Here is a 57,671-nt window from a genome sequence, read left to right as displayed (position 1 = left end):
TCGATGATGTTCCGCCGCAGCGTGCTCGACCGCGTCGGCTACTACGACGAGGTCCGCAAGGGCGCCGACACGGAGTTCCTGCACCGGGTCGCGGCCGCGTTCGGCGACGGCGCGGTGCGCCGCCTGCACGGCGTGCACGACACGGTCATGCGCCAGGCGCCCGGGTCGCTCTCGCGCGAGGAGTTCGGGCCCGGCTGGAAGCACCCGGCGCGCCGCGCCTACCAGTCCGCGTACCCGCTGTGGCACGACCAGATCCGGGCCGGCGCCGACCCGTACCTGCCGCGGGCCCCGGCCCGGCGCCCGTTCTGGGCGCCCTACCACGCGGCGGTGGCCCGCCCCGAGCAGCGCCGGCGCCGCTTCGACGTCGTGTTCTGCCTCGACTGGCGGCCGTTCGGCGGCCCGCAGAAGTCGATGATCGAGGAGGTCAAGGCGCTCAAGGCCGCGGGGCTGAGCGTCGCCCTCATGCACCTGGAGTCGTGGCGGCACATGACCGTTGAGGACCGGCCGATGTGCGCGCCGTTCCAGCGGCTCGTCAACGACGGATTCGCTGAGCAGGTGCTGGTCACCGACGACGTCGTGTGCGACCTGCTGGTGCTGCGGTACCCGCCGATCCTGCAGTTCCGCTCCGGGGAGCGCTCGAACGTGCGCCCGAAGCGGATGGTGGTGCTCGCCAACCAGGCCCCGCACGAGCGCGACGGCTCCGACACCCGGTACGTGCCGGACGCCTGCCACGCCAACGCGACCGACATGTTCGGCGTCGAGCCGCTCTGGGTGCCGCAGGGCCCGCAGGTGCGCGAGGCGCTCACGCCCGCGGGGCCGGCGCAGGAGGGCCTCACCGCGGCCGCGCTGGCGGACTTCGACATGCCGGGCATCCTCGACACGGCGGCCATCGCCCCGGCCCGCACCGGCTTCCGGTCGGTGCTGCCGGTGGTCGGGCGGCACTCGCGCGACGACCGCACGAAGTGGCCGACCGCCGCCGACCTGCCCCGGATCTACCCCGGGGACGGGCGCTGGGACGTGCGGATCATGGGCGGGGCCGGGTCGGTCGCGGCGATCACCGGCGAGGACCCGCCCGCGGCGTGGACCTGCTACGGCTTCGACGAGACCGACGTCGAATCGTTCCTGTACCAACTGGACTTCTGGATCTACTTCCCGCACCCGAAGCAGTACGAGGCGTTCGGCCGGGCCGTCCTCGAAGCGCTCGCGGCCGGGTGCGTCGCGATCCTGCCGCCCCGCTTCGAGCCGACGTTCGGCGACGCCGCCCTCTACTGCGAACCGTCCGAAGTGGTGGATTTGGTGAACGGGCTGTACGCCGACCCGGAGCGGTTCCTCGCCCGCAGCGCCCTCGCCCAGCAGCGGGTCCGCGAACGGTTCAGCCACGACGCCTACCGCCGGCTCGTCGCCGGCCTCCTCGACGACACGCCCGCGGACGGCACGGCGGGCGACGCCTCCCCGAACGGCACGTCCGCAGACAGCAATGCCGAGAGCGCCGCCGCCCCCGGCGCCTCGCCGAGCGGGGCCCTCCCGCACCCCGCCGCGCCCGGCACCGCCGCCCCAGACCGGCCCGAGTCCCCGGCCGTCCCCAGTCCCGCCGCCAGATGAGAGTGCCTCCGATGAAGCAGAAGCTCAAAGCCGTCTACATCAGGATCGGCAGGCCCTCGCCCCTGCGGGTCGCCGCCGCCGCCGGCGGCCTCGCGGCCCTCGGACTGCTCGCCGTCGCCTTCCTCGGCGAGCAGCGCCTGGTGTGGGTCGTCTCATCGCTGATGAGCCTGGTCACCCTGGGAGCACTGGGGTTGGTGTGGAACGAGAGCCGCCAGACCCGCCTGGAGGCCCGCGCGTCCGCCGAGCGCGCCGAGGTCACGCTGCGCCGCATCCTCGCCGCGTTCGAGGTCGAACGCCTGGCAGCGGAACGTCGCCGCGCCGCCGAAAGCGACCGCGCGGCCTGACAAGGCCCCCCGAACCGGGCATGAGGAAGCTCTCGGATCTGCCGCGAGCTGCCGAAAACCACCGGGCGGTACTATTGGCGCGCTGTGTCAACCACCTGTCCGGGAGGGCCGCCCCCATGGAAGAGCCGATCATTCAGGCTCGTGACCTCGGGATCTGCTTCGCGAAAGGCAAGCAGAAGAAAGGCCGGGTCAAAGACCTGTTCGTCAGGCGCTCGGCCAACCAGAAGGGCGCCGCGGCGCAGGACTTCTGGCCCCTGCGCCACGTCAACTTCGACATCTTCCCCGGCGACGCCGTCGGCATCATCGGCCGCAACGGCACCGGCAAGTCCACGCTGCTGCGCCTGATCACCGGCGTCCTCATCCCCGACGAGGGGTACGTGCGCCGCGAAGGCCGCGTCGCCCCCCTCATCGCGCTCTCCGCCGGCTTCTCGGGCGACCTCACCGGCCGCGAGAACGTCAACCTCGTGGGCGCGCTGCACGGCATGAGCAACAAGGAGATCAAGGCCAAGTACGACGAGATCGTCGACTTCTCCGAGCTCGAGGACTTCATGGACACGCCCCTGAAGCACTACTCCTCGGGCATGAAGGTCCGCCTCGGCTTCGGCGTCATCACCCAGCTCCCGCACCCGATCCTCCTGGTCGACGAGGCGCTCGCCGTCGGCGACGCCGCGTTCAAGCGCAAGTGCCAGGCCGTCATCGCCGGGCTCCTGGAACAGGGCCGCACCCTCGTGTTCGTCTCCCACTCCGAGGGCGACCTGAAGAAGTACTGCAAGCGCGGCATCTTCCTCGACGCCGGCACCCTCGAGACCGACGGCACCGTCGAAGAGGCCCTCGAGGCCTACAAGACCGCCGAGAAGCGCGACGCCGACGCCAAGGCCGCGAAGAAGAAGCGCGAGCAGGCGGCGAAGGCCGCCGCGGAGCAGGCCGCCGCTCCGGCCCCCGTCCCGGGAGCGGTCGAGGCGGCCACGTGAGCCGAGCCGTCATCCTGCCGGCTCCGGGCGGCCACGCCGAGATAACCGAAGACACCACCGTCCTGGACCGGCTCATCGCGCAGATCCGCGAAGCCGGCTGCGACGACATCACCGTGCTCACCCGGCCCGGGGCGGACCGGCCCGTCAAGGCCGCCCAGATCGAATCGGCCGACGCGAACACGGACCTGCGCCACCTCGGCGAACTCGCGTTCGCCGCCGAGAACGGCGGCGCGCTCTACGTCGCCTGCGCCGACCTCGTGGCCTCCCAGACCACCGTCGCCGCGGTCCTGTCCGACTCCTCGCGCCGCTCCGGCGTGCTCGTCGGCGGCGACGACCCCACCGCCGCACCCGTCAACTGCGAACGCGGCCTGGTCACCGGCCCCGGGCCCGGCCCCGACCGGCTCGGCGGCCTCGCGAAGGTCTCCGCCGCCCACCTGGCCCGCCTCAAACGGCACTGGCCGCGCCGCGCCGAAGGCGACGCGTTCGCGTCCGTCCTCGCGGCCCTCCACGCCCGCGCCGTGCCCGTCAACGCCTACCGCACCGGCGGCCTCGAGCACCGCCAGGTCGGCAACGCCGACGAAGCCCTCGCGACCATCGCCGCGTTCGAAGCGGTCGACATGGACGCCTGGCGGCTCAAGAACGCCATCAAGCACGACGACGACTTCTTCGCCACCTACGCCGTCTCCACCTGGACGCCCCGCCTCGTCAAGCTCGCCGCCCGCCTCGGCTGGACCCCCACCCCCATCACCTGGGTGTCCATCGCCCTCGCCGTCGGCGCCGCCGCGATCTTCGCCACCGGCTGGACCCAGGCCGGCGCCTCCCCCGGTGCCGGCGAGCGGCTGTGGTACCTCGCCGCCGCCGCCCTCATGTACGCCAGCTTCGTCTTCGACTGCGTCGACGGCCAGCTCGCCCGCTACACCCAGAACTTCTCCTCCTTCGGCGGCTGGCTCGACATGATGGCCGACCGCTCCAAGGAGTTCCTCATCTACGCCGGCTTCGCCGCCGGCGCCGCCGCGAGCGGCGTCGCCGCACCCACCGCATGGGGCCTGGCGATCGCCGCCATGGCCACGCAGACCATCCGGCACACCGCCGACACCTGGTACGCCGTCCTCCTCGACACCGCCGTCGTCCGCCAGGCCCGCAAGCGCGAATCCGCGCCGCCCGTCGGCCGCGCCGCCCACCTCGGCCAGCGCCTCGGCACCGCATCCGAGCAGGTCATGGGCGCCCACCGCACCCCCCTGTACTGGATCAAGCGGACCATCGTCGCCCCCGTCGGCGAACGCTGGCTCCTCCTCGCCGTCGCGGCCGTCGCCTTCGGGCCGCAGGCCGCGCTCGCCGCGCTCCTCGTCTGGCAGCTCCTCGCCCTCGGCTACACGACCGCCGGCCGCACCCTCCGCTCCCTCGCCGCCCGCACCGCCGCCCTGCGCCGCCCCGACCGGTCCGCGCACCGCGACGACGGGCCCCTCGGCAAGCTCGTGCCCCGCAGCCCGGTCGGGGGCGACATGACGCCGTTCGCGGCGACCGCCGCCGCCGTCGCCGCGGCAGCCGCCGCGGTGCTCGCCGCCGCGTTCGGCACGCCGCCGTGGGCGCCGTTCGGCCTCGCCGCGCTGGCGCTCGTCCTGGCCGCCTCGGTGGCCCGCACGGACCATGAGGGCCTGCTCGACTGGTTCATTCCGGCGGGGCTGCGCGCGGTCGAGCTCGGCGCGATCTGCGCGGCCGGGATCGCGGCGGGCGTGTCCTGGCCGGTCCTGTACACGCTGCTGACGGTGATCGCGCTGTACTTCTACGATCTCGCCGCGGGACTGGACAAGGCCGCCTCGCCGGTGGCCCGCCGGGACCTCGGCCTCGGCTGGCCCGCACGCAGCCTCATCGCGATCACGGCCGCCGCCATTGCAGTGGCGACCGTTCCGGTAGTGGCCACTGTGGTCTATGGGGCGCTCGCGGTCTATGTCGCGGCGGTCTTCGTCGGCGCGGTGGTCGCGGGCACGGTCCGCGCCTCGCGCGCGGCCGCCGCCTTACCTCCGGACCTGCGCCGCCGCAGCGCGATCGGGCCCGAACGGGCCGTCATGCTTGACCGCCAAGCGAACTCGTTCGAGTTACATGCGCAGACAGGCGCGCATCGCTGGTCTCCCACGACTAAGGTGTACTTGTGCGCAAGTTCCGGCTCTCGCGTCTGGTGCTCGCCGCGACCGTGATCGGGGTGGTGGGTCTCTTCTCCCTGCCCGCGATTCTCGGGAGCCTGACCGCGAACGGCGCCCCCTCTGAAAGTCAATCCACTATTTCCCATGTGGACTGGACGAACGTCGACGAGTCGTACCCGATCCCGCCCGGCTCGCCCACCCCGAGCCCCAGCTACGACGGCGACGGCACCTCCGACACCGACGGCGGGGACAGCGACGGCGACGGCACCCCGGACCCGTCCACCGACGGCGCGTCCCCCGAGTCGCGGCCGATCGACGGCGGCGGCTCCGGCAACGGCGGCGGCGGGCTGCTCGGGCTCGAGTTCCCCGTCCAGGCCGCCCTGAGCGTCGGCCTGCTCGCCCTCGCGTTCCTCGCGCTCCTGCCGGGCCGCAAGATGCCCGCCGACCTGCGCTGACTTTCGCTTTGCATGTGGCCGTGGCGTTCCGGGCTGCCCTGAACGGAGCCCTGGACGCCGGACGGTGCGCGCGAGGCGACCGTCCACGGGCATGAGCCGCCGAGGTGCACCGGGTGAGCCGGTCGCCGAGGCTGCGCAGTCGTCGCAGTCGCAGCCGCAGCCGGCGCGAGGTGCGGGCGCCTGACTGCGGTTCGGCGTTTCGCTTCGGGGCTTACAGCGGGGTGTACACGTAGCCGCGGCGCGAGAACTCCGTGAAGATCGAGGTGAGCGCCCCGCACATGTCCGCCTGGTTCGAGGCCCCGTCGTGCAGCAGCACGATCGCGCCCGGCGCGCTGCGGTCGAGCACGTGCTCGCGGATCTGCTTCTCCGTCACCGCGTTGTCCCAGTCCGAGGGGTCCACGGTCCAGTGCAGCGACTCCATGCCCAGGTCCGCCGCCACCGCGATCGCCCGGTCCGTCCACTGCCCGCCCGCGTGCCGGAAGTACCGCACCTCGGCGCCCGGCGCGGCCTTCAGGATCGCGTCGTTCGTGCGCTGCAGGTTCGCCCGGATCTCCTCCTCACTCCACTTGCCCAGGTCGAACTCGTGGAACCACGAGTGGTTGCACAGGGTGTGGCCCTCCCGGGCGATGTCCGCCACCAGCTCCGGGTACGCCTCCGCGTACGCCCCGATCAGGCAGAACGTCGCCTTGACCCCGCGCTCGCGCAGCATGTCCAGCACCTTCGGCGTCCACTCCGGGGACGGCCCGTCGTCGAACGTCAGCGCCACCCGGTGGTCCCCGGTGTGGTTGCGCGTGCCCAGCGGCCCGTCGTACGTGTTCGCGGCCGGTTCGGCCACCGGCGGCGTCGGCGCGGCGGGCGTGGGGGAGGCCGCGGGCTCGGTCCCCGGCTCGGGCGCCGCATCGCTCGGCTCTTCCTCCGGCCCGGCCGACGAGGCCGGGGCCTCGCTCGAGCCGGTGTCCTCGGCCTCGCTCTCGCCCTCGCTCGCAGGCGAAGTCGAGGCCGACGCAGTAGGCTCGGTCGCGGTCGCTCTCGCAGGCGGTTCGTCGCCCTCAGGCCAGACCCAGGCGAGCGCGAGCAGCAGCGCGGCCGCGGCCGCAATGCCCAGTTTGTGACGAACCATGTCGTGATTGTAAGTGTGTTGGCCCACATTTCGAGGAAACCTGGAGGGGACATGCGACTCGTCGTCGGCATCACCGGAGCGACCGGCGCGATCTTCGGCGTCCGGCTCCTCGAGGCGCTGCGCGACATCGACGGCGTCGAGACCCACCTCGTCATGAGCCGCTGGGCCCGCACCACCCTCCGCCTCGAGACCCCCTACACGCCCGCCGAGGTCGTCGCGCTCGCCGACCACGCCTGGGGGCCGGGGGAGCAGGCCGCGCCGATCTCCTCGGGGTCGTTCCGCACCGACGGGATGGTCATCGCGCCGTGCTCGATGAAGACGGTCGCCGCGGTCCGCACCGGCTACACCGAGGGGCTGATCGGGCGGGCCGCGGACGTGACGCTCAAGGAGCGGCGCCGGCTCGTGCTGCTGGCCCGCGAGAGCCCGCTCTCGGAGATCCACCTGGAGAACCTGCTGGTGCTCTCGCGCATGGGCGCGGTCGTGCTGCCGCCGGTGCCCGCGTTCTACAACAAGCCTGAGACGATCGACGACATCGTGGACCACGTGGTGGCGCGGACGCTCGACCAGTTCGGACTCGACCACCCCCGTGCGCGACGATGGGACGGTCTGAACGGCACCGAGGCAGTGGAGGAGTAGCGGTGGACACGCTGATGTGGGAGGCCAAGGCCGCCGAGGGGCGCGGGGCCGAGCTGCTCCGCTGGGTGCTCGACGAGGGCGTGCACGCCGTCGCCGACCCCGAGGTGCGCACCGAGGTGTTCATTGCCGGGGACCGGGTCGTCGTGATCGCCGTCGGACCCCGCCCGCCCCGCCGCCTCCCCGACCCGCCCGAAGCCCTCGTCGACCGCGCCCCGCACGCCTGGCCGTTCACGCGAGTGAACCTCGCACCCTGACCCTGACGCGTCTCACGAGGCGCTGACCGGGGGCGATGTCGTACCCCTGCGGCAGGGTTGTTGCCGGGGGTTCTCCGGATGTCCGTTTTGAAGGCTAGCGCCGCGAAACGCCCGAACACCCCGGGCCATGTCGGACCCTGCTGGGAGCATGGAATACGGGGGGTCCCCAGGGTGTCCGTTTTGAAGGCTGACGCCTGGAAACGCCGCATACGAACGAACCGCCCGGCGCGTCGTGCGCGCCGGGCGGTTCGGGGAATTCGCGTCTTCGAGTCTAGCGGCCGATGCCCTGGTACGACCAGCCGTGCTTGCGCCACTGCACCGGGTCGAACGCGTTCATGCCGTCGAGGATGCGCCGCTCGGCCACCTGCTGGCCCAGCGCCTCCGGGTCGAGCGTGCGGAACTCCTCCCACGGCACCATCGCGCACACCACGTCGGCGCCCGCGACCGCCTCGGCGAGGGTCTTCACGAAGCTCAGCTCCGGCGCGAACCCCTGCGCGTTCTCCAGCCCCTCCGGGTCGTACACGACCACGTCGGCGCGCGCCGACCGCAGCCGCCGCGCGATGTCCAGCGCGGGCGAGTCGCGGATGTCGTCGGTGTCGGGCTTGAACGTCGCGCCCAGGTAGGCGATGCGCACCCCCGACAGGTCCGGCCCGTTCGGCCCCGAGGACCGCCCGGCCAGCTCCGCGACCGCGCGCACGGTGTGCGAGCGGCGGCGCGTGTTCACGGCGTCGACCTCGTCGAGGAACCGGAACGACTCGCCCACGCCGAGCTCGCCGGCGCGCGCCGAGAGCGCCCGGATGTCCTTGGGCAGGCAGCCGCCGCCGAAGCCGATGCCGGCGCGCAGGAACTTGTTGCCGATGCGCTGGTCGTAGCCGATGGCGCGGGCCAGGTCGACCACGTCGGCGCCGGCTGCCTCGCTCAGGTCGGCCATGGCGTTGATGAAGGAGATCTTGGTGGCCAGGAACGCGTTCGCGGCGACCTTCACCAGCTCGGCCGTCGCCAGGTCGGTCTCGACGACGGGGACCTCGCGGTCTTCGACCGCGGCCAGTTCGAGGATGCCGCGGTGCACGTCCTTGAGCAGCTGGGAGGCCCATTCGGACTGGGCGGCGTACACGATCCGGTTGGGGCGCAGGACGTCGTGCATCGCGTTCGACTCCTGGAGGAACTCCGGGCTCCAGCCGACCTCGACGCCGAGGCCCTCGGGGGCGTGGCGGTCGACGAGCTCCTGGACCCAGGTGGCGGTGCCGACGGGCACCGTGGACTTGCCGACGATGAGGACCTTGCGGCTCAGGTGCTGGGAGAGGTCGACGACGGCGGTCTCGATGTAGGAGAGGTCCGCGCGGTGCTCGCCCTTGCGCTGGGGGGTGCCGACGCAGATGAAGTGGACGTCGGCGAAGTCGGCGACGGACTGGACGTCGGTGGTGAACCGCAGGCGGCCCGTCTCGAGGTTCTTCTTCAGCAGCTCGGGCAGGCCCGGCTCGTGGATGGGGAGCACCCCGGTGTTGAGGGATTCGATCTTGGCGGCGTCGACGTCGTACCCGATCACCTCGTAGCCCAGCTCCGCGAAGCAGACCGCGTAGGTCGTCCCGAGGTATCCGCATCCGAGGAAGGAGATGCGGGGCCGGGTCGTGGTGTTCTGCGAAGGTGACTGGCTCGCGTTCGCCATCTGGTGCCCTGTCTGTTCGTTCGGCGGGCCCGCCCGGTGGGGGCGGCGCCCGTGCGTACGTGCGTTGGATTCGTGCGCGGCGACCTCGAATTGTACGTGAATGCGACTATGGCCTGCGCAGTCGTATATTCAGCTTCACGCATGAACTTCGTCCTAAGTTGCGGAGAAGCAGTAGAAAACTCGCGGTGGCGGGCATCACCGGTCGCGGCCGCAGTGGGCTACACTCGGCCCATCGTACTGACGAGTAACAAACGCGGGAGCCACTGATGTCCACCGGGTTCACCCCCTACCAGCTGCCAGAAGAGTATGACGACATCCGGGCGGCGACCCGCGGCGTCTGCGACACCGGGGTCGCGCCCCACGCCGCCGAGGCCGACGCGACCGCGACCTTCCCGGAGCGCTCCTACGAGGCGCTCAAGTCCGCCGACCTCCACGCCCCGCACATCCCCGCCGAATACGGCGGCGCGGGCATCGACGCGCTCGGCACCGCCATCGTCATCGAAGAGGTCGCGCGCGCCTGCGCCTCCTCCTCGCTCATCCCCGCCGTCAACAAGCTCGGCTCGCTGCCGCTCCTCCTCGACGCCTCCGAGGAGCTGAAGCGCCGCTACCTGCCGCCCGTGGCCGCAGGCGACGCGATGTTCTCGTACTGCCTCTCCGAACCCGAGGCCGGCTCGGACGCGGCGTCCATGACCACCCGCGCCGTCCGCGACGGCGACGACTGGGTCCTCGACGGCGTCAAGCGCTGGATCACCAACGCGGGCGTGAGCGAGTTCTACACCGTCTTCGCCGTCACCGAACCCGGCGCGGGCGCCAAGGGCATCTCCGCGTTCGTCGTCGAGAAGGGCGACGCGGGCGTCTCCTTCGGCAAGCCCGAGAAGAAGCTCGGCATCAAGGGCTCCCCGACCGCCGAGGTCTACCTCGACTCGGTGCGACTCCCCGCCGGCCGACTCATCGGCGAAGTCGGCCAAGGGTTCTCGCTCGCCATGCGCACCCTCGACCACACCCGCGTCACCATCGCCGCGCAGGCCCTCGGCATCGCCCAGGGCGCGCTCGACGCCGCGACCGCCTACGCGGCCGAACGGGAGCAGTTCGGCAAGCCGATCGCCGCGTTCCAGGGCGTCCAGTTCCTGCTCGCGGACGCGGCCATGAAGATCAGCGCTGCCCGCGAACTCACCTACGCGGCCGCCGCCCGCTCCGAGCGCGGCGACGCCGACCTCACCTACTTCGGCGCCGCCGCCAAGTGCTTCGCCTCCGACGCGGCCATGCAGATCACCACCGACATGGTCCAGATCCTCGGCGGCTACGGCTACACCCAGGACTTCCCCCTCGAGCGCATGATGCGCGACGCCAAGATCACCCAGATCTACGAGGGCACCAACCAGGTGCAGCGCATCGTCATCGCCCGGGAGCTCCAGCGCGGCAAGGCGTTCTAGACGAAGTCGGTGCCGGGCCCGGACCGGTGGACGGTCCGGGCCTTTTCTGTCGCCTTGCGGCAGTTACGAACACGACCTCCGGTCGCATAGAATCCGGTCATGAGTGAACCGCTGCACCACGCCCCCCGGAAGCGCGCGCTGGCCGCCGGGTCATCGGCCCTCCTGGCCCTCGCCGCCATCATGGCGTTCGCGCCCGGCACCGCCCAGGCCGCGCCCGCCGCCGACCACTGCGTCGTCAACCTCAGCACCCACGAGACGACCTGCGCCGCCACCCAGGACGCCGCCTTCGCCGCCGACGCGGCCGCCGCCGAGGAGGTCGGCATCCAGTCGGTCACCCTCATCACGCTCTACGACCGCACGAACTACGACCCCGCCGGCGGCACCCGCTCCTTCGTGGGCGACGGCAGCTACACCTGCTCCGCCGCGTACTCGCCCGTCGAGTTCAGCGTCGACTACCTCGACGCGGCCGGCTGGAACAACCGCGCCAGCTCGGTCCACACGTACCGCTCGTGCGACATCAAGCTCTGGGACACCGTGACCCTCTCCGGGGCCTCCTCCACCTGGATCGACAACCTCGCGAACCTCGGCACCATCGGCTGGAGCAACCGCGCCGGCTCCTACCAGATCAGTTAGGACGCGGCAGGGCCCGGACCGCGCCGGTCCGGGCCCTGCGAATGTCGTTGCCGCAGAGGCTACGCCTCGGCCTCCAGCGGGGCCGGCTCCGCCGCCGCCTCCCGGGTCTCGCGGCGCTTCGGCGCCACCAGCACCAGCGCCCAGACCGCCGCGAGGGCCAGGTACAGGCCCGTCACGACCGGCCACGGGACCGCGAACGTCGCCAAGAGGGTCCGCAGGTTCAGCGCCACCACGAGCATGCCGATCGTCGAACCCAGTTTCGCCGTAGGGATCTTGCGGGTCAGCCACGCCGCCAGCGGCGCCGCGGCCATGCCGCCGATCGCCATGCCGACCACGACCGGCCACAGCACCGTCAGCGTGTCCGGCACCGCCATCCAGAAGCCGAGCACCGCCGCCGCCGAAGCGAACACCTGCGCCGTCGACACCGAGCCGACCACCCGGTGCGGCTCCAGCCGCGAGGTCGTCAACGTGATCGGCATCGTCACCGGCCCCCAGCCGCCCCCGCCGACCGCGGCGAGGAAACCGCCCACCAGGCCCGTGGGGATCGCGAACCCCGACCGGATCGGGCCGTGGCCCGCGCCGCGGCCTTGCACGAAGCGCCACACGATCACCACGCCCAGCGCGATGAGGATCGCGCTCGTCACCGGTGTGGCCGCGTCGAGCCGCGTCAGCGACGCCAGCGCCCAGGCTCCGGCGAAACCGCCGACCGCGCCGGGGATGCCCAGTTTCAGGGTCGTCGGCCAGTGGACGTTCTGCAGTCTGTGGTGCGAGGCGGCGCTCACCGCGCCCGTGGCGATCGTCGCCACGTTCACCGATGCGGACGCCACGGCCGGGGCGATGCCCAGGCCGAGCAGGAACGTCATGGTGATGGTGCCGAAGCCCATGCCGAGGCTGCCGTCGACGAGCTGGGCGACGAAGCCCGCGGCGACGGAGGAGAGGATGGTGGTCGCGATCAGCACGCGCGGCTCCCTCGGGTACGAATGGCTTCTGAATAGTCCACTAGATCAGTAGGACAAGTCAACGAGTGCCCACGCTTCGGGACGTCGAAGCGGGACGGATTCGCGACACCCCGCCGACGCACTCCGTCCCCACATCATCCCCCGCGCCGGCCACCGCGAAACCCGCCGCCGGGCGGGAGCGGCCCCGGACCGGTCCGCCGGCCCCGGTGCTCACACCGGCGCCGATCGCATTTGGAGGCCTCCGCCACCCGGTCAGGGGCCGGATGCGCCCCCCGAGACGAGCGTCATAGCGTGGACGAACAGACCTGGTTACGCTCGCGTAGCCAAACCCGCGGCTCGCGGACTCGCCGAGCCGAGCACCATTGCGGCCAGCACGCCCGCCGAGGGCGGCCCGCCATTCACCTGGCGCGCCACGGCGACGCGCGCCGCCGCACAACCCGAGGGCCTGCGAACCGCACAGGCAGTCTTGATGCAGAGGAGCATTCGATGGGTAAGAAAGTCACGGTCGTCGGCGCCGGATTCTACGGCTCCACCACCGCCCAGCGCCTGGCCGAGTACGACGTCTTCGACGAAGTCGTCCTCACCGACATCGTCGAGGGCAAGCCCGAGGGCATCGCCCTCGACATGAACCAGTCCCGCACCATCGAGGGCTTCGAGACCAAGGTCGTCGGCGCCACCACCGACAACGACGGCAACGGGTACGAGAAGACCGCCGGCTCCGACGTCATCGTCATCACCGCGGGCCTGCCGCGCAAGCCCGGCATGAGCCGCATGGACCTCCTCGAGGTCAACGCCAAGATCGTCCGCGGCGTCACCGAGAACCTCGTCAAGCACTCCCCGAACGCCGTGATCATCGTCGTCTCCAACCCCCTGGACGAGATGACCGCGCTCGCCCAGCTCGCTTCGGGCTTCCCGAAGCACCGGGTCCTCGGCCAGGCGGGCATGCTCGACACCGCCCGCTTCACCAACTTCGTGGCCGAAGAGCTCCAGGTGCCGGTCAAGTCGGTCACCACCCTGACGCTCGGCTCGCACGGCGACACCATGGTGCCGGTCCCCAGCCAGTCCTCCGTGGACGGCAAGCCGCTCACGGACCTCCTCCCCGCGGAGAAGGTCGAAGAGCTGGTCACCAAGACCCGCAACGGCGGCGCCGAGATCGTGGCCCTGCTCAAGACCGGCTCGGCGTACTACGCGCCGTCGGCCGCCGCCGCCCGCATGGCCAAGGCCGTCGCGGAGGACTCCGGCGCCGTCATGCCCGTCTGCGCCTGGGTCGACGGCGAGTACGGCATCTCCGGGGTCTACCTCGGCGTCAACGCCCAGATCGGCGCCGAAGGCGTCAAGAAGGTCGTCGAGACCGACCTCACCGCGGACGAGCTCGCCAACCTCAAGGAGGCCGCCGAGGCCGTCCGCAGCAAGCAGGCCGACGTCGCCGGCCTGTAATCCGCACTGACGACACCGTTCAGGGGCGCCCGCCCGCGGGCGCCCCTGACGGTTTCCACCCGCACCCCCGTATCGGATTCGCCGACCCCGCCCTTGTCGCTAGGCTTACGCCCGTGACCGCCGCAGACCAGCGCCGCACCAAGGCCGACACCCAGGCCTGGCGGCCCTTCGTCCTGACACGGCCGCGCTCATGGCTGCCGGAGATCGCCATGGCCGTCGCCTTCGTGGCCCTCACCGTTCCCCTCGTCTGGCCGAGCCCGCTGGTCCACCTCGACATCTGGATCCGCGACCTCTCCGATGCGAACCGGCCCGAGTGGGCGAACTTCATCGCGATCCAGACCAACCGGCTCGGGCAGGGCGGCCTCCTCGGCGGCATCGCCCTCGGCATCGCCGCGATCATCGCCTGGCGCGGGCGCAACGTCCGCCCGCTCATCGCCTTCTTGGCCGCGTACGGGATGGCGGGCGCGGTCCTGGTCCTCAAGTTCGCCCTGCCGCGGGTCTACCCGCACTGGCCGGAGGCCGCCCGGCCGCCGTACGCCGATGCGGCGCAGGCGGTCCTGTTCTCCGGGCTCGAGCCCTCCGGCGCGTACCCGTCGGGGCACGTGCTGAACACGATCATCTGGTACGGGTTCATCGTGCTCCTCGTCGGCGCGGGATGGCCTCCGCTCCTGCGGCGGCTGTTCCTGGTGCTGCCGCCGATCATCGTCATCTGCTCCACGACCTACCTCGGCTGGCACTGGTTCACCGACACGCCCGCGGGGCTGCTCATCGGCTTCGCGATCCTCCGCACCGTGCAGCGCATCCCGTGGGACACCGTCGCACTGCCGCTCTGGCTCGAGCCCGACCGGCGATATCGCTAGCCGGGTCGCGAACGCCCGCACGGTATCTTCGACACATGCCCACACCGCCGCGCGAGCGGCCGTCCCTCGAGCGCCGCCTGGGGCTCCCTTCAGCCATCGCGATCGGGCTCGCGTCCATGCTCGGCGCCGGCGTCTTCGCCGTCTGGGCCCCTGCGGCCCTCGCCGCCGGATCCGGCCCCGGTCTCCTTGCGGCCCTGGTCATCGCCGGGTTCATCGCGTACTGCAACGCCCGTTCCAGTGCCCGCCTGGCCGCGCTCCATCCGCAGGCGGGCGGCGCGTACGTCTACGGGACGCGGCGGCTCCACCCGGCCGCGGGCTTCACGGCGGGCTGGGCGTTCCTGGTCGGCAAGACCGCCTCAGCGGCCGCGATGGCCCTCACCCTCGGCGCCTACCTTCTGCCGGACCACCCGCGCGCCCTCGCCGCCGCGGCGGTCGTCGCCTTCTGCGCCATCAACCTCCTGGGCGTCAAGCGCACCGCGCTCGCCTCCGCCGTGTTCGCCGCGACGACGCTGGCCGTGCTCGCCGCGGTCGTCATCGCCGGCTCGACCGGACCCGTTGCGGCCCAACCGCTCGAGGGGACGCACCCGTGGGGCGTGTTCACCGCCGCCGGGTTCCTCTTCTTCGCCTTCGCCGGCTACGCCCGGATCGCCACGCTCGGCGAGGAGGTCAAGGACCCGGAGCGGACGATCCCCCGCGCCATCCCGATCGCCCTCGGCATCACGTTCGCGGTGTACCTGCTGGTCGCGCTCACCGTCCTCAATGTGCTGGGTGCGGGCACGCTCGCCGCCTCGACCGCGCCGCTCGCGGACCTCGCCGGTGCGAGTGCGCCCGCGCTCAAGCCCGTGGTCGCGATCGGTGCGGGGATCGCCGTCGCCGGGGTCCTGCTCAGCCTGCTCGCCGGGATCGGCCGGACCGCGCTCGCGATGGCGCGCGACCGCAGCCTCCCGGGGGGACTGGCGGCGGTCTCGGAGCGGTTCGGGGTGCCTTGGGCGGCGGAGCTGGCCGCGAGCGGCCTCGTCCTCATCCTCGTGTCCACACTGGACCTGGCGGGCGCGATCGGGTTCTCCAGCTTCTGCGTGCTGGTCTACTACGGGGTCGCGAACGCCGCCGCGGTCACCCTCGACCGGCGCGCCCTGCTCCCGTGGCTGGGACTCGCCGGATGCCTGATCGTGGCCGCGAGCCTGCCGCTCTCGGCGGTGCTCGGCGGCCTCGTCGTCTTCGCGGCGGGCGCGGGCTGGTACGCCCTCACCGAACGCCGGGCCCGCGCCGCCTGAGCGCGCGGGCCGGCCTGGGCTGCAAATCCATCGCGCCGCGTGCCCATGGGCATCGGGCCGGTGCGCAGCGATCAGGTGCGGCGGATCCGACCCCGCCGCCCACGGCCTCGCTCGCAGTCGCGCGGGCACTCCGGGCTCGCGGGCCCGTCAGCGCTCCGCGCGGCGCTGGTCCCGGGCGGCCCTGAGCCGCCGCACGACCGCGGGCTGCTCGGCGGCCGCCTCCGGGTGGTCGATGAGCCGCGCCAGATGCTGGTAGTACCGCTCCGGGGTGAGCTCCAGCTCATCACTGATGGCCTGCGTCTTCGCACCCGAGGCCCGCCACCAGCGCGCCTCGAACGCCAGGAGCCGCGACTCCGTCGAACTCAGCTTCGACTCCGCCTGCGACTGCGCCCTCGATTCCGGGCCGTGCGGCTCCCGCTGCGGCGCAGGCTGCTTCGGCGGCGCCTCCCGTGCCGGACGGGAGGCCTCCTGCGGTCCGCGAGCGGACCGCGGCGCGGGGACGAACTCCTCTTCACCTCCCGGGCGCGCACGCGAGACGGGCTTGGCGGGGCGTTGGCCGGGAGGCATGGGGCGGCTCCTCGTAGGTGTACGGCTTCGCGAGCGTCGCCGTGGTTTCCGAACGTACGGCGCCGCTTGCGGAGCCGTGGTTACTCGATCCAGTCGATGAGGTCCGCCACCGAGTCCTTGACGTGGTTCGGCCGGAAGGGGTAGCGCTCGACTTCTTCCATAGTGTCAGTGACCCCTGACAAAACGAGGACCGTCTCGAGCCCGGCCTCGAGGCCCGACAGCACGTCGGTGTCCATGCGGTCCCCGATCATCACCGTCGTCTCCGAGTGGGCCCCGATGCGGCGCAACGCGTTCCGCATCATCAGGGGGTTCGGCTTCCCCGGGAAGTACGCCTCCGAGCCGGTCGCCGCAGTGATCATCGCCGCAACCGCGCCCACACCGAGCATGAGCCCTTCCGGGCTCGGGCCGGTCGTGTCCGGGTTGGTGCAGATCAACCGCGAACCGGACTTGACCAGCCGCACCGCCGTGGTGAGCGCCCCGAAGTCGTACCGCCGGGTCTCACCGAGTACCACGTAGTCCGGGCGGTAATCGGTGAGGACGTACCCGATCTCGTGCAGCGCCGTCGTCAGGCCCGCCTCGCCGATCACGTACGCCGAGCCCTTGGGCCGCTGCGACTGCAGGAAGTCCGCGGTCGCCATCGCCGAGGTGTAGATCGACTCGACCGGCACCTGCAGCCCGGAGTTCTTCAGCCGCACATGCAGGTCGCGCGGGGTGTAGATCGAGTTGTTCGTCAGGACGAGGAACCGCTTCCCCGCCGTCTGCAACTTCTCGATGAGCTTGTTGGCGCCGGGAACCGGCACGCCCTCGTGGACGAGCACGCCGTCCATGTCCGAGAGCCAGCTGTCGAAGGGTCCAGGTGTAGTCATGCTCAACATCTTGCCATCGCATCGAGAGAACGACGAGGACCGGACGTAAAGTGATGCCCGTGGAGACGGCATTGACCGCCGTGCTCGTCATCGCCGCAGGCGCCATGGCGGGCGCAATCGGCTACTGGACCATTCGAACCGCGAGGAACAAATGAGCGAGCGCGAAGTACCCGAAGAGTTCGCCTCGACCTTCAAGCAGGTCGAGCCCTACCCGTTCGAGGAGACCGACGACCTCCGTCGCGGGCCCAACCTGCACGACGACCTGCTGCCGCTGCTGCCCCTCGTGGGCCGCTGGCGCGGGCGCGGCCAGGGCGGCTACCCCGGCACCGAGGACTTCCTCTACGCCCAGGAGATCAGCTTCCTGCACGACGGCCGGCCGTTCCTGCGCTACCACGCCCGGTCCTGGATCATCGACGTCGACGGCAAGCCCGTGCGGCCGGCAGCCCAGGAGACCGGCTGGTGGCGCGTGGTGCAGGGCAACGACCCCAAGCGCCCCGAGATCGAAGTGCTCCTCTCGCACCCCACCGGCATCCTCGACCTGTACTACGGGCACGTGGACGGCACCAAGATCGAGATCGCGACCGACGCGGTCGTGCGCAGCCCGCAGGCCAAGGAGGTCACCGCGGGCAAGCGCCTGTACGGCCTCGTCGAAGGCGCCCTCATGTACGCCCAGGAACTGGCCGCCGAAGGCAAGCCCCTGAGCCCGCACCTGAGCGCCAGCCTCAACCGCGTCGCCGGCTGACACCCTTACGGGACCCGAACCGCCGGTCAGAAGTCGCCGGGCCAGAGGTCGTCCTCCGGGCCCGCGGCCGCCTGCTGCGCGTGGACCGTGGACCTGACCGGGCCCTCGCCCGCCTTGAGCAGCAGCTCCAGGACCGCGATCGAGCCCTGCTTGTGCAGCGGCTCGTTGCCGTTGCCGCACTTGGGGCTCTGGATGCAGCTCGGGCACCCGTAGCGGCACTCGCAGCTCGCGATCGCCCCCTTCGTGGCGCCCAGCCAGTCCGTCCACTTCCGGAACGCCTGCTCCGCGAAGCCCGCACCGCCCGGGTGGCCGTCGTAGACGAACACCGTCGGCAGCTCCGTGTCCATGTGCGCCGGCGTCGACAGCCCGCCGATGTCCCACCGGTCGCACGTGGCGATCAGCGGGAGCAGGCCGATCGAGGCGTGCTCGGCCGCGTGCAGCGACCCCGCCAGGTCCGGGATGCCCTCCAGCGCTTCGGGCTCCACCGTCCACCACACCGCCACGGTGCGCAGCGTCTGCGGCGGCAGGTCGAGCGGCTGCGTGTCGATCACCTCGCCCGAGGGGAGCCTGCGGCGCTGGTAGGAGATCACGTTCGACGTCACCTCCACCTCCCCGAGGCAGAGGGTGACGTCGCCCATCTCCAGCCGCTCGCGCTCCGACAGGACCTCCAGGTGCGTGATCTCCTGCGCGGTCGTCATCCACGGCGGCTTCGCGGCGTGGACCAGGGCCAGGCCGTCCTCCAGATTCAGATCGTCCACAATGAACGACTCGCCCTGGTGCAGGTACAGCGCCCCGTTGTGCACCAGGCGGTGCGAGGCCGCCGCGTCGATCGTGCCGATCAGCCTGCCCGTGCTCGTCTCCGCGATGTCCACGCCCATCGGGCCCGAACCGCGCAGCGTCACCTCCGGCCGCTCCGAGCCGATCCAGTAGTACCGGCCGCCCGGGCGGCGGCGCAGCAGCTTCTGCTCGCACAACTGCTCGGCCACCTCGCGGCTGCCCGGAATCGCGTCCAGGTCCGCGTCCTTCAGCGGCAGTTCCTCAGCGGCCAGGCACAGGTGCCCCGCCAGGACGTACGGGTTGGACGGGTCGCAGACGCTCGCCTCCACCGGCCGGTCGAAGATCGCCTCCGGGTGGTGCACCAGGAACGTGTCCAGCGGATCGTCCTTCGCGAGCATCACCGCGAGCGCCTCCGTGTCGCCCCGGCCCGCCCTGCCGATCTGCTGCCAGAAGCTCGCCAGCCGCCCGGGATACCCGCACAGCAGCACCGCGTCCAGGCCCGTCACGTCGATGCCCAGCTCCAGCGCGTTCGTCGTCGCCACGCCCAGCAGCCTCCCGTCCCGCAGGTCGGATTCGAGCTCCCGGCGGTGCTCCCGCAGGTAGCCGGCCCGGTACGCGGCGATGCGGTCCGCCGCCGGGTCCGCCCCCAGTCGCGACTTCGCCTCAGCCGCAACGATCTCCGCACCGCGGCGCGACGGCACGAACGCCAGCGTGCGCACCCCCCGGCGCGTCAGCAGCGCCAGCATCCGCGCCGTCTCGCTCAGCGTCGACGCCTGCTGCGGCTCGCCGTCGAACTCGTACGTCACCGGCTCCCACAGCGCCACCGTCGCCCCCGGGTGCGGCGAGAAGTCCTGCGTCACCGCCACCGCCGGGCGCCCGGTGAGGACCGAGAGGGACGCGGCCGGGTCCGCCGCGGTCGCGCTGGCCGCGATCACCGTCGGGCTCGCCCCGTAGTGCTCGGCGAGGCGCAGGAGCCGGCGCAGTGTGAGCGCCACATGCGCGCCGAAGACGCCCCGGTAGACGTGGCATTCGTCGACCACGACGTACTTGAGGTTCTTGAGCAGCGAGCGCCACATGCGGTGGCGGGGGAGCAGCGAGTGGTGGAGCAGGTCCGGGTTCGAGAGGATCAGGTTCGCGAACCGCTGCGCCCACTGGCGGTGCTCGAACGGCGTGTCCCCGTCGACGATCGCCGGGATGAGGCCGGGGAGCTCGAACTCGCCCACGGCCCGCGCCTGGTCGGCGGCCAGGGCCTTCGTCGGGGCGAGGTAGAGCGTGCGGCCCTCGCCTTCCGATGCCGCCTCGGTCAGGAGGGGGAGCAGGTACGCGAGGCTCTTGCCCGAGGCGGTGCCGGTCGAGACGACGACGTCCCGGCCCTCGAAGGCGTGCGTGGCGGCCTCGGCCTGATGCGGCCACGGGCGCGTGATCCCCGTGGCGCCCAAGGCGTCCCGGACCGCGTCAGGCACCCACTCCGGCCACTCGGTGCGCACCGACGCGCGCGGCGGCAGGCGGCGCAGGTGGCGCAGGCCGCCGCCCGGCGGGGCCTGCGGGCCGGGCACGCGCGCGAACTCCGGATCGAGGGCGGCGATGAGCTGGTCGACGGACACCGTCCAATGATGCCGCAGCCCACCGACACCACCCAGCGGCACCGATCGGCGGCGCCTGCGGGCCGCCGATCGCCACCGCCGACTCGGGTGAAGGAGCGCGCCCGCATTTCGGTCATACGCTCCCGGCTCCACTCCACTGGGAACGCAGTACGCTTATGGGCCAAGACACAGTGCTCACCGGGCACGGCTGCACCCGTGCGGACCCGTCCGCGCGTCGCATGCCGTGCCCGCGGCGCAGGTCGGCGGCCCGCACCGGTCCGACGAGGCCTGCGAGCGGTCGTCCGGCGGTCTCGGGCGGTTCGGCGGGGCATCCGGTCGGCCGACAGCACGAACGAGGGGAGAGACGGCGTGAGGGGAACATCAGGCGACGGCGCGGCCGAGCCCGAACTGGGGCTCAGCCTCTCCGAGGTCGGCGACTACGCGGTCATCAGCGTGACCGGCGAGATCGACATGTACACCGCGCCGCAACTGCGCGAGGCCGTCCGCCAACTCTCCTCCGAGGGCCGCATGCGCGTCGCGATCGACCTGACGCCCACCGAGTTCTGCGACTCGACCGGACTGGGCGTGCTCATCGGCGCCCGCCGCCGCCTCTCCGACTCCGGCGGCAGCCTCGTCGTCGTGTGCGCCAACCCGCGCATCCGGAAGCTCCTGGACCTCACCGGCCTCGACAAGGTGCTCGATGTCCGGGAAGCGGTGCCCGGCGAGTGAACGGCTCCAAGCACGACCGCACCGGGGGACGCGCCGAGCCGGTGACCGTCCGGTTCGCGTTCACCCCCGCCGCCGCCTACGTCCGCGCCGCCCGGCTCGTGGCCGCCGACGTGGCCGCGCACGCGGGCGTCGCCACCGGCCTCCTCGACGAGGTGCGCCAAGCGGTCGGCGAGGCGTGCACGCGCGCGGTCCTGCGCCACCGCGACCGCGGCATGGACGACCTCGTGCGCGTGGAATTTTCGATCGGTGATCGTTTTGTTGCGAAAATCACCGACAATGCGCAAGATCTGCGCGCACGCTCAAGCGGCCGGATCGGCGCCGGCATCGGCGGCGGCGAACCCCGCGTGGGCGACAGCGACACCATGGAAGAGGACACCCTCTCCGAGGAGATCACCCTCATCGTCCTCAGCGGACTGGTCGAAGACCTGGTCGTGACCGGTCCCGACGCGAACGGCGGGACCACCGTCAGCATGTCCTGGCCCCTCCCCGGATCCGGTTCCGCGACCGATCACTGAGGCATTGGCCACCCCGTCAGGACAGCGTGACCATCCCCACTCGCAAAGCCCTCACATCGTTACACTCCGCACGTTAAGTCTGGCCGGGCCGCAGGCCCGGCCACGGCCGCGCCGTCCAACCCGTCACGCGGCCCCCGACGTGATCGCGATACCGGTCCGCGGTGCCCCGCGGACCGCATGGCGAAGCTTGCGAGCCATGGATCCGCACAGCATATGGAGGAACTACATGCATACGTTGCTCGCCAACGGCGACGAGGGCGTAGGTCAGCTCACGGGCTCGAACCTGAGCCTCGTCGTGGTCGCCGCCGCGCTCGCGCTGGTGGCCCTCGGCGGTGCCGCCGCGCTCGTCAAGAGCATCCTCGCGGCAGGCACCGGCACTGACAAGATGCGCGAGATCTCCGGGGCCGTCCAAGAGGGCGCCTCGGCCTACCTGCGCCGCCAGTTCCGCGCGCTCGGGATCTTCGTCGTCATCGCCGTGGTCCTGCTGTTCCTGCTCCCCGCCGAAGGAGGCACGGACGTCCGCGTCGGACGCAGCGTGTTCTTCATCGTCGGCGCGCTGTTCAGCTCGTTCATCGGCTGGGCCGGCATGAACATGGCCACCCGCGCGAACGTGCGCGTGGCCGCGGCCGCCCGCGACGGCGAGCCCACCACCGCGATGCACCTGGCCTTCCGCACCGGCGGCGTGGTCGGGTTCCTCACCGTGGGCCTCGGCCTCCTCGGCGCCTCGGTCGTCGTCTTCGTCTACAACGGCGACGCGCCCGTGGTCCTGGAGGGCTTCGGCTTCGGCGCCGCGCTCCTGGCCATGTTCATGCGCGTCGGCGGCGGCATCTTCACCAAGGCCGCCGACGTCGGCGCCGACCTCGTCGGCAAGGTCGAGCAGGGCATCCCCGAAGACGACCCCCGCAACCCGGCGACCATCGCCGACAACGTGGGCGACAACGTCGGCGACTGCGCCGGCATGGCCGCCGACCTCTTCGAGTCCTACGCCGTCGTCCTCGTCGCGAGCCTCATCCTCGGCCGCGCCGCCTTCGGCGAGACCGGCCTGATCCTGCCGCTGCTCGTCGCCTCGGTCGGCATCCTCTGCGCCATCATCGGCGTCGTCATCACCCGCATGCGGGCCTCCGACGCCTCCGGCCTCACCGCCATCAACCGGGCGTTCTACCTTTCGGCGATCATCTCCGCGCTGCTCACCGTCGGCGCGGTGCTCTGGTACGTGCCCGCCGACTGGGCCGACCTGAACACCACGGTGGACTTCATCGACGTGCCGGTGAACCCGCAGGTCTTCGCCATCGTCGCGGTCGTCATCGGCATCGCGCTGGCCGCCGTCATCATGGCGCTCACCGGCTACTACACCGACACCCGCTACAAGCCCACCAGGGCCGTCTCGGCCTCGACGCGCACCGGCGCGGCCACCAACATCCTGTCGGGCTTCTCGCTCGGCCTGGAGTCGGCCGTCTACACCGCGCTGTGCATCGCGGCCGCCGTCCTCGGCGCGTACCTGCTCGGCGGCGGCGAGATCCTCGTCAGCCTCTTCGCGGTCGCGCTCGCCGGCTGCGGCCTGCTCACCACCGTCGGCGTCATCGTCGCCATGGACACCTTCGGGCCCATCAGCGACAACGCCCAGGGCATCGCCGAGATGTCCGGCGACGTCGAAGGGGACGCCGCCCGCACCCTGACCGATCTCGACGCGGTCGGCAACACCACCAAGGCCATCACCAAGGGCATCGCGATCGCGACCGCCGTCCTGGCCGCGACCGCCCTGTTCGGCTCCTACACCGACGCGGTGGCCTCCGAAGGCCTCATGGGCGAGGCCCTCCTGGGCGCGCTCAACATCGCCGACCCGGCGAACATCGTGGGCTTCATCGTCGGCGCCTCCGTCGTGTTCCTCTTCTCCGGCCTCGCCATCAACGCCGTCGCCCGCTCCGCCGGGTCCGTCGTCAACGAGGTCCGCGACCAGTTCGCGCGCTTCCCCGGGATCATGGAGGGCACGCAGCGGCCCGAGTACGGCCGCGTCGTCGACATCTGCACCCGCGACGCCCAGCGCGAGCTGGTCACCCCGGGCCTCCTGGCCATCACCGCGCCCATCGCCGTCGGCTTCGGCCTCGGCGTCGGCCCGCTCGCCGCGTACCTCGCGGGCGCGATCGCCACGGGCGTCCTCATGGCCGTCATGCTCGCGAACTCGGGCGGCGCGTGGGACAACGCGAAGAAGGACGTCGAGGACGGCGCGCACGGCGGCAAGGGCTCCGAGGCCCACGCCGCGGCGGTCATCGGCGACACGGTCGGCGACCCGTTCAAGGACACCGCCGGCCCGGCCATCAACCCGCTCCTCAAGGTCATGAACCTGGTGAGCCTCATCATCGCCCCGGTCGTGGTGGTCTACACGGTCGACGGCGTCGGGGAGCACGCCGACGGGCCCGTCCGCTGGATCATCACCGGCATCGCCGTCGCGGTCCTGGTCGGCGCGATCCTCATCTCCAAGCGCCGTTCCGCGGTGGTGGAGGCGGGGGAAGCCCACGCCCCGGAGCAGCGTGAGTCGGTCAAAGTCGGCTAACTGCTGAGCTCATTGTCAGCTCGCAAGCAGCCTCGGCGAAGCTCGCGAGCCGTAAATGAGCGGCCTCGGCGAAGCTCGCGAGCCGTAGATGAGCATCGCTAATCTGGGAATTCTCAGCGTGTGCCCCGGTCGATGAGATCGGGGCACACCCATACTCAGGGGACGCAATACGGAAGCGTGAGCTACCGTAGCGAATCGAGTGCATTTTCCGAGTGAACGGTGGGAGCAGTGGCGGACATCAAGCGCCTTGTCATCGTGGAGTCCCCGGCGAAGGCCAAGACGATCGCCTCCTATCTCGGCCCCGGCTACATCGTCGACTCCTCGCTCGGGCACATCCGGGACCTTCCGCGCAGCGCGAAGGAGATCCCGGCGAAATACAAGGACAAGGCCTGGTCGCGGTTGGGTGTGGACGTCGACAACGACTTCGCGCCGCTGTACATCGTGAACCCGGACCGGTCCGCGCACGTGAAGAAGCTGAAGGCGTATCTCGCGGAGGTCGACGAACTCTTCCTCGCCACCGATGAGGACCGCGAGGGGGAGGCCATCGCCTGGCACCTGCTCGAGACCCTGAAGCCGAAGGTCCCGGTCAAGCGGATGGTCTTCCACGAGATCACGCCGCAGGCCATCGCCGAGGCCGCCGCGAACCCGCGCGAGCTCAACCAGGACCTCGTCGACGCCCAGGAGGGGCGGCGCATCCTCGACCGGCTCTACGGCTACGAGGTCAGCCCGGTCCTGTGGAAGAAGGTCATGCCGCGCCTGTCCGCCGGGCGCGTCCAGTCCGTCGCGACGCGGCTGGTCGTCGAGCGCGAGCGGGCCCGCATGGCGTTCCGCACCGCCGACTACTGGGACGTCTCGGCCAACCTGGCCACCGACGACGACGAGCGCTTCAAGGCCACGCTGATCGCCCTCGAAGGCGACCGGGTCGCCACCGGCAAGGACTTCGACCCGGCCACCGGGCGCGTCAAGGGCAACGTCGTCCACCTCGACGAGGCCGGCGCCCGCGGGCTCGCCAGCAGGCTCGAGGGCCGCGACTTCACCGTCCTGAAAGTGGAGAAGAAGCCGTACCGGCGCAAGCCGTACGCGCCGTTCATCACCTCGACGCTGCAGCAGGAGGCCGGGCGCAAGCTCCGCCTCTCGAGCGCGCAGGTCATGCGGGTCGCCCAGCGGCTCTACGAGAACGGCCACATCACCTATATGCGGACCGACTCGACGAACCTGTCGAACACCGCGATCAACGCCGCGCGCGCCCAGGCCGCCGAGCTCTACGGCGCCCAGTACGTGCCGTCCGAGCCGCGCCGGTACGCCCGGAAGGTGAAGAACGCGCAGGAGGCGCACGAGGCCATCAGGCCCTCGGGCGACCGCTTCAAGACCCCGAACCAGCTCAAGGGACAGCTCTCGGCCGAGGAGTACCGGCTGTACGAGCTGATCTGGCGGCGCACGCTCGCGTCCCAGATGGTCGACGCCACCGGGAACTCCACTTCGGTGCGCACCCGCGCCACCACGGCCGACGGCGAAGAGGCCGATTTCGGGGCCTCGGGCAAGACCATCACGAACCCGGGCTTCCTGCTCGCCTACGTCGAGTCCATCGAGGACGGCGACGCGGACGACGCCGAGAAGCGCCTGCCCGAGCTGACCGAGCGCCAGCACCTCTCCGAGCGCGGCCTCGAGGCCGCCGGGCACACCACGCAGCCGCCGGCGCGCTACACCGAGGCGAGCCTGGTGAAGGCCCTGGAGGAGCGGGGGATCGGGCGGCCTTCGACGTACGCGTCGATCATGCAGACCATCCAGGACCGCGAGTACGTGTTCAAGAAGGGCCAGGCGCTCGTGCCGGCCTTCCGCGCGTTCGCCGTCATCGGCCTCATGGAGCGGCACTTCCCGCGCCTGGTCGACTACGACTTCACCGCGGGCATGGAGAACGAGCTCGACGAGGTCGCCGCCGGGCACGAGTCGCGCGAGGAGTTCCTCCGCAAGTTCTACTTCGGCGGCAAGGACAAAGAGGGCACCGTCGCCGCCTCGGGCGGCCTGCGGCACATGATCGAGGAGGAGCTCGCGAAGATCGACGCCCGCGAGGTCAACTCGATCCCCCTGTACACCGACGACCAGGGGCGCAAGGTCGTCGCCCGCGTCGGCCGGTACGGGCCCTACCTCGAGCGCACGAGCACCGCGCCGGACGAAGGGGCCGAGCCGGGCAAGCGCCCCTCGATCCCGGAGTCGATGGCGCCCGACGAGCTGACCCCTGAGAAGGGCCAGGAGCTGTTCGAGCTGGCCGAGAACGAGGGCGAGCTGGGCACGCACCCCGAGACCGGGGAGCCGGTGCTCGCCAAGACCGGCCGGTACGGTCCGTACGTGACCAGCGGTGAGAAGTCCTCGTCGCTGCTCACCGGGCAGAAGCTCTCGGAGATCACCCTCGACGAGGCGGTGAAGCTCCTGACGCTGCCGCGCCTGGTCGGCAAGGACGCCGAGGGCGAGGAGATCCGCACCGGCCTGGGCCCGCACGGCCCCTACGTGAAGAAGAACCGCGACTTCCGCTCGCTCGAGAACGAGGAGCAGCTGTTCACGCTCACGCTGGACGAGGCGGAGAAGCTGCTCGCGCAGCCCAAGACCCGCGGGCGCCAGCAGCGCGCCCAGACCCTCCTCAAGGAGCTCGGCCCCGACCCCGTGACGGGCAAGGAGGTCACGCTCAAGGACGGCCGGTTCGGCCCGTACGTGACCGACGGCGAGACGAACGCGTCGATCCGCAAGACCGACTCGATCGAGGACCTCACCATCGACCGCGCCGCCGAGCTGCTCGCCGAGCGCCGCGAGAAGGTGTCCTCGGGCGCCGTGCCCGCCAAGAAGACGGCGAAGAAGGCCGCCAAGAAGACCACGGCGAAGAAAGCGGTGAAGAAGACCGCCGCGAAGTCCGCGGCCAAGAAGACCGCCGCCAAGAAGACGACCGCGAAGAAGACCGCGGTGAAGGCAGCGGCGAAGAAGGCCGCGAAGCCGTCCACTGAGGAGTCCTGAGGGGCTCGCGCCCGGTCGGCCCCGCTCGGCGCGGTGGTCGAACGTCACGAGGCGGAGCCGCACGGGTCGGCCCTGGAACGGCGGGCCCGTACAGTGGGCCGAGCGGACCGCCCCTGATAGCGTGACGGCGTTTCGTGAACTTTGAGGCCAATGTGACTGCAACGGATGAGGACGCCGTGTCGACGAACATCGTGATCCTGGCGGCCGGCGTCGGCTCCCGCCTGGGGAAGCCGCACCCGAAGCCGCTGACGCCCCTGGCCTCCGGGGAGACCATCCTCGGCCGGTCGCTGCGGCTGCTCACCTCCCGCTTCAGCCGCCACTCGATCCACCTCGTGGTCGGCTTCAAGAAAGAGGTCATCATGGAGGAGGTGCCCGACGTCGGCTTCATCTACAACCAGGCCTACGGCGACACCAACACCTCCAAGAGCCTCCTCAAGGCCCTCACGATCCTCGGCCCCGGCGGGGTCCTCTGGCTCAACGGCGACGTCGTGTTCGACCCGCGGGTCCTCGACGCACTGCTGCCCCACATCGCGATGGACCGCTCCTTCATCTCCGTGAACACCGCCTCCGTCGCCGAAGAGGAGATCAAGTACACCCTCGGCCCCGACGGCTACATCCGCCGCCTGTCCAAAGAGGTCAGCGACGGCGCGCTCGGCGAGGCCGTCGGCGTCAACTACGTCTCCTCCGGCGACCGGGCGATCCTCGCCAAGCGCCTCGCCGAGGTCGGCGACCAGGACTACTTCGAGCGCGGCATCGAGCTGGCCATCGAGAAGGACGGCGTCCACTTCGAGGCCATCGACATCTCCGCGCACGACGTCATCGAGATCGACTTCGCCGAGGACCTCACCGAGGCCAACCGCCGCTTCCGCTAGGGAATCTCCCGATGACGCGCCGGTCGGGCAACCCGCCGCGGGCCCCCTCGCGTCTACCCTCTGTCGGGCAGCGGGCAGGCACCGGCTCCCGAGGGCGGCGGCGCCGCCCACCATCGCCTTCAGCACCTGAGTGAGGAACCAGCCAGATGACGGTCAAGGTCAGCGTCGTGGTCCCGGTGTACAACACCGGAGAGAACCTGCGGGAGAACGTCGACGCGCTGCTGCGCCAGAGCCTCCCGTCCGCCGAGTTCGAGGCGATCTTCGTCGACGACGGCTCCACCGACGACACCGGTGCCCTCCTCGACGGCCTCGCCGCGCGCCACGACCACATCCGAGTGATCCACCAGGAGAACTCCGGCTGGCCCGGCAAGCCCCGCAACACCGGGATCGACGCCGCCCGCGGCGAGTTCATCATGTTCGTGGACGACGACGACTACCTCGGCGACGAGGCCCTCGAGCGGATGTACGACTACGGAGTCGCCAACGGCGCCGACGTGGTCATCGGCAAGATGGCGGGCCGGGGACGGGCCGTCCCCAAGGAGCTGTTCCGCGTCAACCGGCCCAAGTGCGACGTCGACAACGCCCCGCTGATGGACAGCCTCACCTGCCACAAGATGGTCCGCCGCTCCCTCCTGGTCGACAACGGCATCCGCTTCCCCGAAGGCCGGCACCGCCTCGAGGACCACCTGTTCGTCACCGAGGTCTACCTGCGCGCCTCCAGCGTCGCCGTCCTCAGCGACTACATCTGCTACAACCACGTGCGCCGCGAAGGCGCCGGCAACATCTCCCAGCAGCACATCGACCCCGACGACTACTTCGGCAAGCTCGCCAAGTCCCTCGACGTGGTCGACCGGTACACCGAGCCCGGGCGCCTGCGCAACAAGCTCTACCGCCGCTGGTTGCGGGTCGAGATGATCGAGCCCCTGCGCAAGCGCCGGTACCTCAACCTGCCCGACGACCTGCGCGGCGCCTACCTCGAGGCGATCCGCCGCTGCTCCGCCCGCTTCGGACCCGGCGTGGCCGCCGGCCTCAAACCGATCCAGCAGGTCGTCGCCGGACTCATCCGCGTCGGCGACCAGCGGGACCTCGAGGCCCTGGCGCAGTGGGAGGCCAACATGCGCGCCACGGCCACGCTCGACGCCCTGGAGTGGACCGACGGGCGGCTCGCGGTCGAGTACAGCGCCGAGTTCGCGGTCAAGTCGACGCCGATGGCGTTCACGCCCGGCGCCAAGGGGCCGCGCCCGGTCCTGCCGATCGCACCGGCGACCGACGAAGCCCTCCTCGCCAACGGCGCGGACCTCGAAGTCCGCTTGAAGGACGTCAAGGCCGACCTCGTGCTGCGCGACCCCGAGAGCGGCGCCGACTTTTTCCAGGAGTACGAGCCCAGCCCCGAGGAGATCCCCACCGGCGAGGACCGGTGCCGGATCCGCGCGCGCGGCCGCGCCGTGCTCGACCCCGCCGCGGCCGTGGGCGGAACCGCGCTCGCCGAAGGCCGCTGGGAGCTCATCGTGCGGTTGAGCATGGGCGGTTGGACGATGGACGCCAGGCCCGCGACCGACGACGCCGAGAAGATCGCGACCCTCGCAGGGCTGGGCGTGGCAGTGCAGCGCCCCAAGGCCGCCAATAGGAAGCGCCCCCTGCACCGGCGCGTGCTCGGCCGCGCCAAGCGGACCCTGAAGCGGATGCTCGACCGGTAGTGCGCTGACACGGAAGCCGGGGTGCCCTGAGGCACCCCGGCTTCCGTGTCGCTACTTCTTGCCGCGCTGGCGCTTGAGGTGGCGCTTGGCGCGACGCACCTCCTCGCGCACCGCCCGCAGCGTCAGGGGCCGGCGCACGCTCACGGCGAGCTGGCCGCTGCCGAGGACGCGGTGGGGGCGGATCATGATCGGCGCGCGGCGCTGCCGCGGCGCCCGGACGACCCAGGTGAACGGGTTGCCGCGCATGGGCTTGCCGAGCGAGGCGCCGAACGGCGCGCGCCGCTCGAACGCCCCGATCGAGGCGACGAGGTCGATGTCCCAGACGCCGAGGGCCTGCTCCAGCGGGCCGAGGTCGCGCCGCAGGTCGATCTCGGTCGTGAACCGGCCGTTGACGTGGTCGAGGTCCACGGGCCGCACGACCCCCTGCTCGCGGTGGCGCAGTTCGAGCCGCAGTTCGACGCGGTCGGCCGGGAGGGGCCGGGGCCAGCCGGTGCCGCGCAGGCGGAGCGTCTTGCCGTCGGTCTCGACGCCGTCGAGCCAGTGGCTCAGCCCGACCTCGCCGCCGATCTCGACCCAGGGGCCGTCGCCGATCCCGGCTTCGGCCTCGTGCCCGGGGAGCACCGCGTACAGCCGCCCGTCGCGTCCCACCAGGGGCACGTCGTCCTCGCCGAGGTCGAGGGCGGCGAGCACCTCGTCCAGGTCGCCGCGGCGCGCGAGGTGGAAGCAGAGCCGGATGTGGGCGTGCAGCCCCTTCCCCGCCTCCTCGGTGTAGTAGCGCTCGAGCAGCCCCTGGAAGATCTTCAGCCGCACCTCCCGCTCCTCGCGCGACCGCAGCCCGCGGAGGATGACCAGCTCCCGCTCGCCCTCGACCTCCCAGTGCCGGGACATCAGGTAGTCCTGCTTCGGGCCGGGCTCGACGGTCTCGCACACCAAGGGGGCCATCATCTCCAGCGGGCTCTCGCCGTTGAACTTCTGGCCTTCGGGAATGCGCATTCCGCCGGTGGTGAGATTCCCGCCGTCGTCGCGCTGCACCATGTAGTAGCAGTCGTAGTCGCCGATGACGGAGATGTTGCGGGCGTGGTAGTAGGCGAGGAACACGAAGGGCCGGTCCTCGCCGGTGCGCCGGTCGGTGCGGAACCGCAGGCGGTGCTTCTCCAGCAGGTCGCGCCGGTAGAGCTTCCAGGCGCCGAGCGACCAGTAGACGCGGGAGGAGTACAGGTCGGCGCGCGGCTGGTCGTAGTGGAACATCGAGCCCGCGACGGTGCGCCCGCCGACGCTCACGATCTTCTGGAGGACGACGTCGGAGTCGTTCGCCTCGGCCATGGCCACTGAGCGCTTGAGCGTCTCGGGCCCCAGGTAGTCGTCGGCGTCGAGCACCTGCACGTACCGGCCGCGGGCCATGTCGAACGCCAGGTTGCGCGGGGCGCTCGGCGTCCCCGACGCCTCCTGGTGGACGATCCGCGCCAGGCCAGGGTGCGCGGCGGCGAACTCGTCGAGTGCTTCGCCGCTGCCGTCGGTCGAGCCGTCGTCGACCGCGATCACCTCCAGCTTGGCGGTGCCGATGGTCTGGTCGACCACCGACTGCAGGCACTGCAGCAGGTAGGGCATGGCGTTGTGGACTGGGATGATCACTGATACCAGTGGTGATTCCATTTGATTTCCCGGCGATAGTCGAGTGATCCGCGCAAAGCGAATCTCCAGAATAGACGCGAGCGGGACGCCAGGAGTTGCTCGAAACTCAGAGATCGATCAGGTTCGATGCTGCCTGCGTGAGCCCTGTCAACTGCCTGACGTGCAATTTCGGGTGGCCGAAAGGCGAACTGTTAGGGTGTGTCACATGAAGGCACTCGTACTCTCCGGTGGGGCCGGCACGCGCCTGCGGCCGATCACCCACACCTCCGCCAAGCAACTGGTCCCGGTCGCCAACAAGCCGGTCCTGTTCTACGGCCTCGAGGCCATCGCGGAGGCCGGGATCACCGAGGTGGGCATCATCGTCGGCGACACCGCCGCGGAGATCCGCGAGGCCGTCGGCGACGGCTCTGAGCTGGGCATCAAGGTGACCTACATCCCGCAGGACGCCCCGCTCGGCCTGGCCCACGCCGTCCTCATCGCCAAGGACTTCCTCGGCGACGACGACTTCGTCATGTACCTGGGCGACAACTTCATCGTCGGCGGCATCTCGGGCCTGGTCGACCAGTTCCGCGCCGAGAAGCCCGACGCGCAGATCCTCCTCACGCAGGTCTCCGACCCGCGCTCGTTCGGCGTGGCCGAGCTCGACGCCGCCGGCCAGGTCGTCGGCCTGGAGGAGAAGCCGAAGGAGCCCAAGAGCGACCTCGCCCTCGTCGGCGTGTACCTCTTCACCCCGCTGATCCACGAGGCCGTCCGCTCCATCGAGCCCTCCTGGCGCGGGGAGCTCGAGATCACCCACGCCATCCAGTGGCTCATCGAGCAGAAGCGCGACGTCCGCTCCACCACGATCCACGGCTACTGGAAGGACACCGGCAACGTCACCGACATGCTGGAGGTCAACCGGACCGTGCTCGAGACCCTCGAGCCCTCGCTCGACGGTGAGATCGACGAGACCAGCGAGATCATCGGCCGCGTCCAGATCCACAAGACCGCGAAGGTCACCGGCAGCCGCATCGTCGGCCCGGCGATCATCGGCGCCGGCTCGGTCGTCACCGACGCCTATGTCGGCCCCTTCACGTCCATCTCGGACGACTGCCGGATCGAGGACGCCGAAGTGGAGTACTCGATCCTGCTCAAGGAGTCCTCGATCGTCGGCGTCCGCCGCATCGAGGCCTCGCTCATCGGACGGAACGCCGAGATCACGCCGGCGCCGCGCGTGCCCGCGGCCCACCGGCTCGTCATCGGCGACTACAGCAAGGTGCAGATTTCCTCATGACCACGAAGATCCTCGTGACCGGCGGGGCCGGGTTCATCGGCTCGCACTACGTCCGCACGCTCCTCGGCCCCGAGGGCCCCGGGGACGTCGCGGTCACGGTGCTCGACCTGCTGACCTACGCCGGCAACCCGGCCAACCTCGACGAGGTCCGGGAGCACCCCGGATTCGCCTTCGTCCAGGGCGACATCTGCGACGCCGAGCTGGTCGCCAAGCTCATGGCCGACCACGACCAGGTCGTCCACTTCGCCGCCGAGTCCCATGTGGACCGTTCGATCGACGGGGGCGCCGAGTTCGTGCGCACCAACGTGGTCGGCACCCACACGCTCATCGACGCCGCCCACCGCGCCGGCGTCAAGGTGTTCGTGCACATCTCCACCGACGAGGTCTACGGCTCGATCGACGAGGGCTCCTGGCCCGAGACCGACCCGCTCGCCCCGAACTCGCCGTACTCGGCCGCGAAGGCCTCCTCGGACCTCATCGCGCTGTCCTACCAGCGCACCCACGGGCTCGACGTGCGCGTCACCCGCTGCTCGAACAACTACGGGCACCACCACTTCCCCGAGAAGGTCATCCCGCTGTTCGTCACGAACCTGCTGGACGGCAAGAAGGTCCCGCTGTACGGCGACGGCGCCAACGTCCGCGACTGGCTCCACATCGACGACCACGTCCAGGGCATCGAACTGGTCCGCACCAAGGGCCGCTCCGGCGAGGTCTACAACATCGGCGGCGGCACCGAGCTCTCCAACAAGGAGCTCACGGAGCTCCTGCTCGACGCCTGCGGCGCCGACTGGGACACCTCGGTCGAGTACGTCGAGGACCGCAAGGGCCACGACCGCCGCTACTCGGTGGACTGCACCAAGATCAGCACCGAGCTGGGCTACCGGCCGAAGAAGGACTTCAAGACCGGCCTGGCCGAGACCGTGCAGTGGTACCGCGACAACCGCGACTGGTGGGAACCGCTGAAGGAGCGCGCGGCCCTGTGAGCACCTGGCTGATCACCGGCGGCGCGGGCATGCTCGCCCAAGACGTCCTCGCCCGGCTCGCGGCCGAGCAGGACGACGCGGTCGTCCTGGCCCGCAAGGAACTCGACGTCACCGACCCCGCGTCGGTCCGCGCCGCCCTCGCCGAGCACGCCCCCGCCGTCGTGGTCAACTGCGCGGCCTGGACCGCCGTCGACGACGCCGAGACGCAGGAGGCCGCCGCGCTCGCCGTCAACGGCACTGGTCCGCGCGTCCTCGCCGAGGCCTGCCGCGAGACCGGCGCCGTGCTGCTCCAGGTCTCCACCGACTACGTCTTCGCCGGGGACGCGACCGCGCCCTACGCCGAGGACGCCCCGACCGCGCCGCGAAGCGCCTACGGCCGCACCAAGCTCGCCGGTGAGGAAGCCGTCCTGGAGCTGCTGCCCGACACCGGGTACGTCGTCCGCACCGCGTGGCTCTACGGCGCCGGCGGCGGCAACTTCGTGCGCACCATGATCAAGCTCGAAGGCGTCAAGGACACGCTCGACGTCGTCGACGACCAGCGCGGCCAGCCAACCTGGACCAGGGACCTCGCCGACCGCCTCGTGCGGCTCGGGCAGGGCGCCCTCGCCGGGACGGCCCCCGCCGGGGTCTACCACGGCACCAGCGCGGGCGAGACCACCTGGTTCGGGCTGACCCGGCGGATCTTCGAGCTGCTCGGCGCGGACCCGGAGCGGGTGCGGCCCACCACGAGCGCGGCGTTCACGCGCCCGGCGCCGCGGCCCTCTTACAGTGTGCTCGGGCACGACCGCTGGAAAGACGCGGGCATCGAGCCGATCCGCGGCTGGGACGAGGCGCTGACCGAGGCCTTCCCGGCCCTCCTGGCCGCCGAGCGGCCCGAGGGCTGAGCCGACCGGGCGCGCCCGCGCCCGGTCACCGCCACGGGGCCGTTCCGTCTGCGGCGCGGGCCTTTTCGGGGCCCTCGCGGGGGTTGCACGCCGGCGTCCGCGGGGCCTCCCTGCCGCCCGCCCCAGGACCCGAATCGAGGAGAACAGTGGGTCAGATCAAAGTCAGCGTCATCGTGCCGGTCTACAACGCCGGTCCGATGGTCGAGGAGTTCGCGCCCTCGCTGCTCGCGCAGACCATCGACGGCTACGAGATCCTCTACGTCGACGACGGGTCCACCGACGACAGCTGGGAGCGGCTGCAGCGCCTCGCCGCCGCCCACGACCACGTGCGCGTCCACACCCAGGAGAACTCCGGATGGCCGGGGCGCCCGCGCAACGTCGCGGTCCGGATGGCCCGCGGCGAGTACGTCCACTTCGTCGACCAGGACGACCTGCTGGCCCCCGACGCCCTCGAGCGGCTCTACGAGTTCGCCGTGGCGAGCGACGCGGACGTCGTGATCGGCAAGGAGTCGGGCTCGATGGTGCCCGCGGGCGCCAATCCCGGCGGGCTCTTCCGCGAGACGCGCGCCCGCTGCGGCCGCTCAGAGGTGTTCGAGTACAGCCTGAACCCGCACAAGCTGTACTCGCGCCGCCTGCTGCTCAACAACGACCTGCGGTTCCCCGAGGGGCCGTGGATCCTCGAGGACCAGCTGTTCAACGCGCGCGTCTGCGCCGCCACGGACAAGATCGCGGTCCTCGCCGACCAGGTGTACTACCGGTGGCAGCGCCGCGGCGACAGCGGCAACAACAGCCGTGCGGGCGCGCAGCTGGAGACGTACCTGCCGAACCTGCGCACGGTGCTGGAGGCGGTGGCGGCGGTCGGCGACCCGATGCTGTTCGTGCGCTTCTACCGCACCGAGATCCTGCAGTTCGTGAGCGGGGCCAACATTCTCGAGGTGCCTTGGGAGACGGTCCAGGAGCGGTTCGCGGAGGTCCGCAAGATCGCCGCCGACTGCCTGCCGCCGGGACTGCGGGCCCACCTCGCGCCGCTGGACGCGCTGAAGGCCCGGCTGTTCGAGGAGGAGCGCCTGGACGATCTCGCCGCGCTCGCGCGCTGGGCTCCCGGTGTCTCCATGACCGCTGAGGTGGACGCGCCGCGTTGGGAGGACGGTGTGCTCACCGCCCGCGCGGCGGTCGCGCTCGTCCGCCCCGAGGGCGGTCCGCTGCGGCCGGAGCGCCGCGGCGGCGTCTGGGTGGTGCCCGATGTGCCCGGTGTCGGCGACTGGGAGATCGATGACCCTGGCCAGGGGTTCCGGGGCGACCTGCTCGCCAAGGACCGGGACCGGGACGACTGGTGGTTCCTGCCCGAGCGGCTGGCGGTCGAGCCGGACGGCGGCGCGGCCGCGGGTGCGGTCCGCTTCGACCCGCGCAGTGTGATCGGCGGCGGCCCGGCCGAGCGCGGGGTCTACGACGTGTGGGCCCGTGTCGACCTGCTGGGCCTGGGGCGGCGCGTGCGGCTCACCGGGGGCGCCGAGCCTTCGGGCGCCGCTGCCGAGCCGGCTCTGGTCGGTGCGGATTCGGTTGCGGTGCAGCCGTTCTGGACCAGCGGCCGCCAGCTCGCCGTGGACGTGGGCGAGCGTCAGCGTTCGCTCAGCGCGGCCGTCGCGGCCCGTCCGATGGCGGTGCCCGCGGCGACCTAGTCCCGCTCTACGATCGACGTCGGACTGGGTTTTCCCGCCCAGGCCGGTGGCGGCCTCGACGTGAAGGTCGCCGTCGGCGGGCGGTGGCGGGCCGCGCGCATCGCCGAATCGGACGGGCGGGCGGTCCTTTCGATCCCGGGCCGCGGTCTGGGGCGCCGGTTCGGTCGGCGCCGGGTCGAGCTCGCCACCGCGCGCGGGAAGGCCGTCATCGGCCGCGCGACCGTGCTGGGGGGCCGTGTCCTCCGTTTCGTCCAGTCGTCCACCGCCGTATCGGACCTGGGATCAGGCCGGCCCCGGCGGATCGACTCCTCTGCGAAGAAGGAAGCCTCATCATGACGCTCAAGGTCAGTGTCGTCGTCCCGGTGTACAACCCGGGCCCCTATATCGAGGACTGCATCGAGTCCCTGGTGAACCAGAGCCTGCCCGCGGACGAGTTCGAGGTGGTCTTCGTCGACGACGGGTCCTCGGACGAGACCCCGGCCCGCCTGGACGCCCTCGCCGCCGAGCACGCGAACGTCCAGGTGATCCACCAGGAGCCCTCCGGGTGGTCGGGCAAGCCCCGGAACGTCGGCATCGAGGCGTCCAAGGGCGAGTACGTCATGTTCGTCGACAACGACGACTACCTCGGCACCGAGGCGCTGGAGCGGATGTACGACTACGGCACCGCGAACGGGGCCGACGTGATCATCGGCAAGATGGCGGGCAAGGGCCGCCCGGTGCCGCTGGAGCTGTTCCGCAAGAACATCCCCGTCGCCTCGGTCGACACCGCGCCGCTCATGGACAGCCTGACGCCGCACAAGATGGTGCGCCGGGAGTTCATGGACCGCATCGGCCTGCGCTTCCCGGAGGGCCGCCGCCGCCTCGAGGACCACGTGTTCGTCACCGAGGCCTACCTGGCCGCCGCGAACGTCTCGGTCATCGGCGACTACCTGTGCTACTACCACGTCAAGCGCGACGACGCCTCGAACGCGGGGTTCCGGCCGATCGACCCGGTCGGGTACTTCGACAACCTGCGCGAGGCCCTCGACGTCGTCGAGCGGTACACCGAGCCGGGCCGGCTCCGCGACAAGCTCTACCGCCGCTGGCTGCGCAACGAGATGGTCGAGCGGATGCGCGGGCGCCGGCTGCTCAACATGGACCCGGAGTACCGCAAGGAGATGTACGACGCGATCCGCGGCGTGGTCATGGAGCGCTTCGGGCCGGGTGTGGACGCCGGCATGGCGCCGACCCAGCAGGTCGCCGCGGCGCTCATCCGGGCCGACCGGTTCGCCGACCTCGAGGCGCTCGCCGAATGGGAGTCCTCGATCAAGCCGCACGGCACCTTGGACGAGCTGTCCTGGGAGGACGGCCTGCTGCGCTTGGCCTTCACGGCCGAGTACCAGGCGGACGAGGAGCCGCTGCGCTTCACCGAAGCGGACGGCGAGGTCCGTCTGGCCCCGCCGCTGGCCGAGGACACGCTGGAGGCGATCCGGGAGTTCGGGCCGGACACCTCGGCCTGGTTCCCGAAGGGCAAGGTCGACTTCGTGGTCCGCGAGCGCGACACCGCCGCGGAGTTCTACCAGCCCGTCGAGTTGGAGCGGGAGACCGTCGCGGACGGTGAGGGCGTGCGGATCCTGCTGCACGGCAAGTCGAGTGTGGACCCGGCGTCCGCTGCGGGCGGCGCGCCGCTGCGCCCGGGCATCTGGGACGTGTTCGTCCGGATCAGCTTGAGCGGCTGGACGAAGGAGACGCGGCTCGGTTCGGTGCGCGCTCCCGGCGTCGAGGCCGGGGCGGTGCTGGGCCTGGCGGGCGGGCGGCCGGTCCTGCCGTACTGGACGGAACCGCACGGCAACCTGTCCCTGGGCGTCGAGGCGATGCTGCCGCGCGCCGAGTCGGGGTTCGCGGGCGTCACCGCCGCCGACGCCGTGGTCGACGGGGGCCGCTTGGCCCTGCCGCTGCCCGTGTACGCCGACGCTCCGACCCCGGCCGTGCTGCGGCTCACGGGTGTCGGCGAGCCGGTCGAACTCGCGGCCGAGGTCGTGCCCGCCGCTTCTGGCGCGGTCCTGGAAGCGGCCCTGGACGGGCTGGCCGCCGGGAACCACAAGGTCGCGGTCGTGTTCGGCTCGGGGGCCGAGAAGCCGCGGAAGGTCGCGCTGCCGCTGGTGCTGACCGCCGACGGGCAGGGTTCGGTCGTCGTGCGGGACAAGGCCGAGGTCGACGGCGAGTCCAAGCGCGCGTCCGGCAAGCCCAAGGCGAGCCTGCCGCGCCGCGCCGTGCGCAAGCTGCGGCGGATCCTGCGCGGCTGACGCCGCCGTTCCATCACCGACGAGAAGGACCGAGATCCGATGAGAGAACTGGACATCAAGGGCGCCTGGGTGTTCGAGCCCAAGGTCTTCGGGGACTCCCGGGGGAGTTTCCACGAGTGGTTCAAGGCCCCGGCGTTCGCCGAGGCCGTCGGGCACGAGCTGCGGCTGGCGCAGGCCAACTGCTCGGTCTCGGCGCGCGGCACCGTGCGCGGCATCCACTTCGCGGACGTCCCGCCCAGCCAGGCCAAGTACGTCAAGTGCGTGCGCGGGGCGATCCTCGACCTGATCGTGGACATCCGGGTCGGCTCGCCGACGTTCGGGCAGTGGGAGCTGGTGCGCCTGGACGACCAGACGCACCACTCGGTGTACCTCTCCGAGGGCCTGGGCCACGGCTTCGTGGCCCTCACCGACGACGCCACCGTGGTCTACCTGTGCTCCGAAGGCTATGCGCCCGAGCGCGAGCACGGCATCCACCCGCTCGACCCCGCCATCGGGATCGAGTGGCCGGAGGACGTCGAGCCGCTGCTGTCCGACAAGGACGCGGCCGCCCCCACCCTGGCCGAGGCCGCCGAGCAGGGCCTGCTCCCGAAGTGGGAGGACTGCCAGGCGTTCGCCGAAGCGCTGCGCCGGTAACGAGCAAGAGGCCGGGCCGCTGCGAGCGATCGCGACGGCCCGGCCTCGTCACGTCCGGGCGGCGCTCGCGCGCCGGTGGCGCACACGCCGGAGCACGGTCGCCGCAGTGGCCCTCGGGCCCCGGTCGTGGACCCGCAATGCCAAGGGCCCGTTCCGTTTCACGGGGCCGAACGACGCCATGGCCCGGCCGTACCGGTCGCGCCACACCGGCGACGGCACCGGGCCGCCGAGCAGCGGCCCGCCGAGCCTGGTGCCGAAGGGCGTCCGGAACTCGGTGCCGCCGAGCGCCGCGCAGATGCCGACCTCCCAGTGGCCGACGGCTTTGCGCAGGGGCCCGAGGACTTCCGGAAGTCTGATGCGGACCGTGAAGATCCCGTCCCGGTGGTCGACCGGGACCCGCTTCACCGCGCCGGTCTCGCGGCAGGTGAACTCGAGGTGCAGCACGAGCCGCTCGTGCGGGACCCGGCGGAGGCGGCCGGTGCCGCGGATCAGCAGGTCCTCGCCCGCCGTGCCGACCTCGTCGAGCCAGTGGGCGAGCGTGACGCCGTCGGTCATGTCGACCCACGGGCCCTCCCCGACCCCGGCCTCGTCCTCGCGGCCGGGCAGTGTCGCCCACACCCGGCCGCCGCGGCCGACGCGGCTGATCTCGTGCTTGTGGCGGCGGGCCGCGAGGACGCCGTCGAGGTCGCCGGCCTGGACGAGGTGGTAGGCCAGCCGCAGGTCCGGGCGCAGTCGCCGCGCCGCCCCCGGCCGGTACCGGTCGGCGAGGAGCCGGCGCAGGGCCGCCAGGCGGACCCGCTGCTCCTCGACCGGCAGGGCCGCCAGATCGGTGAACTCGAGGTCGCCTTCGCACTCCCAGTGGCGGTGCATCAGGAAGTCCTGCTTCGGTCCGGGCGGGACGGTGTCGCACATGAGCGCCGCCATCACCTCCAGGGCGCTCTCGCGCCGGAAGCCGCGGCCCGCCGGCACGGCCATGCCGCCGGAGGTCAGGTTGCCGCCGTCGTCGCGGTTGACGGTGTAGACGCAGTCGTACTCGGCCACAACGGAGATGGCGCGCGCGTAGTAGAGGGCTCGGGCCACGAAGGGCCGGTCCTCGCCGAACCGGATGTCGGTCGGGAACCGCAGCCGGTGCCGCTCGATCAGGTCGCGCCGGTAGAGCTTGAGCGGCCCCAGCGACCAGTAGACGCGCGACCGGTACAGGTCGGCCTTGGGCTGGTCGCGTTGGAACATCGACATGGCGACGAGGCGGCCGTTGACGCCCACGAGCTTGCCGAGCACGACGTCGGAGTCGTTCTCCTCGGCCATGGCGACCATGCGCTCCAGGGCCTCGTCGCCCAGGTAGTCGTCGGCGTCGAGCAGGAACACGTACTTCCCGCGGGCCAGGTCGAGCGCGCGGTTGCGGGGAGCGCTCGGGGTGCCGGAGGGCTCCTGGTGGAGGACCCGGAACAGCGCCGGATGCCGCTCGGCCGCCTCGTCGAGGACCTCGCCGCTGCCGTCGGTCGAGCCGTCGTCGACCGCGAGGACCTCCATGCGCGCGGTGCCGATCGACTGGCGGAGTATCGAATCGATCCCTTTGCGCAGGTACGGCATCGCGTTGTGGACGGGGATGACGACGGAAACGAGCGGCGTCTCCATGGGACTCCAATGGATCGGAACGGCTCGCAGCGCGAGCGGACCCATGGAGAATAAGTGCTGATTACCGACGAATGACGGATATGTCTGCTATGGGGGGCGTGGCGACGCCCGACGGACTACCGGCGCAGGCGCCGCACGAGCTTCGCGGCGGTCGCCTTGAGGCTGCGGTCCAGGACGCGCAGCGACAGCACGCCCTGCTTCCCGGCCCCCAGCGCCGCGAAGGCGCGGCGCGGGTAGCGCGCGTCCCGCCACAGCAGCTTCGGGATGGGCTTGCGGACGAGCGGCCCGCCGTGCCTGGTGCCGTAGGGCGCCCGGTACTCCTTCTCGTCGATCGCGACGCAGATGGTGAAGTCCCAGTCGCCGACGGCCCGGCGCATGCGCCCGAGCAGGCGGTCGAGGTCGAGGTCGACGGTGAAGATGCCGTTCTCGTGCTCGATCGCGACGCGGCGGCGCTCGTCGGTCCCGCGCCGGTGCAGCTCCAGGTGGAGCGTCAGGCGGTCGTGGGGGACCCACTTGAGGCGGCCGGTGCCGCGGACCTGCAGGCTGCGGCCGGCGGCCTGGACCTCGTCGAGCCAGTGGTTGATGGCGACGGCGTCGGTGATGTCGACCCAGGGGCCCTCGCCGTTCCCGGCCTCGGCCTCGTGCCCGGGCAGGACCGCCCAGACCTTGTCACCGCGGCCGACGAAGGACACGGTGCCGGGGACGCCGTTCTGGTGCCTGTGCGTGAGGAGCGAGAGCAGCCCGTCGAGGTCGCCCATTTCGATGAGGCGGTACGAGAGCCGCAGGTCGGGGCGCAGGTGGTGGGCCGATCCGGGGCGGTACCACTTCGCGACGAGCTCCTGGAGGGACTCCAGGTGGGCCTGCTGGTCCTCCCGCGTCGCCTCCCTCAGGAGGTGGTGCAGGTCGACGTCGCCTTCGACCTCCCAGTGGCGGTACATCAGGAAGTCCTGCTTCGGGCCTTCGGGAACCAGGTCGCCGATCACTTCGATCATGTACCGCAGCTGCGAGTCCCGGTTGAACGTGCGGTCCTTCGGCAGCCGCATGCCGCCCTGGGAGAGGTTGCCGCCGTCCTCGCGGATCACGGTGTAGACGCAGTCGTAGCCGGCCACGACCGAGATGGTGCGGGCGTGGTAGAAGGTGAGCGCCACGAAGTGGCGGTCCTCGCCGGTGCGGCGGTTGATCGGGAAGCGGATGGCGTGCTGCTCCAAGAGCTCGCGCCGGTAGAGCTTGAGCGGTCCGAGGGCCCAGTAGACGCGCGACTCGTAGAGGTCGGCCTTGGGCTGGTCGCGTTGGAACATCGACATGGCGACCGGGCGGCCGTTGACGCCCACGAGCTTGCCGAGCACGACGTCGGAGTCGTTCTCCTCGGCCATGGCCACCATGCGCTCCAGGGCCTCGTCACCGAGGTAGTCGTCGGCGTCGAGGAGGAACACGTACTTCCCGCGGGCGATGTCGAGGGCGCGGTTGCGCGGGATGCTGGGCGTCCCGGACGCCTCCTGGTGGAAGACGCGGAACACGGTGGGGTAGCGCTTCGCGAAGTCGTCGAGGACGTCGCCGCCGCCGTCGGTGGAGCCGTCGTCGACCGCGATCACTTCGAGCCGCTCGATGCCGATGGTCTGGTCCACTACCGACTGCAGACTCTTGAGCAGGTACGGCATCGCATTGTGGACGGGGATGACGACCGAGACGAGCGGCGATTCCATGGGACTCCGGATCGGGGACGGGCGGCCGCGGTGCACCGGCGGCCTTACGAACAGTTCTCGCAACTTTCGACAGCTTGGGGAAAGCGCTCAGCCATTCTAGCTGGTGGCGCCGCCTGCGGCAGGTCGGGATCGCGCCTGGAACCGCCTCCCGGCGCACCGCGGCGGGCGCGCGTTTGCCATCCGAACGGCATCCGCGCTAGGCCCGGTACGCCTCCTTGGCGGCCGTGGTGAACACCTCGACCGCGGCGTCGCCCGCGGTCTCGCCGAGGAAGTACTCGCGGGTCTCTTTGCGCTGTGCCGCTTTGGAATCGGTGACGAGGAGCTCGTCGAAGACGGCTGCGACGTTGGCGGCGTCGCGGTCGAGGCGGTAGGCGCCCTTGGCGATCCACGCCTCCTCGGTGAAGCGCTCGCCGAGCCCGGCCATGTCCGTCACGGCGAAGGGCCGGTCGGAGGCGATCCAGTCGGTGGCGACGCCGCTGACGTCGCACACGGCGATGTCGGCGGCGTTGATGCAGTCGACGAGCCCCACGGACCCGGCGGCCTGCGAGCCCCACAGGTGGGCGCGGCCGGACCGCTCGGCGTCCTCGGCGAGGAGGCGCTCGATCTCGTCGAGGCGGCGCGCGGCGGCGAGGTTGAACCGCGTGTACGGGTGGGCGCGCATGATGACGGCCAGGTCGCGGCGCAGCGCCTCTTCGACGATCCGCTTGCCGATGGCGAGCGACGAGTAGTCGAACTCGCTGGTGAGCCCGGTCCACGTGGGGGCGTAGAGGAGCACGGGCCGGGGCCCGGAGGCGGTGCGGGGCCCGGTGGCGACGGCGGCGAGCTGGGGGCGGCCGACCTTGCGGAAGTCGAGGTCGAGGCCGTGCGCGCGGTACCGGTCGACGGCGGCCTGCCCGGCCACGAACACGGTGTCGTAGATCGCGGTGACCTTGTTGAAGCTGGAGGCCTTGTCGGACTCGCCGTGGAACAGCTGGAGGTGCTTGAGGTGCCCGAATCGCACCAGGTGCGTGTTGAGCGCGGAACCGTTGACGTAGAACGCGGCCTTGACGCTGGGCACGAGGAGCCGTTCGAGCTCGGACATCGAGGGGGCGACGACGACCGGCGCGCCGGTCGCGGCCCGCACCGCGTCCAGGTGGGTCTTCTCGCGGGTGACGACCGCGTAGGGGTCCCCGAGCCGGTCGAGGTACGGCAGCCACATCTCGAGCTGGTACGCCGACCCGGGCGGGCCGGAGAAGTGGACGATGAACTGCGGCTCGAGCGCTTCGAGCGCGCTGATCACGGCCTGGTCGCCGGCGTGCGCAGAGCGGCGCCGCTGGAGCAGCGCCCCGGCCGCGCCCGCGCCCGCGGCTCCCACGGTGGCGAGCGCGGCGACGGCCGCGATCCACAATGGCCCGCCCGTGCCGGTCGCCAGCGATCCGCCGGCGCCGAGCGCGAAGATGAACCCGCTGGCGCTGATGGTCTCGCCGACGGCGCGCGGCGTGAACCACGTGCGGTCGCGCTGGACTTCGAGGTTCGCGCTGGTCATGTGGCCGGTCGCGACCGCGACCGCCAGCAGCGGCTCGAAACCGACGACGGCGATGAGCGCGCCCGCGGCGATCGCGGCGGGCAGCGCGCCGTGCTGGGCCGCGACGGCGCCGATGGCGGCGAGGGCGACCCCGCGCGCGAACCGGTCCCGGTCGGGCCCCAGCTCGGGGTGCTCCCGCCACGCGAGCACGAGCGTCCCGGCCGCGAGTGCCCATGCCGCCCAAGGGGTCCAGTCCCACGGCAGGAGCGCGGCGGCGAGCGCGAGGGCGGCGAGGCCGGTCGTCGCGGTGCGGGAGAGGAGCTTGCGGAGCAGGTTCACGGCCGTCCTCAGTCGATGCTGGTCTCGGCGGGAGCCGGGTCGGGGGCGATGATCTCGTCGGCCGCCGCGGTGGCGGTCTCGGCGTCGTGGCTGGCCGCGCCCTCTTCGATCTCGGCGGCCGCGTCCTCCCCGGCGGCGACCTCGGTGCCGAGCTGGGCGCGGTTGCGCTGCTCGGCGCGGCGGGCCAGGTCGCGGGCGGCCTCGTTGAACCGCTCCTGCGAGGAGGGCTCGTCGGGGCCGAGCAGGTAGGTCTTGAGCTCGGTGCGGGCGGCTTCGAGCGGGTCGGACGCCGGGTCGCGGACGGCGGCCAGCAGCGCGTCGAGCCCCTGCGCGGCCGGGTCGACGATGAACGCGGCGCGGACGGCGGTGTTGGCGGCCTTGAAGGCCTGCTCGCCGACCCCGGCGGAGTCGACCACGGCGTACGGCTTGCCGCTGGCGATGAAGTCGGAGACGACGCTGGAGATGTCAGAGACGAGCGCGTCGGACTCGTTGAAGCAGTCGTACACGTTCGGCTGCGAGCCGGTGACCACGAGGTGGCGGTGCGGCGGCTGCGCGGCCCAGAAGGCCGTGTTCCACTCGCGGGCCGCCTCGCGCTCGGCGGCCACGACCTCAGGGGCGGTGACGGCGTCCCGGGACGCCGCCGCGTCAGTCCACTTGAGACCGGCGGCGTCGGTGTCGACCTGGCCCGGCGGCGCGGGCACCTCGGCGAGGGGGACCGCGCCCGACGCCTGGTTCGCGGCGTCGATGAGCGCCCGGATGCGCAGGTCGGCGGCGCGGGCCTTGCCCGAGCGGGTGCCGGTGAACGGGTGCGGCTTGTACACCACGCGGACCGGCGGCTCGGCCTCCAGCAGCGCCTTGACGATGATCTCGCCCTGCACCGTGACCGAGGTCGTGCCCGGCTCGTCCGTCCAGTTCTCCCAGGTCGGCGCGTACAGCACCGTCGGGACCTCCCGGCCGGTCGGCCCGGTCGCGATCGCGTCGAGCTGCGGGCGCCCGACCTCCGCGATGTCCTCGTCGCGCACGCCCACGTCGGCGAGCGCCCACCGGTCGCGCCCGGCCTTCCCGGCGGTCCACAGCTCGTCGTAGGCCTTGCCGAACGGGTTGATGCTCGCGACCTTGTCGCTGTCGCCGTGCCCGATGAAGGCGTGCTTCATCGTCGGCACCCGCAGCAGGTGCAGGTTCTTGCCCACGTGCGCGGGGTAGAGCGCCACCCGCACGGTGGAGAAGTCCATGTTCATGAGGTCGACCGCGCTGGGCACCACGAGCACGGGCACCGAGGTGCGGGCCAGGTCGGGCATGGAGTGCATCTCGCGCAGGATCACCAGGGGCCGCTCGCCCTCCATCCGCTCGAGGGTCTCCAGCCACATGTTGACCTGGTAGGTCGCGTCCTTCGTGCCGGAGAACGAGAGCGCCACGGTGGGCTGGTAGCCCTCGCTCAGCCAGCGGTTGAGCCACGCCATGGCCCGGCCCGGGCTGGGCACCTGGTGGAACGGGCCCGCCCAGACGCTGAGCACGGCCAGGTAGCCGAGCGCGAGTGCGAAGGTGACCGCGGCGCCGATGTAGCCGGGCGTGTTGGTGAGGGTGAACGAGGAGACGACCAGGCCGGCCACGAGCGGCACGTCCGTGTGGAGGACCTTCTCGCCGGCGCGGTTCTCCAGCCACGGCGGCGGCGCGTCCGAGATCTTCAGCGTCGACATGTCGATGTTGCGCGCGGCGAACGGCAGCGACCGGCTCTTGCGGACCATCGCGGTGAGGCCGCCGTGCAGGACCTGGACGGCCACGAGCGCCACGAACGCGAGCGTGGCCAGGAGGACCGACCGGTAGCTCAGGCCGTGGGAGCCCGCGAGGCGGCTGACCAGCAGGATCACCATGAGCTGGCGGACCAGGAAGCGGTTGGAGATGCCGAAGCGCAGCTGCCGGAGCCGGACGATGAGCTCCTGGTACTTCCCGTGCAGCACGATGTCGGTGGCGTAGCTGACGACGAGCGCGGCGGCGAACCCGGTGGCGGAGGGCACGAGCGCCGCGATGAGCATCGCCGGGTACGTCAGGAGCATGAGGACGGTGAGTCCGAGCCCGGTTCGCCCGGCCCCTTGGACCGCGGTGCTGTTCCACAGTGCGCGCATGGACATGAGTCGCTTGGTTTCCTGTCTGGCTGGTGCTTGCGGTCGCCGCCGCCCCGCGCCGCTCGACGGGCGCGGGCGGCGGCGATCGGACTATTCGATGCCGGTGTCGAGGACCCTGGCGATGGCCTGCTCGAAGCCGCCGGTGGTCGGGTCGTCGCGGCGCACGTCGATCACCGCGCCGTTGAGCGCGGAGAGCAGCACGTCCAGGGAGGCGCGGGCCACGGTCTCGGAGGCGAGGAGGGTCTCGGGGTTCTCGGCGCCGAACGCCTTGGTGCGCATGGGGGTCGCGGTGCGCTCGGGGTTGACGCAGTTGACCTGCACGCCCTCGTCGCTCCACTCCTCGGCGAGCGCCTGGGTGAGGTTCACCATGGCGGCCTTGGTGGAGGAGTAGAGGCTGTAGTCGCGCCGGCCGCGCGTGTAGCTGGAGGAGGTGTAGAGCAGCAGCTGGCCCTGGGTCGCGGCCAGGTACGGGTACGCGGCGCGGGCGATCTGCACGGGCGCGAGGTAGTTGACCTTGAACGTCTGGTCGATGTCCTCCTGCGAGGTCTCGTTCAGGCGTCCGATCTGGAGGATCCCGGCGGTGTTGACGACGTAGTCGACGCGGCCGGTCTCGCTGTGGGCGGTCTTGAGGGCGGCCTCGACCTCTTCGGGGTCCTCGACGTGCGTGCCGGTGGTGGAGCGGCCGAAGCGGAAGACGTCCGCGCCGTAGGACTCGGCGAGGTCGGCGAGGTCGGCGCCGATGCCGTAGGAGCCGCCGAAGACGACGAGGGTCTTGCCGGTGAGGCGCTCGCGGTAGGAGGCCTCGTCGGGGGAGGGCACGTCGGTGGAGGCGAGCTGGAACAGCTTGTCGGCGATGTAGAGGTCGACCGGCTGCGTGACCTTCATGTTCCACTCGTCGCCGGCGACGACGTGGATCGGGACGCTCGGCAGGTACTTGAGGACGACGGAGCAGTCGTCGGTGGCCTCGAACTGCGGGTCGCGGTCGGCGGCCTGGTAGGCGGCGCGGATCGTCGCGAGGGTGAACGCCTGGGGGGTCTGGCCGCGTCGCAGGCGGGCGCGCTCGGGGACGTCGGTGATGAACTCGCCGTCGTCGCCGTGGGTGCGGGTGACGATGACGGTGTCGGAGGAGGGGATCGCCACGTCGACGGCGTCGTAGCGGTCGAGCGCGGCGACGGTCTCGGCGATGACGCGGCGCGAGATGAGGGGGCGCACGGCGTCGTGGAAGACGAGGCGGTGGCGCTCGGAGGCCTCGGGGCGGGCCTCGACGTGCGCGATGGCGGCCTTGGTCGAGTCGGAGCGGGTGGAGCCGCCGGGGATGACGTCGGCGACCTTCTGGAGCCCGGCCTTGGCGATCATGGCCTTGACCTCGTCGATGTACCCCTCGGCCATGAGGACGAGGATGTCGTCGATCTCGTCGGCCGCTTCGAACGCCTCGAGGGTGTGCAGGATCACGGGCTTGCCGGCGATCTTGATGAGCTGCTTGGGGATGCTCAGCCCGACCCGCTGGCCGGTGCCGCCCGCCAGGATCACCGCGGTGGTCTCCGGACGCCGGCTTTCTCCGTGACTCGACAAGTCAAGTCCTCCTCTGCTGTGCGGCCCGGCCGGTCTTGAGCGGCCGGAGGCCGACGTGAACGGTTCGTCGTGCTGGTGGACGGCCATGCTGGTGCGACCGCCTCGGACGGCCCTAGGGTGCGGTCGGGCCGGTGCGTCGCGAGAGCGGGGCGCCCTGGTGGTGCCGGGAACGGCGACCCCGGGTCGCGGTGGATTTTAGCATCGGGACGATGTCCGTTTTCCCGGATGTTGCCGTGAATTTACTCGGTCGCACGGTTGTCCGACACGGCCCGGCTTCTCGGCCGAGAACAGGCTCACAGAGGGCGGGCGCCGCAGGTGCGCCCGGGGGTCAGAGGCGGACGGGCAGGCCCAGGGCGATGGTGGCCTTCACCGTCGCCGGGTGCGGGGCGACCAGGCCCAGTTTCGCGCGGGCGTCGCACAGGTCGGCGAGCTTCTCGTAGGCGGCGGGGCCGAGGAGTTCGGTCAGCTCGACCGCATACGAGAGGTACACCGGCTCGGACGCGGTGTGCGCGGTCGGCGAGGCGGTGCACCACCAGTCGAAGTCGTGGCCGCCGGGGCCCCACGAGGCCCGGTCGAACTCGGTGATGAGGGTGACCGACACCTCGGTGCCGTCGGCGCGGTGCTCGGTCTTGAAGTCGCGCTTCACCGGCAGCTGCCAGCACACCTCGGGCTTGTACTCCATGGGGTGGACGCCGTCGCGCATCGCCTGCTGGTGCAGGGCGCAGCCGGCCCCGGTGGGGAAGCCCTCGCGGTTGTGGAAGACGCACGCGCCGTCGACGACCGCGGTCTTCTTCGCGGGCTCCTCCTCGCCGTCCTCGTTCTCGAGGGTGTCGTCGACGATGGTGTCCTTCCAGCGCCGGTGCAGCTGCCACGTCTCCGGAGTGAGCAGCTTGGCGATCTGCCTGGTGCGCTTGATGTCGGCCTCGTCGGTGTAGAACGCGCCGTGCAGGCAGCAGCCGTCCGCCGGCTGGTCCGCCTCGATGCCGGGGCACCCGCCCTCGTCGGGGTGCTTGCCGAAGACGCAGCCCCAGCGGGAGAGCAGCCAGGTGAGATCGGCCCGGACCATGGTCTCGGGGTCGTCGGGATCGAGGAACTCGACCCATTCGCGGTCGAAGTCCTGCGCCACCTCGTCGGTCATCCCACCAAGGTACCCGGCGGGGCGGAAGTTGCACGGGATGCGCGGCCGGTCGGCGCAGCCGCGAGCGGTCCGTCTCCCGCCGCAGCTCGCGAGCCGTGAACGCGAAACCCTCGGCGGAGCCTGCGAGCCGTGGATCGGCCCTCAGGGCGAAGCTTGCGAGCCGTGATTCGGCACGGCGTACTCTGGGAGGCGTGACCCAGTCCGTCCCGGTTCTGCTGTCGACCACCTCCGTCTACCCGGAGCCCACCGCCGTGGGCTTCGAGCTCGCCGCTGAACTCGGCTACGACGGGGTGGAGCTGATGGTCTTCACCGACCGGGTCTCCCAGGACCCGTCGGCCGCCGCGAGCCTCGCCAAGCACTACGGCGTGAAGATCGGCGCGGTCCACGCCCCGTGCCTCCTGGTGACGCAGCGCGTGTGGAGCGCCGACCCGTGGACCCGCCTGCGCCGCTCGGTGCAGGCCGCCGAGTACCTCGAGTCGCCCACGGTGGTCATCCACCCGCCCTTCTCCTGGCAGAAGGAGTACGCCTCGAAGTTCTCCACCGTCCTCGACGGACTCCGCGCGCGCTACCCGCACGTGACCATCGCGGTCGAGAACATGTTCCCGCTCAAGCTCGGCAAGCGCAAGCTCGTGCCCTACCGCCCCCACTGGGACCCGACCCGGCACGGGTACGACGCCTACACGCTCGACCTCTCCCACTGCGCCGCCGCCGGCGCCGACGCGATCGCCATGGCCGAGCGGATGGGCAAGGGACTGCGGCACATCCACTTGTGCGACGGCACCGACCCGGGCGCCGACCAGCACCTCGTCCCCGGGCGCGGGACGCAGCCGTGCGCCGAGCTGCTCGGCTCGCTGGGCGCCTCCGACTGGGACGGCTCGATCACCGTCGAGGTGAACACCCGCAAGAGCGGCAACCGGACCCGCCGCGCCGAGGACCTGTACGAGTCGGTGAAGTTCGCGCGCGACGCGCTCGGCTCGCAGAAGCGTCCCTAAAGCCGCCGCCCCCGCGGTCCACCGGCCTTGCAACCCGTGCCCTGACCCTCTGCTGTGGAGTGTCGGCACCGCGCCGACATCGACGTGCCACTGGTATTTCCGTCCGCGTTCCCCCCGATGTAACCCTGACCTGGCAAAGATAACGGAGCGAAAGACGCCGTCGTCGACAGGAAGCAGGCGCGATCGGATGCGAAGTGAACTCGGGGTCATCCCCCCGGCCAAGCCGCACATCGGCGAGGCGGAGATCGAAGCGGCCGTCGCGGTGCTCCGCTCCGGCATGGTCGTGCAGGGGCCGGAGGTGGCCGCGTTCGAAGCGGGCTTCACCGCGGTCGCCGGCACCGGCCACTGCGTGGCCGTCAACTCCGGCACCTCGGCGCTGCAACTCGCGCTGCTGGCCATGGGGATCGGCCCCGGCGACGAGGTCATCGTCCCCTCCTTCTCCTTCGCCGCCAGCGCCAACGCGGTCCGCCTCGTGGGCGCCGACCCCGTGTTCGCCGACATCGACCCCGCGAGCTTCGGCCTCGACCCCGCCGCCGTCGAAGCCCTGATCGGCCCCCGGACCGCCGCGATCATGCCGGTGCACCTGTACGGCAACCCCGCCGACATGGCGAGCCTGGTGGCCCTTGCCGAACGGCACGGGCTCGCGATCCTCGAGGACGCGTGCCAGGCGCACGGCGCCGCCGTCGACGGCAAGCCGGTCGGCTCCTTCGGCAAGGCCGGGACCTTCAGCTTCTACCCGACGAAGAACATGCACTCCCTCGAAGGCGGCATGGTCTCCACGGACGCCCCCGAACTCGCCCGCACCCTGCGGCTGCTGCGCAACCAGGGCATGGAGACGCGGTACCAGAACGAGATCGTCGGCGCGAACATGCGCATGACCGACGTCGCGGCCGCGATCGGCCGGGTCCAGCTCGGGCGGCTCGAGGAGTGGACCGAGGCGCGGCGCGCCAACGCGGCCCGCCTCGACGCGGCCCTCAAGGGCCTCACCGCGGTCGTCGCGCCGCCGGTCGCCGCGGGCGCCCGGCACGTGTACCACCAGTACACGGTGCGCGTTCCCGCCGGTCGCGACCGCGCCCAGGAGCTGCTGACCGAGGCGGGGATCGGTTCCGCGGTGTACTACCCGACGCCGATCCACCGGCTCGCCCCGTACGCGCATCTCGCGGCGGACCTGCCCGAGACGGACCGGGCCGCGGCCGAGGTGCTCTCGGTGCCGATCCACCCCTCGCTCACCGACCTCGACCTCGAGCGCATCGCCGAGGCGTTGACCGGTCTGGAGGGTCGCCTGTGAGCACGCTCAGAGCGGGCCTGATCGGCCTGGGGGCCATGGGCCGCAACCACGCCCGGGTCCTCGGCACCCTCGACGGCGTCGAGCTCGTCGGCATCGCAGACCCGGTCGCGGACGGTTCCGCGGTCCCCTCCGGGGCGCGGATAGTCGCCTCGGTCGACGACCTCGTCAAGCTGGGCCTGGACTACGCGGTCGTCGCGTGCCCCACGGCCTACCACGAGCAGGTGGGCCTCGCGCTCGCCGAAGCGGGCGTGCACGCGCTCATCGAGAAGCCCCTGGCGCACACCACGGAGGCGGCCCGCCGCCTGGCCGAGGCGTTCGAGTCGCGCGGGCTCGTCGCCGGCGTCGGCCACATCGAGCGGTGCAACCCGGCGATCATGTCGCTGCGCGAGCGGCTGGAATCCGGTGAGCTGGGGGAGATCCTGCAGGTCGTCACCCGCCGCCAGGGCCCGTTCCCGCACCGCATCGCGGATGTGGGCGTGGTGAAGGACCTCGCGACCCACGACATCGACCTCACCTCGTGGGTGACCGGCCAGTCGTACCGGTCGATCTCGGCCAGTACCGTGTCGCGCTCGGGCCGCGAGCACGAGGACCTGGTCTCGGCGATCGGGCGCCTCTCCGGCGGCGCGATCGCGAACCACTCGGTGAACTGGTTGAGCCCCTTCAAGGAGCGCACCGCCGTCGTCACCGGGGACCGGGGCTGCTTCATCGCGGACACGCTCACCGCCGACCTGACGTTCTACGCGAACGGCGTCGTCGACACCGAGTGGGAGGCCCTCAGGGCGTTCCGCGGCGTGTCCGAAGGGGACATGATCCGGTACGCGATCCGCAAGCGCGAGCCGCTGCTGGTCGAGCACGAGCACTTCCGGGACGCGGTGCTCGGCGGCGACACCGACATCGTCGGGCTGCGCCAGGGCCTGGCGACCGTGGAGGTCTCCGAGCAGATGCTCCTGTCGGCCGAGACCGGTGCCACCGTGGCCCTGGCCGACGCCGCGCCCGCCGGCATCTGAGACACCGAATCCGAACCGAGAGAATGGGTCACATGAACATCTGCGTGGTCGCCCTGGGCAAGATCGGGCTGCCGCTGGCGGTCCAGTTCGCCTCGAAGGGCCACAACGTCATCGGCGCCGACGTCAACCCGAAGGTGGTCGACGCGGTCAACGCCGGGCGCGAGCCGTTCCCGGGCGAGCACCGCCTGGGCGAGCTCATGGGCGCGGCCGTCGCGGCCGGGACCCTGCGGGCCACCACGGACACCGCTGCGGCCGTGGCCGAGTCGGAGGCGGTCGTCATCGTCGTGCCGCTCTTCGTGGACGCCGACGGCACCCCCGACTTCGGGTGGATGGACGCGGCGACGAACGCGGTCGCGGCGGGCCTGCGCCCCGGGACGCTCGTGTCCTACGAGACCACCTTGCCGGTGGGCACCACGCGCGACCGCTGGGCCCCGATGCTCGAGGCCGGTTCGGGCCTGCGCGCGGGTACGGACTTCCACCTGGTGTTCAGCCCCGAGCGGGTCCTGACGGGCCGCGTGTTCGCGGACCTGCGCCGCTACCCGAAGCTCGTGGGCGGCGTCGACGAGGCCTCGGCGAAGGCCGGCGTCCTGTTCTACGAGTCCGTGCTCGACTTCGACGAGCGCGAGGACCTGCCGCGCCCCAACGGCGTGTGGGACCTGGGTTCGGCGGAGGCCTCGGAGATGGCGAAGCTCGCCGAGACGACCTACCGGGACGTGAACATCGGCCTCGCCAACCAGTTCGCGCGCTTCGCGGACCGGCAGGGCCTGGACGTCATGAAGGTCATCGAGGCCTGCAACTCCCAGCCGTACAGCCACATCCACCGCCCGGGCATCGCCGTCGGCGGCCACTGCATTCCGATCTATCCGCAGATGTACCTGTGGAACGACCCGGAGGCGACGGTGGTGCGCGCCGCTCGGGAGGCGAACGCGGCCATGCCCTCCTACGCGGTCGACGTGCTCGCCGCCGCCTACGGCGACCTCGCGGGCGCCAACGTGCTCGTGCTGGGCGCGGCCTACCGCGGCGCGGTGAAGGAGACCGCGTTCTCGGGCGTGTTCCCCCTCGTGGAGTCGTTGCGCGCCAAGGGCGCCGTGCCGTTCGTGTCCGACCCGATGTACACCGTCGAGGAGCTGGAGCACGAGGGCCTGCCCGCGCACCGCGGCGAGCCGGTGACGGCCGTCGTCGTCCAGGCCGACCACGCCGAGTACCGCGAACTCGCGCCCGAGGACTTCCCTGGCGTGCGCGTCCTCCTGGACGGCCGCCGCATCACCGACCCCGCGCGCTGGCAGGGTGTTCGCCACCTGGTGCTCGGCGCATGAGCGGCGAGGCCTCGGAGCGCAAACCCGGGCCGCTCGGCCCCCGGCCGGAGGGCGCGCCCGGGCGGGTCGTGATGGTCGTGGCCAACCGGATCGACGGTGACTCCCGCGTGCAGAAGTCGGCGCAGTCCATGGCGGAGGAGGGCTGGGAGGTCCACCTCGTGGGCCTCTCCGACACCGGCAAGCCGAGCCACTACCGCCACGGCGACGTCGAGTACCACAAGATCCCGGTGCCGAAGATGAACGCGCCGAAGAGCCTGCGTAACCGCCTCTCCCGCCTGCGGTACCCGCTCGCGTACCCGAGTTCGCTGCGCGCCAACCACCGCCAGACGCGCATCAAGATCGAGCGGATCGAGCTGGAGGCGAGCCGGGACGAGGCGGGCCGCGGCGACGACGGGCTCCTGCGCGTCCCGCGTCCGGCCAGGCGGCTCGGCCGCAAGGTCCAGCGGTTCTGGATCGGCCGCCGCATCGACCAGACCCGCGCCCGCGCACGGTATCTGGAGGCCGACGACCGGTTCCTGGAGCGGGCCGTCCGCCGCTGGTGGGTCCTGCTGCTGGGCGACCGCGTCTGGCGGCGCCTCGACTACGACGCGATCCGGATCGAGGCGGCGCTGCGCCCCGAGATCCTGCGGCTCGAACCGGATCTGGTGCACGCGCACGACATGTACCCGATCGGCCTCTGCGCCCGTGCGGTACTGGCGCTGCAGCGCAAGGGGAAGCGGGTGAAGCTCCTCTACGACGCGCACGAGTTCGTGCCCGGCTGCGACTCGCTCCCGGCCGACCGCCTCGAGTCGCTGACGCGGTACGAGCGCCGGTACCTGCCGTACGCCGACGCGGTCGTCACCGTGTCCGGGCCGCTCGCGGAGCTGCTCAAGGAGACGCACGGCCTCGCCCGGCTGCCCGCGGTGGTCCTCAACGCGCCGCTCGCCGCCGACGCCTCCCGGCCCGACCCCGGGAACGTTCGGGCCTCGTGCGGCCTCGGCCCGGAGACCCCGCTCGCGGTCTACTCCGGTTGGGCCGCACCGGAACGCAAGATCGAGCTGATCATCGAGGCCGCCCGGCTGGTGCCGGAGCTGCACGTGGCGCTGCTGACGAACCGACCCAACAACCCCTACCTAAAGTCCCTCGTGGCGCTCGGGGAGGAGTACGGGATCGGGGACCGCCTGCACTTCCTGGACTATGTGGACTACGCGGACCTGCCGCGGTACCTGTCGACCGCCGACATGGGCATCCACCCGATGCAGTCGGGCCCGGTCAACCACGAGATCGCGCTGCCGAACAAGTTCTTCGAGTACAGCCACGCGAAGCTGCCGCTGGTGGTCTCCGACGTGAAGACCCTGTCCGCCGAGGTGCGCCGCCTCGGCAACGGCGAGGTCTTCACCTCCGGGGACCTCGGCAGCCTGGTCGCGGCCATCGAGAAGATCCTGGTCGACCCGGACGCGTACCGGGTCGCCTACCAGGACGAGGCGCTCATGGCCGAGTACACCTGGGAGCGCCAGGTGCACCGGTACGTGGGCCTCTACGAGGAGCTCATCGGCCCCGCCGCCGACCCGCTGCCGCGAGCGACCGCATAGCACGGAAGAGCGAGGCCCCGCCGTCAACGGCGGGGCCTCGCTCCTTTTCGCCGCGTCTCAGCGCAGGTGCTGCTCCAGGGTCGCCACGACCGCGGCGCCCGCGTGCCCGTCGCCGTACGGCTGCCCTTGCGGCGCAGTCGGAGCCGGACGCACCGCCAGCGCGTGCCAGTCGGCGGCGGCCAGCCGGTCGGGCCGGGCGACGAGCGCGTTCCAGCCGTCCTCCAGGGTCTCGACCCATTCGGTCTCGGTGCGCAGCGTCGTGCACGGGCGGCCCAGCAGGTAGGCCTCCTTCTGGAGCCCGCCCGAGTCGGTCACCACGCCCTGGGAGGCGAGGACGGCCGCGACCAGCTCGCGGTACGGGAGCGGCTTGGCCGCGGTCACCGCGCCCTGGGTGAGCTTGAGCCCGTACTGGTCCGCCTTCGCCTGCAGCCGAGGGTGGGCCAGGAGCGCCACCGGCACGGGCAGGTTCGCCATCGACTCGATGAGGGCGGCGAGCAGTTCGGGGTCGTCGGTGTTCTCGGCCCGGTGCAGGGTCGCCACCAGGAACGGCGCGTCGGTGTCGATGCCGAGTTCGGGCCGCTGCCCGGCGGCGAGCACGGCGTCGCGGGTGCGGTGGCAGACGTCGACCATGACGTCGCCGACGTTCACGGCCCGGTCGCCGAGGCCTTCGGCCGCGAGGTGGTGCACCGCCGCTTCGGTGGGGGCCAGCAGGAGGTCGGCGCAGTGGTCGGTGAGGACCCGGTTGTGCTCCTCGGGCATGCGCCGGTTGAACGAGCGCAGCCCGGCCTCCAGGTGCGCGACCGGCAGGTGCTGCTTCACGGCGGAGAGCGCGCCGGCGATCGTGGAGTTGGTGTCGCCGTAGACGAGCACCCAGTCGGGCTGCTCCTGCTCGAGGATCGGGTCGATCGCGGCGAGCATCGCACCCGTCTGGGCCCCGTGGCCTCCCGAGCCGATGCCGAGGTGGAAGTCGGGTGCGGGGATGCCGAACTCGGTGAAGAACACGTCCGAGAGCTCGGGGTCGTAGTGCTGCCCGGTGTGGACCACGACGTGGCGGTGCGCGGTGCCCGCGAAGGCCTGCGCGACCGCCCCGAGCTTCACGAGCTGGGGCCGGGCCCCGACGATGCTGACGACCTTCATGCTGACTCCTCATTGGCTTTCGAAGGCGTGCTCTCGGACAGTTCGCCGTCCGCTTCCAGGTACTGCGCGCCGGTCTCGGGGCAGCGCCAGCGCCCGTCGCCGTCCTGCTCGAGCCTGGCGCCGGTGCGGCCGACCCACCCGGCCTGGCGGGCCGGGACGCCCATGACGAGGGCGAAGTCGGGCACGTCCTTGGTGACGACGGCTCCGGCGGCGACCATGGCCCACCTGCCGATGCGCACCGGTGCGACGCAGACGGCGCGGGCGCCGATCGAGGCGCCTTCGGCGGCGTCGACGCCCACGGGCTCCCAGTCGGCGGCGCGCTTGATCGTGCCGTCGGGGGCGACCGCGCGCGGCTGGCGGTCGTTCGTGAAGACGGCGGCGGGGCCGACGAACACGCCGTCGGCGAGGGTCGCGGGCTCGTAGACCAGGGCGAGGTTCTGGATCTTGACGTTGTCGCCGATGCGCACGCCGGTGCCGATGTAGGCGCCGCGGCCGACGACGCAGCCGCTGCCGAGGCTCGCGTGCTCGCGGATCTGCGCGAGCTCCCAGACCGCGGTGCCGTCGCCGATGCTCGCGGTCGGGTCCACTTGCGCGGATTCCTGAATCCTGTAAGACATTTGCTGCTTTCGATAGAGCAATGGCGCTCCGAAGGCGGGCGCCCGCTGGGCGAATTATACGGATCAGCGATTCGGAACCGACCCAATCGAATGCGGGAGAACGCCATTCGGACGCGACTTGCATAGGCGGCTAACTGCGGGAAAACGAAAGGTGAATCAAATCGTTTCGTATCATCTGTTCGTGAACGGCGGCCGGATCGAATTCCGGCCGGAATCTTCGGAGGACATATGTCTCAGCGCGCCGGCCGCATCGTGATGCTGGTCCAGAACGGCGTCGTCGGCGATTCCCGCGTGCAGAAGGAGGCCGCTTCGGCCGCCGCCGCGGGATGGGAGGTGTTCCTCTTGGGCCGCAGTGAGAAGCGCGCCGAAACCTGGGACCTCGGCGGGGCGGCGGTGCGGCTGGTGCCGACCGGGCGGGACTTCGACCGGCGACGCCACGAGGTGCGCCGCCCGTGGCTGCGCAGCCCGTTCGCGTACCCGCCCGGCCCGCTCGAGTCGTACCGGCGCAAGCAGGTGCAGGCGTGGAACGCCGACCTCGCGTACGAGAGGGCCCGCCTCGCGGCCGAACCGAATGCGGTCGCGTCGCTCGGGCTCGGCTGCCGGACCGCGGCGGTGCGGGCCGCGAGCCTGTGGATCCGCGCCCGCACCCGCCTCAGCCGCCGGGTGCGCGAGC

At 71.6% G+C, this 57,671-nt stretch carries 46 protein-coding genes (2 of these 46 only partly in view); 31 read left to right on the top strand and 15 right to left on the bottom strand.

Going from position 1 to position 57,671, the window contains the following annotated elements; genetic code table 11:
• From QWI33_RS12015 to QWI33_RS11995, 5 genes are all read left to right on the top strand, one after another.
• Positions 1-1,602: the 3' portion of a glycosyltransferase gene (locus QWI33_RS12015; protein WP_289957385.1), read on the top strand. It extends 1,068 nt beyond the left edge of the window; 1,602 of the gene's 2,670 nt are visible here — the last part of the coding sequence; the start codon falls outside the window, past its left edge; it ends in the stop codon at positions 1,600-1,602.
• A gap of 11 nt (positions 1,603-1,613) precedes the next feature.
• Positions 1,614-1,946 (top strand): hypothetical protein, encoded by a 333-nt coding sequence (locus QWI33_RS12010; protein WP_289957384.1) that lies wholly within the window; start codon positions 1,614-1,616, stop codon positions 1,944-1,946.
• A gap of 116 nt (positions 1,947-2,062) precedes the next feature.
• A complete protein-coding gene (locus tag QWI33_RS12005) occupies positions 2,063-2,917 on the top strand; it encodes an ABC transporter ATP-binding protein (RefSeq protein WP_289957383.1) in 855 nt (284 codons plus the stop codon).
• Positions 2,914-5,112 (top strand): CDP-alcohol phosphatidyltransferase family protein, encoded by a 2,199-nt coding sequence (locus QWI33_RS12000; protein ID WP_289957382.1) that lies wholly within the window; start codon positions 2,914-2,916, stop codon positions 5,110-5,112. Before QWI33_RS12005 ends, QWI33_RS12000 begins: the two co-directional genes overlap by 4 nt.
• Positions 5,067-5,513 carry a hypothetical protein gene (locus QWI33_RS11995; RefSeq protein WP_289957381.1) on the top strand — a complete coding sequence of 149 codons (447 nt, stop codon included), beginning with the start codon at positions 5,067-5,069 and terminating at the stop codon, positions 5,511-5,513. Before QWI33_RS12000 ends, QWI33_RS11995 begins: the two co-directional genes overlap by 46 nt.
• A gap of 211 nt (positions 5,514-5,724) precedes the next feature.
• Here the strand turns inward: QWI33_RS11995 and QWI33_RS11990 are convergent, their stop codons facing one another.
• Positions 5,725-6,633 carry a polysaccharide deacetylase family protein gene (locus QWI33_RS11990; RefSeq protein ID WP_289957380.1) on the bottom strand — a complete coding sequence of 303 codons (909 nt, stop codon included), beginning with the start codon at positions 6,631-6,633 and terminating at the stop codon, positions 5,725-5,727.
• A gap of 51 nt (positions 6,634-6,684) precedes the next feature.
• On the opposite strand from QWI33_RS11990, the gene QWI33_RS11985 reads away from it, so the two are divergent.
• Together QWI33_RS11985 and QWI33_RS11980 are read left to right on the top strand one after the other, a co-directional pair.
• Positions 6,685-7,269, top strand: coding sequence for a UbiX family flavin prenyltransferase (locus QWI33_RS11985; protein ID WP_289957379.1), 585 nt, complete (start codon positions 6,685-6,687; stop codon positions 7,267-7,269).
• Positions 7,270-7,271: 2 nt separating this feature from the next.
• Complete coding sequence (locus tag QWI33_RS11980; protein ID WP_289957378.1) at positions 7,272-7,523, top strand: hypothetical protein; 252 nt, start codon at positions 7,272-7,274, stop codon at positions 7,521-7,523.
• Positions 7,524-7,794: 271 nt separating this feature from the next.
• On the opposite strand, the gene QWI33_RS11975 is transcribed toward QWI33_RS11980, so the two are convergent.
• Positions 7,795-9,189 carry a UDP-glucose dehydrogenase family protein gene (locus QWI33_RS11975; protein ID WP_289957377.1) on the bottom strand — a complete coding sequence of 465 codons (1,395 nt, stop codon included), beginning with the start codon at positions 9,187-9,189 and terminating at the stop codon, positions 7,795-7,797.
• 266 nt (positions 9,190-9,455) lie between these two features.
• On the opposite strand from QWI33_RS11975, the gene QWI33_RS11970 reads away from it, so the two are divergent.
• Together QWI33_RS11970 and QWI33_RS11965 are read left to right on the top strand one after the other, a co-directional pair.
• Positions 9,456-10,622: an acyl-CoA dehydrogenase family protein gene (locus tag QWI33_RS11970; protein WP_289957376.1), complete on the top strand. Its 1,167-nt coding sequence runs from the start codon at positions 9,456-9,458 to the stop codon at positions 10,620-10,622.
• A 99-nt stretch (positions 10,623-10,721) separates the two neighbouring features.
• Positions 10,722-11,255, top strand: a complete 534-nt coding sequence (locus tag QWI33_RS11965) for a hypothetical protein (protein WP_289957375.1) — start codon at positions 10,722-10,724, stop codon at positions 11,253-11,255.
• A 59-nt stretch (positions 11,256-11,314) separates the two neighbouring features.
• On the opposite strand, the gene QWI33_RS11960 is transcribed toward QWI33_RS11965, so the two are convergent.
• Positions 11,315-12,214 (bottom strand): sulfite exporter TauE/SafE family protein, encoded by a 900-nt coding sequence (locus QWI33_RS11960; RefSeq protein WP_289957374.1) that lies wholly within the window; start codon positions 12,212-12,214, stop codon positions 11,315-11,317.
• Positions 12,215-12,700: 486 nt separating this feature from the next.
• Here QWI33_RS11960 and mdh point away from each other — a divergent pair, with 486 nt between their 5' ends.
• The 3 genes from mdh to QWI33_RS11945 all read left to right on the top strand — a co-directional run bounded on the left by mdh (position 12,701) and on the right by QWI33_RS11945 (position 15,785).
• Positions 12,701-13,651, top strand: a complete 951-nt coding sequence (mdh, locus tag QWI33_RS11955) for a malate dehydrogenase (RefSeq protein ID WP_289957373.1) — start codon at positions 12,701-12,703, stop codon at positions 13,649-13,651.
• Between the two features lie 113 nt (positions 13,652-13,764).
• Positions 13,765-14,511 (top strand): phosphatase PAP2 family protein, encoded by a 747-nt coding sequence (locus QWI33_RS11950; protein ID WP_289957372.1) that lies wholly within the window; start codon positions 13,765-13,767, stop codon positions 14,509-14,511.
• Between the two features lie 35 nt (positions 14,512-14,546).
• Positions 14,547-15,785: an APC family permease gene (locus tag QWI33_RS11945; protein ID WP_289957371.1), complete on the top strand. Its 1,239-nt coding sequence runs from the start codon at positions 14,547-14,549 to the stop codon at positions 15,783-15,785.
• Positions 15,786-15,932: 147 nt separating this feature from the next.
• Here the strand turns inward: QWI33_RS11945 and QWI33_RS11940 are convergent, their stop codons facing one another.
• Together QWI33_RS11940 and QWI33_RS11935 are read right to left on the bottom strand one after the other, a co-directional pair.
• The gene (locus QWI33_RS11940) at positions 15,933-16,352 is read right to left on the bottom strand and encodes a DUF3263 domain-containing protein (protein WP_289957370.1); all 420 of its coding nucleotides are present in this window, start codon (positions 16,350-16,352) and stop codon (positions 15,933-15,935) included.
• 80 nt (positions 16,353-16,432) lie between these two features.
• Positions 16,433-17,218, bottom strand: a complete 786-nt coding sequence (locus QWI33_RS11935) for an HAD-IIA family hydrolase (protein ID WP_208496955.1) — start codon at positions 17,216-17,218, stop codon at positions 16,433-16,435.
• A gap of 151 nt (positions 17,219-17,369) precedes the next feature.
• Here QWI33_RS11935 and QWI33_RS11930 point away from each other — a divergent pair, with 151 nt between their 5' ends.
• Complete coding sequence (locus tag QWI33_RS11930; RefSeq protein ID WP_289957369.1) at positions 17,370-17,960, top strand: heme-binding beta-barrel domain-containing protein; 591 nt, start codon at positions 17,370-17,372, stop codon at positions 17,958-17,960.
• Positions 17,961-17,986: 26 nt separating this feature from the next.
• Here the strand turns inward: QWI33_RS11930 and QWI33_RS11925 are convergent, their stop codons facing one another.
• Entirely contained in the window at positions 17,987-20,341 is a 2,355-nt protein-coding gene (locus QWI33_RS11925; RefSeq protein ID WP_289957368.1) for a DEAD/DEAH box helicase, read from the bottom strand.
• Between the two features lie 348 nt (positions 20,342-20,689).
• Between QWI33_RS11925 and QWI33_RS11920 the strand changes: the two genes are divergently transcribed.
• From QWI33_RS11920 to QWI33_RS11895, 6 genes are all read left to right on the top strand, one after another.
• Complete coding sequence (locus QWI33_RS11920) at positions 20,690-21,049, top strand: STAS domain-containing protein (protein WP_289957367.1); 360 nt, start codon at positions 20,690-20,692, stop codon at positions 21,047-21,049.
• The gene (locus QWI33_RS11915) at positions 21,046-21,564 is read left to right on the top strand and encodes an ATP-binding protein (protein WP_289957366.1); all 519 of its coding nucleotides are present in this window, start codon (positions 21,046-21,048) and stop codon (positions 21,562-21,564) included. Before QWI33_RS11920 ends, QWI33_RS11915 begins: the two co-directional genes overlap by 4 nt.
• Before the next feature lie 226 nt (positions 21,565-21,790).
• A complete protein-coding gene (locus QWI33_RS11910) occupies positions 21,791-24,115 on the top strand; it encodes a sodium-translocating pyrophosphatase (protein WP_289957365.1) in 2,325 nt (774 codons plus the stop codon).
• 219 nt (positions 24,116-24,334) lie between these two features.
• Entirely contained in the window at positions 24,335-27,118 is a 2,784-nt protein-coding gene (gene topA / locus QWI33_RS11905) for a type I DNA topoisomerase (protein ID WP_435367575.1), read from the top strand.
• A 176-nt stretch (positions 27,119-27,294) separates the two neighbouring features.
• Positions 27,295-27,990 carry a phosphocholine cytidylyltransferase family protein gene (locus QWI33_RS11900; RefSeq protein WP_344471988.1) on the top strand — a complete coding sequence of 232 codons (696 nt, stop codon included), beginning with the start codon at positions 27,295-27,297 and terminating at the stop codon, positions 27,988-27,990.
• Positions 27,991-28,136: 146 nt separating this feature from the next.
• A complete protein-coding gene (locus QWI33_RS11895) occupies positions 28,137-29,687 on the top strand; it encodes a glycosyltransferase family 2 protein (protein ID WP_289957362.1) in 1,551 nt (516 codons plus the stop codon).
• A 51-nt stretch (positions 29,688-29,738) separates the two neighbouring features.
• On the opposite strand, the gene QWI33_RS11890 is transcribed toward QWI33_RS11895, so the two are convergent.
• Positions 29,739-31,319, bottom strand: coding sequence for a glycosyltransferase family 2 protein (locus QWI33_RS11890; RefSeq protein WP_289957361.1), 1,581 nt, complete (start codon positions 31,317-31,319; stop codon positions 29,739-29,741).
• 205 nt (positions 31,320-31,524) lie between these two features.
• Between QWI33_RS11890 and QWI33_RS11885 the strand changes: the two genes are divergently transcribed.
• From QWI33_RS11885 to rfbC, 6 genes are all read left to right on the top strand, one after another.
• Entirely contained in the window at positions 31,525-32,592 is a 1,068-nt protein-coding gene (locus QWI33_RS11885; RefSeq protein WP_289957360.1) for a glucose-1-phosphate thymidylyltransferase, read from the top strand.
• Positions 32,589-33,575: a dTDP-glucose 4,6-dehydratase gene (gene rfbB / locus QWI33_RS11880; protein WP_289957359.1), complete on the top strand. Its 987-nt coding sequence runs from the start codon at positions 32,589-32,591 to the stop codon at positions 33,573-33,575. The genes QWI33_RS11885 and rfbB overlap by 4 nt, the downstream gene beginning before the upstream one ends.
• Positions 33,576-33,604: 29 nt before the next feature.
• A complete protein-coding gene (rfbD, locus tag QWI33_RS11875; RefSeq protein ID WP_435367582.1) occupies positions 33,605-34,459 on the top strand; it encodes a dTDP-4-dehydrorhamnose reductase in 855 nt (284 codons plus the stop codon).
• A 146-nt stretch (positions 34,460-34,605) separates the two neighbouring features.
• Positions 34,606-36,138, top strand: coding sequence for a glycosyltransferase (locus QWI33_RS11870; protein ID WP_289957357.1), 1,533 nt, complete (start codon positions 34,606-34,608; stop codon positions 36,136-36,138).
• A gap of 332 nt (positions 36,139-36,470) precedes the next feature.
• A complete protein-coding gene (locus QWI33_RS11865; RefSeq protein ID WP_289957356.1) occupies positions 36,471-38,423 on the top strand; it encodes a glycosyltransferase in 1,953 nt (650 codons plus the stop codon).
• Positions 38,424-38,462: 39 nt separating this feature from the next.
• A complete protein-coding gene (rfbC, locus tag QWI33_RS11860; RefSeq protein ID WP_289957355.1) occupies positions 38,463-39,056 on the top strand; it encodes a dTDP-4-dehydrorhamnose 3,5-epimerase in 594 nt (197 codons plus the stop codon).
• 48 nt (positions 39,057-39,104) lie between these two features.
• Here rfbC and QWI33_RS11855 read toward each other — a convergent pair whose 3' ends face one another.
• The 6 genes from QWI33_RS11855 to QWI33_RS11830 all read right to left on the bottom strand — a co-directional run bounded on the left by QWI33_RS11855 (position 39,105) and on the right by QWI33_RS11830 (position 49,070).
• A complete protein-coding gene (locus QWI33_RS11855; RefSeq protein WP_289957354.1) occupies positions 39,105-40,691 on the bottom strand; it encodes a glycosyltransferase family 2 protein in 1,587 nt (528 codons plus the stop codon).
• Positions 40,692-40,807: 116 nt separating this feature from the next.
• A complete protein-coding gene (locus tag QWI33_RS11850) occupies positions 40,808-42,394 on the bottom strand; it encodes a glycosyltransferase family 2 protein (RefSeq protein WP_289957353.1) in 1,587 nt (528 codons plus the stop codon).
• Positions 42,395-42,590: 196 nt separating this feature from the next.
• Positions 42,591-44,237, bottom strand: a complete 1,647-nt coding sequence (locus tag QWI33_RS11845) for a CDP-glycerol glycerophosphotransferase family protein (RefSeq protein ID WP_289957352.1) — start codon at positions 44,235-44,237, stop codon at positions 42,591-42,593.
• Between the two features lie 8 nt (positions 44,238-44,245).
• The gene (locus QWI33_RS11840; RefSeq protein WP_289957351.1) at positions 44,246-46,366 is read right to left on the bottom strand and encodes a hypothetical protein; all 2,121 of its coding nucleotides are present in this window, start codon (positions 46,364-46,366) and stop codon (positions 44,246-44,248) included.
• A gap of 84 nt (positions 46,367-46,450) precedes the next feature.
• Entirely contained in the window at positions 46,451-47,932 is a 1,482-nt protein-coding gene (locus QWI33_RS11835; RefSeq protein WP_289957350.1) for a bifunctional cytidylyltransferase/SDR family oxidoreductase, read from the bottom strand.
• 328 nt (positions 47,933-48,260) lie between these two features.
• Positions 48,261-49,070, bottom strand: coding sequence for a DUF3109 family protein (locus QWI33_RS11830; RefSeq protein WP_289957349.1), 810 nt, complete (start codon positions 49,068-49,070; stop codon positions 48,261-48,263).
• A 191-nt stretch (positions 49,071-49,261) separates the two neighbouring features.
• Here QWI33_RS11830 and QWI33_RS11825 point away from each other — a divergent pair, with 191 nt between their 5' ends.
• From QWI33_RS11825 to QWI33_RS11805, 5 genes are all read left to right on the top strand, one after another.
• Positions 49,262-50,062 carry a sugar phosphate isomerase/epimerase family protein gene (locus QWI33_RS11825; RefSeq protein WP_289957348.1) on the top strand — a complete coding sequence of 267 codons (801 nt, stop codon included), beginning with the start codon at positions 49,262-49,264 and terminating at the stop codon, positions 50,060-50,062.
• Between the two features lie 187 nt (positions 50,063-50,249).
• A complete protein-coding gene (locus QWI33_RS11820; RefSeq protein WP_289957347.1) occupies positions 50,250-51,350 on the top strand; it encodes a DegT/DnrJ/EryC1/StrS family aminotransferase in 1,101 nt (366 codons plus the stop codon).
• A gap of 35 nt (positions 51,351-51,385) precedes the next feature.
• On the top strand, positions 51,386-52,357 hold the full coding sequence (locus QWI33_RS11815; protein WP_435367581.1) for a Gfo/Idh/MocA family protein: 972 nt from the start codon (positions 51,386-51,388) through the stop codon (positions 52,355-52,357).
• Between the two features lie 32 nt (positions 52,358-52,389).
• Positions 52,390-53,673 carry a nucleotide sugar dehydrogenase gene (locus QWI33_RS11810; protein WP_289957345.1) on the top strand — a complete coding sequence of 428 codons (1,284 nt, stop codon included), beginning with the start codon at positions 52,390-52,392 and terminating at the stop codon, positions 53,671-53,673.
• Positions 53,670-55,244, top strand: coding sequence for a glycosyltransferase family 4 protein (locus QWI33_RS11805; RefSeq protein WP_289957344.1), 1,575 nt, complete (start codon positions 53,670-53,672; stop codon positions 55,242-55,244). Before QWI33_RS11810 ends, QWI33_RS11805 begins: the two co-directional genes overlap by 4 nt.
• A gap of 57 nt (positions 55,245-55,301) precedes the next feature.
• Here the strand turns inward: QWI33_RS11805 and wecB are convergent, their stop codons facing one another.
• Positions 55,302-56,381 (bottom strand): non-hydrolyzing UDP-N-acetylglucosamine 2-epimerase, encoded by a 1,080-nt coding sequence (gene wecB, locus QWI33_RS11800; RefSeq protein WP_289957343.1) that lies wholly within the window; start codon positions 56,379-56,381, stop codon positions 55,302-55,304.
• Positions 56,378-56,998, bottom strand: coding sequence for an acyltransferase (locus tag QWI33_RS11795; RefSeq protein ID WP_289957342.1), 621 nt, complete (start codon positions 56,996-56,998; stop codon positions 56,378-56,380). Before QWI33_RS11795 ends, wecB begins: the two co-directional genes overlap by 4 nt.
• Before the next feature lie 255 nt (positions 56,999-57,253).
• On the opposite strand from QWI33_RS11795, the gene QWI33_RS11790 reads away from it, so the two are divergent.
• Positions 57,254-57,671, top strand: the 5' portion of a protein-coding gene (locus QWI33_RS11790) for a glycosyltransferase family 4 protein (RefSeq protein WP_435367580.1). Its footprint extends 1,109 nt past the window's final position; 418 of the gene's 1,527 nt are visible here — the first part of the coding sequence; its start codon is at positions 57,254-57,256; the stop codon falls past the right edge of the window.

Source organism: Glycomyces tritici (assembly GCF_030403505.1).
Note: the sequence above shows the minus strand (reverse complement) of the source record. Positions and strands in the feature narration are given on the sequence as shown.

Bases quoted from the DNA above. Each gene is read 5' to 3' on its own strand.
- QWI33_RS12010 (WP_289957384.1), top strand. From the start codon at position 1,614: ATGAAGCAGAAGCTCAAAGCCGTCTACATCAGGATCGGCAGGCCCTCG.
- QWI33_RS12005 (WP_289957383.1), top strand. From the start codon at position 2,063: ATGGAAGAGCCGATCATTCAGGCTCGTGACCTCGGGATCTGCTTCGCG.
- QWI33_RS11990 (WP_289957380.1), bottom strand. From the start codon at position 6,633: ATGGTTCGTCACAAACTGGGCATTGCGGCCGCGGCCGCGCTGCTGCTC.
- QWI33_RS11985 (WP_289957379.1), top strand. From the start codon at position 6,685: ATGCGACTCGTCGTCGGCATCACCGGAGCGACCGGCGCGATCTTCGGC.
- QWI33_RS11975 (WP_289957377.1), bottom strand. From the start codon at position 9,189: ATGGCGAACGCGAGCCAGTCACCTTCGCAGAACACCACGACCCGGCCC.
- QWI33_RS11970 (WP_289957376.1), top strand. From the start codon at position 9,456: ATGTCCACCGGGTTCACCCCCTACCAGCTGCCAGAAGAGTATGACGAC.
- QWI33_RS11965 (WP_289957375.1), top strand. From the start codon at position 10,722: ATGAGTGAACCGCTGCACCACGCCCCCCGGAAGCGCGCGCTGGCCGCC.
- mdh (WP_289957373.1), top strand. From the start codon at position 12,701: ATGGGTAAGAAAGTCACGGTCGTCGGCGCCGGATTCTACGGCTCCACC.
- QWI33_RS11945 (WP_289957371.1), top strand. From the start codon at position 14,547: ATGCCCACACCGCCGCGCGAGCGGCCGTCCCTCGAGCGCCGCCTGGGG.
- QWI33_RS11940 (WP_289957370.1), bottom strand. From the start codon at position 16,352: ATGCCTCCCGGCCAACGCCCCGCCAAGCCCGTCTCGCGTGCGCGCCCG.
- QWI33_RS11935 (WP_208496955.1), bottom strand. From the start codon at position 17,218: ATGACTACACCTGGACCCTTCGACAGCTGGCTCTCGGACATGGACGGC.
- QWI33_RS11930 (WP_289957369.1), top strand. From the start codon at position 17,370: ATGAGCGAGCGCGAAGTACCCGAAGAGTTCGCCTCGACCTTCAAGCAG.
- QWI33_RS11910 (WP_289957365.1), top strand. From the start codon at position 21,791: ATGCATACGTTGCTCGCCAACGGCGACGAGGGCGTAGGTCAGCTCACG.
- QWI33_RS11895 (WP_289957362.1), top strand. From the start codon at position 28,137: ATGACGGTCAAGGTCAGCGTCGTGGTCCCGGTGTACAACACCGGAGAG.
- QWI33_RS11885 (WP_289957360.1), top strand. From the start codon at position 31,525: ATGAAGGCACTCGTACTCTCCGGTGGGGCCGGCACGCGCCTGCGGCCG.
- rfbB (WP_289957359.1), top strand. From the start codon at position 32,589: ATGACCACGAAGATCCTCGTGACCGGCGGGGCCGGGTTCATCGGCTCG.
- rfbD (WP_435367582.1), top strand. From the start codon at position 33,605: ATGCTCGCCCAAGACGTCCTCGCCCGGCTCGCGGCCGAGCAGGACGAC.
- QWI33_RS11865 (WP_289957356.1), top strand. From the start codon at position 36,471: ATGACGCTCAAGGTCAGTGTCGTCGTCCCGGTGTACAACCCGGGCCCC.
- rfbC (WP_289957355.1), top strand. From the start codon at position 38,463: ATGAGAGAACTGGACATCAAGGGCGCCTGGGTGTTCGAGCCCAAGGTC.
- QWI33_RS11855 (WP_289957354.1), bottom strand. From the start codon at position 40,691: ATGGAGACGCCGCTCGTTTCCGTCGTCATCCCCGTCCACAACGCGATG.
- QWI33_RS11850 (WP_289957353.1), bottom strand. From the start codon at position 42,394: ATGGAATCGCCGCTCGTCTCGGTCGTCATCCCCGTCCACAATGCGATG.
- QWI33_RS11840 (WP_289957351.1), bottom strand. From the start codon at position 46,366: ATGTCCATGCGCGCACTGTGGAACAGCACCGCGGTCCAAGGGGCCGGG.
- QWI33_RS11830 (WP_289957349.1), bottom strand. From the start codon at position 49,070: ATGACCGACGAGGTGGCGCAGGACTTCGACCGCGAATGGGTCGAGTTC.
- QWI33_RS11820 (WP_289957347.1), top strand. From the start codon at position 50,250: ATGCGAAGTGAACTCGGGGTCATCCCCCCGGCCAAGCCGCACATCGGC.
- QWI33_RS11815 (WP_435367581.1), top strand. From the start codon at position 51,386: ATGGGCCGCAACCACGCCCGGGTCCTCGGCACCCTCGACGGCGTCGAG.
- QWI33_RS11810 (WP_289957345.1), top strand. From the start codon at position 52,390: ATGAACATCTGCGTGGTCGCCCTGGGCAAGATCGGGCTGCCGCTGGCG.
- QWI33_RS11805 (WP_289957344.1), top strand. From the start codon at position 53,670: ATGAGCGGCGAGGCCTCGGAGCGCAAACCCGGGCCGCTCGGCCCCCGG.
- wecB (WP_289957343.1), bottom strand. From the start codon at position 56,381: ATGAAGGTCGTCAGCATCGTCGGGGCCCGGCCCCAGCTCGTGAAGCTC.
- QWI33_RS11795 (WP_289957342.1), bottom strand. From the start codon at position 56,998: ATGTCTTACAGGATTCAGGAATCCGCGCAAGTGGACCCGACCGCGAGC.